The following is a 56,052-nucleotide window of genomic DNA, read 5'->3' as shown; positions in this document are numbered from 1 at the left end:
CTGCGGCGGGTGGCGCAGCCCCATGAGATCGGCGATGCGGTGGCGTGGCTGATGTCGGACAAGTCGAGCTATGTGACCGGCGTGGCCTTGCCGGTCGATGGTGGCTGGGTGGCGCAATAGGCGGCGCGCAAGCCCGCACGCGCGGCGCGACCGGCGCGCAAGCGCGTCGGGTATCATTGGGCGCTGATCAAGGAGCGCCCATGGACATCCTCTTGACCCTCGTCGATTTCATTCTCCATCTCGACCATCACATCGCCGAACTGATCGAAGACTACGGCGTATGGACCTACGCCATCCTGTTCGCGATCGTGTTCATCGAGACCGGCGTGGTGGTGCTGCCGTTCCTGCCGGGAGATTCACTGTTGTTCGTGGCCGGCGCCTTCGCGGCGCGCGGCCAGTTCTCGCTGGCGACCTTGATCGGGCTGCTGGCAGCGGCGGCCATCCTCGGCAATACCAGCAACTACTGGATAGGGCGCGCACTGGGACCCAAGGTCTTCCAGTGGCCGGACTCGCGGTTTTTCAATCGCGCCGCGTTCGACAAGACCCATGCGTTCTACGAGAAGCACGGCGCCATCACCATCATCCTCACGCGCTTCCTGCCTTTCATGCGCACCTTCTCGCCGTTTGTGGCCGGCGTCGCGGCCATGACCCATGCGCGTTTCCAGTTCTACAACATCACCGGCGGTCTGCTGTGGGTGGTATCGCTGTGCGTGGCGGGCTACTGGTTCGGCAACATTGCCTGGATCAAGAACAACCTGACGGCCGTGATCCTGGCCTTGATCATCATCCCGGCGTTGCCGACGCTGGTGGTGGCGTGGCGTGAGTGGTGGTCGGCGCGCGCGCGCCGCTCGGCCTGAAGGACGCGCCATCCACCAGCATCGACTCGCCCGCTCCGATGCCGGTACGGGTGTCGATAGTTAACCGGCCGCCGCCGGTCCTGGCCAGCCCGCGCCGTCGTTCGCTCCTCAGCTGATGGAACGCAGGTGCGCCGCCGCCGCACCGCGGCGGTGTGCACTGTAGAAACTGACGACGTTGTCGCCCGCCGCGTGGGGCGGGGCCAGCATGCGGTCGGCCACCGCCACCGCGATCACGATCTCGTGCGGATGCGGCGCGTCGAGCACCTGCACCGCCATTTGTTCGAAACAGTGGCCGAAGGCATTGACCTGCTTGCGCCCGAGCGGCACTTCGATGACGGTGCCGAGTCCGCCGCACTTGCGCGCCGAGGGCACGAGGGCCGAACTGGCGGCGTTGTGGGAGCGCAACGGCCCCAGCAATTGCGGGTGGAGCATGGCCGTGGCGTGCTCCAGATCGCCTTCCTCTCCGATGATGGCGGCCTTGCCGTAGCTTGCGATCTGGCCCGCTTTGAGGCCCAGCGCCGCCGCCGCCCGCAGTCCCAGCATGCCGGCCAGCTGCTGGCCGAGCGGCGCCAACAGCGAAAGATCGTGGGCGTAGATGCCGCGGCAGGGATTGTCGATCACCGCCAGTGCGGCGGCACGACGGCTCTCGGTGCGCGGCTCGTCGGCGTGCGGCGCCAGGATGGTCAACAGTTTGCGTATGCGTGCGGCGCTCATGGTCATCGTCCTCGGTCGCGCTGCCATCGGGATAACGTTCAATGGTGGACACCACATCGGCCGCGCGGGGCGTTTTTTGAGCGGGCGCGGCCGCGCCGGGCAGGGAGAGGACGGCGAGATTGGTGCCCTGGGCAGGAATTGAACCTGCGACCTACCGCTTAGGAGGCGGTTGCTCTATCCGCTGAGCTACCAGGGCGTGGACCGATGCCGGCGTGCGCCAGGCACGCTGACAATGGACGCGACGTCGATTGTAAGCAATCGTTTCCCTCACGTTAACAATTGGCAACGCCTGCGCCCGATCACCGGGGCGCGCGTCGCGCTCATCCACACTCCCGCCATCACGCGCCGCGCGGCGGGCGCGTCTCGCGATTCACGATACGTCGGCGCAGCGGGCCTCGTCAGCCGCGACATGCCGAGCGGGCGAACGACATGATCAAGCGCAACCTGGACGCCGCGCCAGTGGTGTCCGAAATCTTCGAGCGGCGACTCAAGGACAGCATCCTCGAGCGCGCGGTCGACGTGTTCGCGCCTTCCGAGCGCGATGAACTCATGCTGCTGGTGGACGACCTCGCGCGGCGCCTGGACGCGTTGGTCGAAGCCACCCAGAAAGTGCGCGAGTCACTGTCCTTCGACGTGCTGCTGACGCGCCTCATGACGCTCATCACCGAAGCCTTCGACGCCGATCGCAGTTCCTTGTTTCTGTACGACGCCGAGAGCCGCGAGTTGTTCTCGCGCGTCGCGCAGGGCGACATGGTCGACGAGATCCGCTTCGCCGCCGACGCCGGCATCGCCGGCAGCGTGTTCAGCCATGGCCAGCCCGCCATCATTCACAACGCCTACGCCGATCCCCGCTTCAACAGCGCGGTCGACGCCGCCACCGGCTATCACACCCACAACATCCTGTGCGTGCCATTGCGCACACGCGCCGGCGACATCATCGGCGTGACGGAAGTGCTGAACAAACGCCAGGGCGATTTCACGCTGGCCGATTGCGCGCTGCTGCAGGCCTTCACCACCCATGCCTCGATGGTGTTGGAGACCGCGCAGTTGTCCGAGCGCGCACGCGCCTCGCAACGCGAGGAGGCGCACATCCTGGCCGTGACCCAGGCGGTGTCGTCGGAACTGAACATCGACAAGCTGTTGCGCAAGATCATCAGCATCGCCACCGACCTGCTCGATGCCGAACGCAGCACGCTGTTCCTGTACGACGCGGCCAGCGATGAGCTGTGGTCGCGCGTGGCCGAGGGCCTGGCCGAGCGCGAGATCCGCATTGCGGCCGGGCTCGGTATTGCCGGCGAGGTGTTCACCACGCGCAGCGCGGTCAATATCCCTGACGCCTACGCCGACCCGCGCTTCAATGCCGATGTCGATCGCAGGACCGGCTACCGCACGCGTTCGATATTGTGCGTGCCGGTGCTGGACAAGCACGGCGTGCCGATAGGCGTGGTGCAGGTGCTCAACCGGCGCGGCGGGCCGTTTCGCCTGCGCGATCAGCGGCGCCTGGAAATGCTTGCCGCGCAAAGCGCCATCGCGCTCGACAACGCGCGCCTGTTCCGCGAAGTGCTGGACGAGCGCAATTACAGCGAAAACGTGCTGCGCAGCCTGTCGGATGCGGTGCTGACCATCGACAATCTCGGCAACGTGGTCAAACTCAACCAGGCGGCACGCAAGCTGTTGCGCGTGCGCGCCGACGAAATTCTCGGCGCCTCGACCGACAGGCTGTTTCGCCGCGCCAACCCGTGGTTGTTGGCCAGCATCCACAAGGTGCTCGCCGAGCGCGTGGCGGAGTTCGGTGTCGATGCAAGCCTGCGCCACTTCGACGGCGGCACGGTGGCCGTCAACTACCAGACCACGCCGCTCGCCGCCCCCGACGGCGCGCCGCTCGGCTGCACCATCATCATGGAAGACATCACGCGCGAAAAACGCTTGCGCGCGACCATGGCGCGCTACATGACCGCGCCGGTCGCCGAGCAGGTGCTGGCGGCCGGCGAGTCGGTGCTGGGCGGGCGCTCGCAGATGGCGACGGTGCTGTTTTCCGACATCAAGGGCTTCACCGGCATCGCCGAGCGCCTGGGGCCGCAACAGACGGTGTCGCTGCTCAATGAATATTTCAGCGAGATGGTGGAAATCGTCTTCGAGCACCATGGCATACTCGACAAGTTCATCGGTGACGCGGTGATGGCGGTGTTCGGTACGCCGTTCGCGTCGGAGCACGACGCCGACAACGCGGTGAAAGCCGCGCTGGGCATGCAGCAGGCGCTGGTCGAATTCAACGTGCGTCAGGCCGCGGCCGGCAAACCCGGCCTGGAAGTGCGCATCGGCATCAACTCGGGCGACGTGGTGGCCGGCAACATCGGCTCGACGCGGCGCATGGACTACACCGTGGTGGGCGACGGCGTGAATGTCGCGGCACGCCTGGAAAGCGCCAACAAGTACCTCGGCACCGGCATCCTGATCAGCGCCGCGACGCGCGCGCAGCTGCGCGACGAGTACCGTGTGCGCGAAATCGATTGGTTGAGGGTGAGCGGCAAGCACGAGCCGCTGGCGGTGTTCGAGGTGCGCGGCCATGGCCCGCAATCGGCGCCCGCCGGCGAATCCGAATTGCTGGACCGCTACGCGCGCGGCCTGGCGGCCTACCGCGCCCGCGACTGGCGTGCGGCAACGGCCCATTTCGAAGCCGTGCTGGCGATCGCGCCCGACGATCAGCCGGCGCGCCTGTTGCTCGCGAGGACGATGCGCTTCGCCGAGCAGGCGCCGCCGCCGGACTGGGACGGGGTGTGGGGCATGAGCGGCAAGTAAGCCGCCGCGCCCTGGCGCGCTGCCTCAGGCGCCGTCGCCTTCGTTGATCCTTGCCCAGGTGTCGCGCAGGGTCACGGTGCGAATGAATACCGGCGCATCAGCGCGCGAATCGACCTGGTCGCGACAGAAGTAGCCGACGCGCTCGAACTGGAAGCTGTCGGCGGCGCTGTCCAGCAAAGCCGGCTCGGCGCGCGCGGCGTGCACGACGACCAGTGAGTCCGGGTTGAGGTGGGCGAGGAAGTCGTCCTGCGCGGCCGGGTCGGGCACGTTGAACAGGCGGTCGACGAGGCGCACTTCCACGCTCGCGCCATGCGTGGCCGAGGCCCAGTGAATGATGCCCTTGACCTTGCGCCCCTCCGGATTCTGGCCACCGGCGGTACCGGCATCGTACTGGCAGCGCAGTTCCACCACGCGGCCGTCGGCATCCTTGATGACCTCGGTGCAACGGATGACGTAGGAAAAGCGCAGGCGCACTTCGGCGCCCGGCGCCAGGCGGTGGTATTTCTTGGGCGGGTCTTCCATGAAATCGTCGCGGTCGATGTAGATCTCGCGCGTCAGCGGCATGCGCCGCGTGCCGAAGGCCGGATCCTTGGGGTGGTTCTGCACTTCCAGCCATTCCACCTGGTCGGCCGCGAAGTTCTCGATGACGACCTTGAGCGGGTCCAGCACCACCAGCGCGCGAGGCGCGCCGCGGTCGAGTTCCTCGCGCACGCAGTTCTCCAGCACCGCCATGTCGATCACGGTCTGCTTCTTGGTGACGCCGACGCGCTCGCAGAAGGTGCGGATGGCGGCCGGCGGATAGCCGCGACGCCGCATGCCCTTGAGCGTCGGCAGGCGCGGGTCGTCCCAGCCGCTGACGTGGCCGTCGCGCACCAGGGTCAGAAGCTTGCGCTTGCTGGTGATGGTGTAGTTGAGCTCGAGACGCGCGAATTCGATCTGCTGCGGGTGGCAGGGCACCTCGAGCTGGTCCAGCACCCAGTCGTAGAGGGCGCGGTTATTTTCAAATTCAAGTGTGCACAGCGAGTGGGTGATGCCTTCCAGCGCGTCGGAAATGCAGTGCGCGTAGTCGTACATCGGGTAGATCTTCCAGGCCTCGCCGGTGCGGTGGTGGGGCGCATGGCGGATGCGGAACAGGGCCGGGTCGCGCATGTTGATGTTGGGCGAGGCCATGTCGATGCGCGCGCGCAGGATGTGCGCGCCCTCGGCGAATTCGCCGGCGCGCATGCGCGCGAAGAGGTCGAGGTTCTCGGCCGCACCGCGGTCACGGTAGGGGCTGGGCACGCCGGGTTCGGTGAGGCTGCCGCGCGTGGCGCGGATGTCCTCGGCGCTCTGGCTGTCGACGTAGGCGAGCCCTTTGCGGATGAGGTCGCAGGCGTAGCCGTACAGGGCTTCGAAGTAGTCCGAGGCGTGGAACAGGCGCTCCGCCCAGTCGAAGCCCAGCCAGCGCACATCGGCCTGGATGGCGTTGGTGTACTCCTCGTCCTCGGTGTCGGGGTTGGTGTCGTCGAAACGCAGGTTGCAGGCGCCGCCATATTCCTCGGCGATGCCGAAATTGAGGCAGATGGACTTGGCGTGGCCGATGTGCAGGTAGCCGTTGGGCTCGGGCGGAAAGCGCGTGGCGACGCGCCCGCCGTGTTTGCCCGAAGCCTGGTCGGCATCGATGATGTGGCGGATGAAGTGGCTGGTGGCGTGATCGGGTTTGGAATCCATGGGCGGGTCGAACGGTGGTCGTGATGGCTGGCGATTATAGGGGGGTTTGCGCTCTTCCAGGCGCCATGCGACGGGCGCCGTCGCGCCGCCGTCGCGCCCGTGGATTGATTGACGTCAGCGCCGCGTGTCGCGCCATGCTTCAGGGTGAGGCTTGGCTGCGTGCGCGGTCCGCGAAATCCGTTAATCCGATGTCCCGGGTGTTACAATGCGGTGCGTTCGAAGTTCGCCACATCATGATGGCAACGTGTCGCCGGGCGCCCGCGCCGCGGGTGTTGCTTGCGGCGCGAGCGACGAATTCCATGACGCGATTGGGCGTGCCGACGCCGATGGGCGGCGACGGCCATGGCAGCATGGGCGGGCGGATCCTGCGGGTAAGACAAGCGTTCAAATGACAAGAGGGTGGGGACATGGTCAGCGGCGCTGAGCAGCGTCGTTTTGCGCGCCTGCCGATCAATCTCGACGGGTTGATCGGCATCGCCGGGCGTACGCCCGTGCCCTGCACGGTGCGTGACTTCTGCGTCGGCGGCATGTTCATCGCCGCCGATCCCGCGGCCTATGCCAACCTGCCGGCCAACGCGTCGGCGATGCTGTTCTTCGCGCTGTTCGTCGACGGCGTCAAGCAGGACTTCCAGATCCAGCTCGATATTGCGCGCGCGGTGGCCAAGGGCATCGGCGTGTCCTTCGTCAACCCCGATGCGAAGGCGGTGGAACTGCTCGGTCACCTGGCGGCGGCCAGCGCGCCGCCGCCGGCGCCTGCTGGCGAGGCCGCCCTGGGCCGCACGCAACAGCGCTTCGCACCGGAGTTCGCGGCCCTCTCGGGGCCGATGGCCAAGCTGTGTGCCGAGCATGTGCGTCACCTGTGTGAGCGCTTCGTCGAGCGCGTCGACGAGGTGCTGTTCCTGGCCGCGCGCGACGCCGGCAACAACGTCGATCAGAACCGCCTGCTCGATGCGCAGCGCGAGATCCGCGGGCGCAAGCAGCGCATCATCGAAGCGGTGCCGAGGCGGGTCGAGACCGGTGTCGCGATCCTCTCGGATCCGCTCGCCGAACTGGACAAGGATCCGAAGTCGGTCGGTCTCGCCGACCTGTCGCTGGTCGACAAGGACGAGTTCGAGGAATTCCTGGTGATTTCCGAGATGGTCTCGGAACTGGAACCCGAATTCTCCGAGCCCTTGTTCGCGTTGGGGCGGCGCTTCAGCTACCTCGCCAATCGTGACGTCGATCTGGGCTCCATGCCGATCAGCCCCGGCGCGCTGTGCAATGCGATTTCCGAGTGCCTGAAAGGTCTGCAGTCGGACCGTCGCGCCACGGCGCGCATCTACAAGGTGCTGCACGAGGTGATGTCGGGCAATCTCGGGCGCTTCTACGACGAGGTCAATGCGCTGCTCATCGCGCACGACATCCTCAAGGTCATAGAAAAGGACAAGCCGGTCGCCAAACGGCGCGGCGAAGCCTCGGCGAGCTTCGATGCACCGCTGCCGGAAGCCGATACGCCGGTGTCGGTGGAGCCGGGCGACGACGCCATGCTCGACCTCATGCCCGGCCCTGATAACTACCAGGGCCGTGCGCCGGCCCCCATGCCGGACCGGCGGGCGCACCCTACGCGGTGAGCGCTGCCATGCCGAGCATGCCGAGCGCATCAGGCGTGCCCATGGCCCCGCCCGCCACCGCGCCGCCGCCGGGCGGATCGCCGCACTTCGCCGCGGGCCAAGCCGCCGCCATGCCTGGCCACGTGGTGCGGGGCGCTCAGCCGAGCGTGCCGGCGGGTGGTTACGCAGTGCAGGGCGCGCCGCCCAGCGTGCCGGCGGGTGGTTACGCAGTGCAGGGCGCGCCACCCAGCATGCAGGCGGGTGGTTACGCGGTGCAGGGCGCGCCACCCAGCATGCCGGCGGGCGGTTACGCGGTGCAGGGCGCACCGCCGAGCGTGCCGGCGGGCGGTTACGCGGTGCAGGGCGCATCGCCCAGCGTGCCGGCGGGTGGTTACGCGGTGCAGGGCGCACCGCCGGCTTGGCCTGCGGACGCCGATCCCGCATCGTTGGCACCGGGCGCTGCAGTAGCCGGCGCCCAGACCATGGTGAGCGCGGCGGCGCCCGGACACGTCGTGAGCGACGGTGGCGGCGGCATGCATGGCACTACCGGTGAATTCTTCGGGCTGCCGGCGGGCTGGGTGACCAGCGGCATGCGTTATTCCGCGCCCAGCATGCAGCAAGGCTACTCCACTGCCCAGGCGCAGCTCGCGCTGCGCCGCCAGCTCAGCCCCGACGCCGGCAGCGACCTCAGTGAGTCCTTGCGCATGCGCGGCGACTACAGCCGCACCCAGGTCCTGGATGGCCTGTCCGATCTCCAGCAGGACTATGCCAATGCCCAGGCGCCGGCATTGCTGGATGTCGCGGATCTGAAACGGCGCATCACCGACGCCCTGATCGGCGACGGCGCGCCACGCAAGCTCATCGGTGGCGAGGCCGCCGATGCCATCGAAGTGGTGGCCAATCTCTTCAGCGCGTTGTTGCACGACGCCTTCATCGCCAAGAGCGCCAAGAGCCACCTCACGCGTCTGCAGCCGTCGGTGCACCGCGCGGCAATGCTCGACCAGGAATTTTTCGCCTCGACCCAGCACCCGGTACGTCAGCTGGTCGACCGCATTTCCCAGGTGCGTGACGGCAAGGGCGAATCCTTCCAGCGCCGCAACGAGCGCGTCGAGGAACTGGTGGTGCGCGCCAATCGCAGCTTCATCGACGACGTGGACGTGATCGCGCCGCTGGTCGCCGAACTCGACGGTATCCTCGGAGAGCAGCGCGCCGAATACGATCAGAACGTGCAGAGCGTGGTGGCATCCTGCGAGCAGCAGCAGCGCGTGCTCGACGAACGGCGTGGCCAGTCGCTGGAGGCCACCGACACCACGCTGGACCGCGCCAATCTGCCCGAGGAATGGAATCGCTGGCTCGACCGTTCGCGTGAACTCGAGATCGGCCAGCAGGCCATGATGAACGCCAATTCGGCCAATCCGAGCCTGGTCAGCCTGGTGTGGAAAGAGCCGCGCAACCATCTTTTCGTGTTCGTCGACGAAATCGGCAACAAGGCCAGCACCCTGACCCTGCAGCAGGTCGCGATGTACCTGCGCCGCGGCATCCTGCGCATCCTCGAGCACGAGGTCGAAAGCGCGCCGCTGGAGCGCGCCATGCTGGGCGTGGTCGATCAACTGCACAGCCAGGTCGAGGAGCAAGCCACGCGCGATGCGCTGACCGGTTTCCTGCTGCGACGTTTTTACACGGAAGCCATCGATGCCGCCCTGGCCGGCGGCGACGTCGGCGGCACCAAGCACGCGGCCTGTTGCCACATCTCGATCGAGAACCTGAAACAGGTCAACGACGAATTCGGTGTCGAGACCGGCGACGGCCTGCTGAAAGCGGTGGCCGACGCCTTGCAACAGTCGCTGCGCGTGAAAGGCCTCGTCTACGGGCGCCTGAGCGGCTCGGAGCTGGGCGTGTATTGGCCGACCGGCGGCGTGCAGGCGGCGCACAAGAAGCTGCTGGCGGCCTGTGAAGCGTTGAAGGCCGTATCGCTGGTGTTGGACGACAGCGTGCCGGACGACGGCGACAAGACCGTCGAACTCAGCGAGCAAGCGCTGTCCAGCGCCGAGACCGTGGTCAGCGCCATACGCGCGGAAGTGGTCATCGGCCTGTCCGGCAGCGACGATGCCGTGGTGCAGGCCGAGGGTCTGCTCGGCGCGGCGCGCGACGCCTGCGAGACAGCGCGCGCCAGTGGCAGCGGTTCGTTGTTCGTGGCCGGCAGCGAATCCGAGCAACGACGCGCCCTCGAACAGATGGTGGCCTATGCCGGCAAGGCCCTGGAGCGCGAGCGCCTGGTATTGCTGGCGCAGAGCGTCGTCTGCCTCACCGACAGCAGCGTGCCGCCGGCCTTGCACGTGGCGGTCAGCGCGCGTGACCGTGCCGACAAGTCGATTCCGGCGCAGCTGTTCGCCCCGGCGCTGGCGCGCGCCAAGGGCGCGGCGGACATCGACATGTGGAGCTTCCGCCAAACCCTGGCCTGGATGCAGGGCCACGAAGACGAACTCGAACGCTATGCGGTGGTGATCGTGCCGCTGTCGTCGGCGTCCATGAAGAACGAAAACCTGCCCCAGCAGATCATGACCGAGTTCATGGAAACACCGGTGCCGCCCGGCAAGATCTGTTTCGAGATCCCCGACCGCGACGTGGTGGCGAACCTCGCCGAGGCCGGCGATCTGATCACGACCCTGCGTGAATTCGGCTGTCGCTTCGTGCTCGATGAATTCGGCAGCGGTCACGACAACTACGATTATCTCAAGCGCCTGGAAGTCGACTACGTCACCATCAAGTCGTCCTTCGTCAACGATGCGCAGAAGAACCCCAAGGACTTCGCGATGGCCAAGTCGATCAACGAGTTGGTGCACTTCATGGGCAAGAAGACCATGGCCAAGCAGGAGCGCGGCCTCGATCTCGCGCCGACCATGCGCGAAATCGGCGTCGACTTCCTGTACGACCTTTGTGAGCAGGCGCAGCTCGCGCCGTAAGACCAGGGATTGCCATGAACCAGGACAACATCCCGGACAAGATCGGCAAGTACGACGTCGTCGATGTGCTCGGCAAGGGCTCGATGGGCCTGGTTTACAAGGGCCATGACGCCTATGTCGACCGCGCGGTGGCGATCAAGGTCGCCACCAACACCGATGCCGAGGACGATGGCGAGAGCATGGCCAAGCGCATGTTCGTCAACGAGGCGCGCTCGGCCGGGCGGCTCGATCATCCCAACATCCTGAAGGTCTACGAGGCCGGCGAGGTGCAGGGCACGCCGTACATGGTGATGGAGTTCATCAACGGCGGCGACACCCTGCGCACCTACTGCAAGCCGGACACACGGCTGCCCCTGAAGACCGTGATCAAGCTCATCCGCCAGTCGGCGGACGCGCTCGATTACGCCCACTCCCAGGGCGTACTGCATCGGGACATCAAGCCCGCCAACATCATGTTGACCGAGTCGGGCGTGGCCAAGCTCGGCGATTTCGGCATCGCGCGGCGCATGGGCGTCGACCAGACCCAGATCATCGGCTGGTTCGGTTCGCCCTTGTACATGTCGCCCGAACAGGCCCAGGACAAGGAGCTGACGCCGCAGTCGGACCTGTTCTCGCTGGGTTCGGTGTTCTACGAAATGCTGGCCGGCACGCCGCCGTTCGCGGCCAAGGGCCTGTCCAGCCTGATCCAGAAAGTGGTGTGCGAGGAGCCGCCGCCGCTGACCGAGGTGTGCCCCGAGATACCGGAAATCGTCTGGCGAGTGGTCAGGAAGATGCTGACCAAGGATCTCGCCGGCCGCTACAAGACCGGCCACGAAATCGTGCAGGACCTCGACAAGCTGCTCGAGGCGCTGGAACGCTCGCCGATCATGCTCAGCGAGGACGAGAAGCTGGCCAAGATGAAGGATCTGGCGTTCTTCGCGCAGTTTTCCAAGAACGAATTGAAGGAAGTGTGCAAGGTCGCGAGCTGGCGTAATTACATCGGCGGCGAGGCGGTGTTTTCCGAAGGCGACAAGGAGCGCGCTTTCTACGTGCTGGCGGAAGGTTCGGTGTCGGTCTCGATCAACGGCACGCGGATACGCGATCTCGACGCCGGCGAATGCTTTGGCGAGATGGAATACCTGTCCAATACCGGCCGCACCGCGAGCGTGGTCGCCAATCGTGACGCGACCATCATCAAGGTCGACCGTGACTTCAAGGAATGGGCGTCACTGCCAGGCCAGGTGCGTCTGAATCGTGCGTTTCAGGAAGTGCTGATCGAACGCCTGCAGGCCACCAGCAAGGCCCTCGCGCGCGCGCTGCGCTGAGTTCGTCCGTCGCCGGCCGCGCCGTGCCTCAGTCGACGGCGAAGCGCAGCCAGGCTATCGCGCCCCACACCGCCACCATCACCAGCGCGGCGAGCAGCACCGCCGCCGCGGCGTAATCCTTGGCGCGTCCCGACAGCTCGTGGTAATCGGTGCTCACGCGATCGCTCAGGGCTTCGATGGCGGAGTTGAACAACTCCGTGACCATCAGCATCAGCACGCTGCCGATCAGCAGGGCGTAGTCCAGCACATCGCGTCCCACCCAGAAGCTGAGCGGCAGCAACGCCGCGCCGAGCATCACTTCTTCGCGGAAGGCGGTTTCGAAGCGCCATCCCAGTAGCAGGCCGCGTAGTGAGTTGCCGCAGGCGCGGAGCATGCGCCGAAGACTGTGGCGTGAGCGGGTCATGGGCAGGCGCGGCGCGGCGCAAGACGGTACGAACGGAGACCGAGCCTGGCCCGGCAAGCGGCGTGGGCGATGGACATGGGCGCTTGGAAAATACTCGGCGTGGGGCAGGCGGCAGTATAGCCACAGCGCAGCATGATGCCGACCACGGGCAAGCCCGCCGCAGGGCTTGCGGACCCGCGTCGCCTGTATATACTGACAGCTGTTTTTATATACAGGTTTCGTCATGGTCACAGGACTCACGGCCCGCCAGGCGGAAATCCTCGCCCTCATCCGTCGCAGCGTGCAGCAGACCGGCATGCCGCCCACGCGCCAGGAAATCGCCGCCGAACTCGGTTTCCGTTCCGCCAATGCCGCCGAGGAGCATCTGCGCGCCCTGGCGCGCAAGGGCGTGATCGAACTCCTGCCCGGTTCCTCGCGCGGCATACGTATCGCGGGCGATGCCGCCAGCGCCGCGCAGGGTCTGCCGATCATCGGGCGGGTCGCGGCCGGACAGCCGCTGCTGGCGCTCGAACATATTGAAGACCACTGCGCGATCGCGCCCGAGCTCTTCAAGCCGCGCGCCGACTACCTCTTGCGCGTCACCGGCATGAGCATGCGCGACGCCGGCATTCTCGATGGCGATCTGCTGGCCGTGCATGCCGCGCGCACGGCGCGTAACGGGCAGCTGGTCGTCGCGCGTATCGATGATGAAGTGACCGTCAAACGCTTTCGCCAGCGCGGCAGTCGCATCACGCTGCTGCCGGAAAACCCCGATTTCGCCCCCATCGAGATCGAGCCGGGCGCCCGCGATTTCGTTATCGAGGGCCTGGGCGTCGGGGTATTGAGAACCCACTGGCAATGAGCCTCGACGAGCTCTTGAAGCGTGCCTGCGTATGGCGCGCCCGCGGCGGCGTTGCGACGGCCGCCGGCATGGCCAGCGGCCATGCGGCCCTCGATGCGCTGTTGCCGGGAGGCGGCTGGCCGCGCCATGGACTGACCGAGATCCTGTCGTCCGACATGGGCATCGGTGCCTTGCGACTGGTGCTGCCGGCGCTTGCCCGGTTGAGCCACGAGGGGCGCTGGATCATCTGGGTCGCGCCGCCCCATGTGCCTTACTCGCCCGCGCTCGCGGGGCACGGCCTGGATCTGACCCGCGTCCTGGTGGTGGACCTGCCGGGCGACGACGCGCGCACCCGCGTGCAGGCGACATGGGCTTTTGAACAGGCGCTGCGCTTCGATGATTGCGGCGCGGCCTTGTTATGGCTGGATGCGCTGCCCAATCTGCGCCTGCGTCGTTTGCAGCTGGCCGCCGAGACCGGCTCGACCTGGGGGGTGGTATTCCGTCCGGCGCAGCACGCGAGCCAGCCGTCCCCCGCGCCCTTGAGACTCGAAATCGAAGCCTTGGCCGAGCCGCTGCCCGGCGCGCCCGGCCGTCCCGCGAGCGTGCGCGTGAAATTGCGCAAGGCGCGGGGAGCCCGCACCGGTTTGCATTGCCAACTGCAACTATAAAAAAGGAAATGAGCCATGCCCCGTTTATTGCCCTCCATGTCCCCCCATGCCGCCGCCATGCCGGCCGCGATGCGCGCGGTCGGCGACGTTCGTTCGGCCGTCAGGACACTGCCCGCGAGCGCGCTGTGGCTGCATGTCCATCTGCCGCAACTGCCACTCGAAGTGCTGACGCGCGGCATGGCCCAGCATCGGGCCTGCGTGCTGGTGCAGGGGGAGGGCAGTCGTCGCAAGGTGCTGATGGCCAATACGCGGGCCGCCACCCTGGGTATCCGTGCCGGCATGCCCTTGGGCGCCGCCCATGCCTTGGGCGATATCGTCGAACTCGAGCGCAATGCACGGGCCGAGCAGCAGGCTCTCGAGAATCTCGGGGTGTGGGCGATGCACATGACGCCGCTGGTGAGCCTGGCGCCGCCCGATGGCGTGCTGCTCGAAGTGCGCGGCAGCCTGGGCCTGTTTCATGGCCTCGACGGTTTGCTGGCGCGTTTGCGTCAAGGCCTCAAGCAGTTGGGTTATCGCGCGCAGTACGCGGTGGCGCCGACGCCGCTGGCGGCCACCTTGCTGGCGCGCGGTTCCAATCGCACCGTGGTGCAGGATGAACATGAGTTGGGGCGCCATCTCGGCGGCTTGCCGCTGGAGGTGTTGCGCCTGTCACCCGCCGAACAGGAAGCCCTGCAGAGTATCGGCGTACGTACCCTCGGCGAATGCCGACGCCTGTCGCGCGCCGATCTGGCGCGACGTTTGTCGCCCGCCCTGCTCGATACTTTTGACCGCCTGTATGGGCAGGCCCGCGACCCGCGCGTGGCCATGCCTGCCCCGGAAGTGTTCGACGCCGCGGTCGAACTGCCCTGGGAAGTACGCAATGCCCAGGCGCTGGTGACCGCCGGTGAGCGACTGCTGCTGCAGTTGCAGGGCTATCTGCGCGCCCGTACCGCCATGACCCGCCGCCTGCGCTGGCGACTCGCCAATGGCGCGCGCGACGAGGAACGCTTCGATATCCATCTCACCCAGCCGACGCGTGATCACGATCACATGCTGCTGCTGCTGCGCGAGACGCTCATGCGCATGACGCTCAAGGCACCGGTAACCGCAATGGAATTGAAAGTGGACGAACTGGTGTCGGGCAACCCGACCATCGGTGCGGACCTGTTTGGCGTCCGGCATCACGCGCAGGGCGAGGCTTACGCCAATTTCATCGATCGGCTGCGCTCCCGCTGCGGTTCGGAGGCGTTGCGGGCCATGGAACTGCAGCCGGACCATCGTCCCGAGGCCGCCTGGCGTTGGCGCGAAAGCGATGAGCCGGTACGCAGGGGCGGCACCAAAACTCTTTTTTCCGACGGATTGAACACACGCCCCGTGTGGTTGGTCAGAGAGCCCGTCACCTTGTCCACCCAGCATGGCATACCTCAATTCGACGGTCCTTTGCGTTTGGTTCCCGCCCGTGAGCGCATCGATACCGGATGGTGGGATGAACGTGGGCTGGCGCGTGACTACTTCATTGCCAGGACCACCCGGGGCAGCCGTCTGTGGGTCTATAAGGAGCTCGATGGGGAACAGCGTTGGCGCTTGCACGGCGTATTTGAGTGAGCCGTCGAGCGGTCTTCGCACTGCATCACACCCTTTCGATCATGCCCCTCCACGGCCGCGCCGAACGCCGTGGAGGGCGCCGAAAAAGCCCTCTTCCGTGGGATTCCGGTATTGCGCCGATACCCCCACCCAGCCCCCGACCATGACAAACGCGTTGCACGAAGTGCTAACTAGGGGGCAAAATCGGCCCCGGAATGGGGGAAGCAGCACCGAACACCTTGCCTCGTGCATCGTTCTGGGGAGGACGATGCCGGTCAGCGGCATTTTGTCTAGATATTGCGGGTTTAATTTAACTATCTCACTAATGTTACGAACCGGTTATAATCTCGGCCGCTGCGTCAGGGGGGGCAACCCAGTCTCGCTCGGGTTTGTCGATTCAGTCCGTACAATTCAACTCGAATCATGATGAAAGCCACGATAATCAACAACATATTGCCGCTGCGCAACGCCGATTTCGCGACCCTGATCGACGCGCTCGAATATGCCGCCCAAGGCGAGGCTGGATACAACTTCTACGATGGACGTGGTGAGCTGTTTGCCGTTCTGAGCTACGCCGAGCTGCGCATCCAGGCCCAAGCCCTGGCGCGCCGTCTGCGCGGCCTGGGCTGCAAGCGCGGCGCGCGCGTCGCCATCGTGGCGGAGACCGAACCGATGTTTCATCGGTTTTTCTTTGCCTGTCAGTACGCCGGCTACATTCCCGTCGCGCTGCCCGCCGGCTTCCAGCTCGGCGCGCGCAAAGCCTATGTCGAACAACTCGAGCGCATGCTCGACAGCTGCGGCGCCGACATCGCCGTCGCCCCCGAATCCCATGTCGGTTTCCTGCGTCAGGCCGTCGAGCGCCTGAACCTGGTCAAGGCCGGCACTCCCGACGAATTCGATCTGCTGCCGGAACTCGACTGCGAACTCGAGCCGCTGCGCGCCGACGAAACTGCCTATTTGCAGTACACCTCGGGCAGCACGCGTTTTCCGCGTGGCGTGGAGATCTCCCAACACTGCGTGATGACCAACCTGCGCGACATCGCCGTGCATGGTCTGAAAATCACCCGTCAGGACCGCATGGTCGCGTGGCTGCCGCTCTACCACGACATGGGCCTGGTGGGCTTCGTGCTGCTGCCGCTCGGCAGCCAGCTGTCGGCCGATTACCTCAGCCCGCGCACCTTCGCCATGCGCCCGCGCCTGTGGCTGAAGGTCATTTCCCAGAACCGCGGCACCATTTCCTCCAGCCCGCCGTTCGGCTACGCCTTGTGCGCCAAGCGTCTGCGCCTGACCGATCAGGACCGCTATGACCTGAGCTCCTGGCGCGTGGCCTGCGTGGGCGCGGAACGTATTCATCCTGAGCCGCTGCGCCAGTTCGCGCACGTGCTCAAACCCGCCAAGTTCGACCCGCGTGCCTTCGTGGCCTGCTACGGCATGGCCGAATGCGCACTTGCCATCAGCTTCGCGGAACTCGATGCCGGCATCAGCTCGATCAAGGTCGACAAGGAAATCATGGCGACCGAAGGTCGCGTCGAGATCCCGTCCGCGGCCAAGGCCGACAAGCCGGAAGAGACCCTGACCTTCGTCGACTGCGGCGAAATCCTGCCCAGTTTCGAAATGGCCATCCGCGACGACGCCGGCAACGACCTGCCAGACTACCAGTGCGGGCGTATCTGCCTGCGCGGCCCGAGCGTCATGCAGGGCTACTTCCAGAACCCGACCGCGACCGCCGAAGTGCTGTCCGAGGACGGTTGGCTGGATACCGGCGACATCGGTTACCGGGTCGGTTCCCACGTGGTGGTGACGGCGCGCCGCAAGGACGTCATCATCGTCAACGGCCGCAACATCTGGCCGCACGACCTCGAGTACGTGGCGGAAAGCCTGCCGGGCGTACGCTTCGGCAATGTCTCGGCGTTCTCCTTCGCCGATGACGCCGGCACCGACCAGGTGGTGATCGTGGTCGAGTCACGCGAAACCAACCCGGCCAAGATGCGCAGCCTGATCGATGAACTGCGCTCGCTGATCAACACCCATTTCGGCATCACCTGCCACATCGACCTCGTGCCGCCGCGCACCCTGCCGCGCACCTCGTCCGGCAAGCTGTCCCGTTCCAAGGCCAAGCAGGATTTCCTGGCGCGCTCGCAGAACGTGATCGGCAGCGCGGTCGCGGGTGCGCATGGATGAAGACCGTCGGCTGAAATCGCCCATCGCCCTGAGCGGGGCAACGGGATTCATCGGTCGCGAGCTGCAACGCCAACTACGCGCCGCCGGCATGCCGGTACGCGCGCTGGTCAGACCGAATACACGCCACGCCGCTCACCTGCTGCCGGACGTCGAGCGCTGCCTGCTGAAGCTCGACGACGAGCGCGCCTTGACGATGGCGCTCGAGGACGTCAGCGTCATCGTCTACTGCGCCGGTTCGGTGCGCGGTGCGGGGCCGGCCGACTTTGCCGCCGCCAACATCGAAGGCCTGCGACACGTATGCCGCGCCGCCGCGCGGTTGCCGAGTCCGCCGCACGTCGTCCTGATCTCCTCACTTGCAGCCACCCGTCCGCACCTGTCTGATTACGCACACAGCAAGTTCGAAGGCGAGCAGGTGCTGAGGGCGAGTCCATTGCCCTGGACAATTCTGCGCCCGCCGGCGGTGTATGGCCCGGGCGATCAGGAAATGCTGCCGCTGTTTCGCGCCATTCGGGCCGGTCTCGCGCTGATCGTCGCACCGCGTGCGCAGCGCCTGTCACTATTGCACGTGGAAGACCTGGGGCGCGCGGTGTTGGCGTGCGTTACTCACCGCGATCGCTGCACCGGCGCGACGTTCGAACCGGACGACGAACAGGCCGGCGGTCATGGCTGGGCGGACATCATCGCCTGTGCGCGGGGTGCGATGCCGGTGCTGCAGTTGCCCGTGCCGCGCGCGGTCTTGGACGTCATCGCGCGCGCGAATCTCGTGCTGTCGCGCGTGTTTCGCTATGCGCCGATGTTGACGCCGGGCAAGGTGCGCGAGCTTTCGGAGCCTAGCTGGCTCTGCGATAATTCGCGCCTGCGCGCGGTTACGGGCTGGGTGCCAGAGGTGTCGTTGCGCACCGGCATCGCGCGTTTGTTTGGCCAATAGCCTGGGTGTGCGCCCTTGGAAATACGACGTGATGACTGAACAGACGGTCGAAGAGCAATTGATGGGCTTGCTTGCAAAGAGCCTGGACGCCGATACGGCGCTGTCTCCCGACACCAACCTGGTGGGCGACCTGGGCCTGGAATCGATTCAAGTCATCGAGTACCTGTGCGAAGTGGAAGACCACTTCGATCTTGCCATCGACGAAGCCACGCTGGCCGACGTGCAGACCATTGCCGATCTCGCCGGCGTCATCAAGAAACTCCAGAAGGGCTGAATCCGATGGGGTTGCTGGACAAGTTCGAGACCGCGCGCCAAACCCGTGACACGCTGAGTGCGCTGCCGCTCAATCCGACCGACGTCGTGATCGAGGAGGTCGTGAGCGCCACCGAGGCCATCATCCACGGCCGCCGCACCATCATGGCGGGCACCAATAATTATCTTGGCCTGACTTTCGACGCCGACGCGATCGCCGCCGGCCAGGCCGCCCTCGCCGCGTGCGGCACCGGTACCACCGGCTCGCGCATGGCCAACGGCACCTATCGCGATCACCTGCTGCTGGAAGCAGAGCTGGCGGCGTTTTTCGACACGCCTTACGCGATGGTGTTCTCCACCGGTTACTCGGCCAACTTGGGCTCGCTCGCCGCGCTGCTGGCGCCCGGCGATCCGGTGCTGCTCGATTCCGAAGCGCACGCCAGCCTGTTCGACGGCTGCCGTCTGAGCGGTGCGGACATCTTCCGCTTCAAGCACAACGATGCCGACAGCCTCGCCAGCCGCCTGCGTCGCCTGGGCGAGCGCGCGAGCTCGGCCCTGATCGTCGCCGAAGGCCTGTACAGCATCCGCGGCGACTGCGCGCCGCTGGCCGAATTCGCGGCGGTCAAACGCGAGTTCGGCGCTTGCTTGTTCGTCGACGAGGCTCATTCGCTCGGCCTCTACGGCGCCCACGGGCGCGGACTGGTCGAGCAGGAAGGCGTCGAGGCCGACACCGATTTCATCGTCGGCACCTTCAGCAAGAGCCTGGGATCGATCGGCGGTTTCTGCGTCAGCAAACACCCGGAACTGGCGTTGTTTCGCTACGCGAGTCGCCCTTACATTTTCACCGCCTCGCCCTGTCCTTCGGTAATCGCGACCACGCGCGTCGCCTTGCACAAGCTCGGCACGCGGCCCGAACTGCGCGACCAGGTGTGGGCCAATGCCCATCACCTCTATGGCGCCCTGGCCGAACTCGGGCTCGATCTCGGGCCGCATGTCAGCCCGGTGGTGGGCATTTCATTCCGCGAACGGGAAACCGCCTTCGGCTGCTGGCAGGGCTTGTTCAATGCAGGCGTGTACACCAATCTCATCCTGCCGCCGGCGGCGCCCGATGGCGGCAGCCTGATCCGCTGCAGCATCACCGCCGCCCATACGCCGGCCCACATCGACGCCATCATCAGCGCCTTCGACGGCGTGTGCCGCGAACTGCGCGTCGGACGCTACGCGGCGAGCTGATTCACGCGGCGGGCGTGAGCGCGCGCCGCACCGCGAAGGCCATGCCGAGCAGCGTGACCAGCGACATGGCGACCGTCGCCACGCCCGGGCCGGTCACACCCAGCGCCGGAGTCAGGCCCTGAAAGGCGGCGATGAACACCACCGAGGCCACTACCTGCACCGCCAGCATCGCCTTCGCGCAACCGAGCGCGTAGCCGGCCGGGCGCAGGGGCGAGGCCGCCATTTCAAGCGTGGCCGCCGCTATCAGCCAGGTGAGCAGGCCGGCCGCCGGCACGTAGTTCTCACCCACCGCCAGTTTCAGCAGCGGCGCGCCCAGCCACAGCGAGGCCACCGCCAGCAGCAGCGCCGGGATGCCCATCATCGCTGCCATGCTCACCACCACCTTGTTGAAGGCGTCGTCACGCCGATGGCGCAGCCGCGCCAGGTCGGGATAGATGGCCTGGCGTACCAGCAGCGCGGGCTTGGCCACGACGTTGGCGAACTCGCGCGCGATGCGGAACATGGCCGCGCCATGTGGACCGAGCAACGCACCGGCGTACAAAGTGCCGAGGGATTTCGGCACGAGATCCAGCGTCGCCTGCCAATAGATGACGTTGAGGAAACTCCAGATGCCCGGATGGCTGCGGCCCATTTCACCGAGGTCCAGCGGGCCGCGCAGGCGCCGCCACGACATGCGCGCGAACACCACCCTGGCGCCATACCAGGAGGTGCCGAGGTACTGTGTGAACTGCGCGGTGGCCCATACCGCGGCGATGGTGCTGACACTGGCGGCGCCGAGTTGCGTGACCAGCACCACGCCGGCCAGGCGCCACACGCTGGAAAACACCTGTACGTGGCTGATGGCATCGAATCGATCGAAGATGCGCAACGAGCCGCTGGCCGTCGCCGTGCCGGAGCCCAGCAGGATCAGGCTGTACCCCATGGCGACGGTGGTGGTCGACGATGACCAGCCCATCAGCGGCCCACCAAGCCAGGCCACCAGCACCGCGATCATCGTGCCGGACAGCGCGCTGACGGCATCGAGCGCCAGCGACACGCGCAGCAGGCGCGCGAGTCCCTCCAGATCGTGATCGTCCGCCAGCGCCACGCCATAGCGCACGATGGCCTCGAAGGGCTTGATGTTGCAGAAGCCGCGCACCACCAGCACGTAGGCGCTGATCATCGCCACCACGCCGAAGTCTTCGGGCCCCAGCGCGCGAGCGCTGAGCAGGGTCGCGATGAAGCCCAGTACGCCGCCGGCGGCGCGTCCGCTGGCCAGTACCATGAAATTCTGCAGGACGCGTTTCAGCGCCGGTATTTGCAACCAGTCGCGCAACATCAGCGGAAACCACCGCGCCGGTACAGCCGCCACAGCACGCCCCAGCCGAACAGCAGCGGATGGCGACGCTGCAAAGGGGTCGGCTCTTCGACCACGCCGGAGTGACGCGCGACTTTCCACACCACGTAGTCGAGCGGATCGTTGAAGGTGAAGGCGGCCTTCAGCAGGCGCGCCACCGAGAGAAACTTTCCGAGCCGGCGTCGACGTTGCCACTCGTGCCGCAGGCGCGTGGCGGCGAGCGCTGAGGGCGTATGGCGCCAACGCTTAGCGTCGTCCTGTACCAGACCGAATTCACCGGCCAGCGCAGCGAGATGCGCATCGAGCGTGTCGCCGTAGCAGGCGTACAGGCGCGCCGCGGCTGCCGGATCCTCGGCGCGCAGTTCGGCGCCATAGCTCAGTGTGAACGCATGGCGCCACGCCGTCTCGCTGTCGAAGGTCTCCGGCAGGCTGGCGATGCTGCTGGTGAGCACGCGGCGCGCGGCCGCGAGGCCGAGCTTGCCGATCCGCTCGCGCACCACCTCGTCACGCGCGAACAGCACCACGAAGGGTTGCGCGAAGCGCGCCCAGAAATAGCAGTGGAAGTCGTGCTCGATCGACCGCGCGAAATGCTCGAGCGTGACGGTCGCGAACTTCGCCGCCTGGCGTGCCTCGCCGCTGCCGAGCGTGACGTGATAGACGTTGGGCGGCAGCGCGCGGTTGGCCAGCCCTTGCAGGCGCGGCAGCGCCGCGTAGCTGTCCAGCAGAACGTAGAAATCAAGCACCGTGTCGCGCTTGCCACGCAGGTAGGAGCCATAGGCGAGCACCGCGACGAGGTGCGCGCCGAAGCGCGCGGCGAAGTGCTCGACGAAAGCGGCAAGCGTCGGATCGTTTTCGCTGACGCTGCCCGCGCTCGACTCAGCCATAGGCACCGCGGGTGCCGGCGAAAGTGCGATAGGCCTGTGCGTGCACGGTGGCGGCCGCCGGGTCGGTCAGCCACGAGCGCAAGGGACCATGACGCAGGCGTTCGAGCGTGGCGTAGGCGAGGCGCAAGGCCATCACCGCGCTGCTGCCGGCGGTCCACAGCGCGACACCGTAGAAAGCCCAGTCGGGGCGACCCGCCAACACGCATGCCGTCATGATGATGAGGCAGGGATTGCGCCGCGCGGTGACCAGGCGGAAATAGGCGTCGAAGGGACGCCAGGCAAACATGCTGCAACTGCCGAGCGCATGGAACAGCGCTTCCAACGCGCGCCCGGCGATATAGCCGCCGATGATCAATTGCACCATCAGCTGCCCGGTGTCCGGCGCGATGCTGGCGCCGAGTCCCGTGCCCCACAGCACGTACCAGAACGGTGGATGGACGATGTCCATGCCATGGTCCAGCCAGTGGCCGAGCTTGCTCGATTGCACCGTGACGCGCGCGAGCTTGCCGTCGACGGTGTCGAGCAGGGTCATCAGCCAGCCGCATGCGAGGCCGCTGACGAATGCGCCATGGGCGAACAGCCAAGTGGCGGCCAGCACCAGCAGCAGGCCGGTGACGGTGACCATGTTGGGCGTGATGCCGGCGTTCGCGCACCAGCCGACCACGCGACGCGCGGGGCGCGGCCACAGCCACTTGGTGACGAGATCGGTGATGCCCTTGTAGGCGTTGCCGTAGAGCACGCTCTCCAGCGCGTCGCGCTGTTCTTCGCGCATCGGTTCCAGCAGCGGCGGTTCGACACGGCGCAGATGGTCGTCGTAATGTTCGAGCTCGGCCGGTCGCAGAAGACGCGCATCCGTCGGGCGCGTCGCGCTGGCGGTGGTCAGGGCCGCGGCGAATTCGGCGGCGCGCGCGCCGTTCGCGATGGCGCCCGCCAGGCCACCATCGCGTGGGCATTCCAGCAACGCATCTTGCTGCCTGGCGAGGGCGCTGATGGTGCGTTGCTCGAACAGGTAGCCGGCGTGTACCAGCAGCACGGTGTCGGTGGCGCTCACGGCGCCGAGTTCGGTGACGATGGTGGTGAAGCCAGCGGCGCGTAGTTGGCGCGTCAGGCGTTCACGCGAACTCAATCCCCACAAGCGCAGCGGATGGTCTCCGAGTATGCAGGCGATGCTGGCCATGGGATATACTGCGCCCTCGATTTTCGTTGAGTAAATCCTTGAATTATAGAAACTTCAGAGATCCTCGGTAAAGGCTTGTGAGCGTTCGTCTGCTGCATCTTACCGACCCGCACCTGAGTTCTCTCGGTGACGTTTCGCCGTGGGGCCTGCGCGGCAAGCGCCGTCTCGGATTTTTGTCCTGGTGGAGCAAACGGCGACACCACCTGCGCGCCGAAACGCTCGCGCGCGTGACACGCGCCGCCTGTGGCGAGGGCGCCGACCTGGCGCTGGTGACCGGTGATCTCGTGCACATCGGCCTCGCCTCGGAGCTGGTCGAAGCGCGCGCCTGGCTCGACACCCTGGCGGTCAGCCAGCCGGTGGTGCTGGCGCCCGGCAATCATGATTGCTACCGCGCCGACACCGTGCTCGGCATCGAACAGCAGTGGTCCGCCTACCTGCACGGCGACGAGGGCGCACACTTCCCGCGCCTGGTCGAGCGTGACGAGATCTCGGTCATCGCCCTGTCCTCCGCCGAGCCCATGCCGTGGTGGTCGGCCGGCGGACGCGTGGGCGCGGCGCAGCTCGAGTCACTGGCGCAAATGCTCGCGCAATCGTCGGGCCGTTTCCGCTGCGTGATGCTGCACCACGCGCCCCTGCCCGGGCAGGCGCCGGCGCGCAAGGATCTCGCCGATGCCGTCGAACTCACCGCGCTGCTGCGCCGGCATCAAGTCGAACTGGTGCTGCACGGTCATCTGCATCACAACGCCACACGGGTGGTCGATGAGCGCATGCGGGTGATGGTGTCGGCGCCGGCCTCGAGCGCGGTCGCGCGCAATCCCGCCTCCTACCGCGTGTTCGAGATCCGGCGTGACGGTGCGACCTGGCAGGTCGACTGCGCGCTCAAGTGCGAAAGCGCCGAGGGCGTCATGATGCTCCACCAGCGCGAGCGCTGGTCGGTGCCGGTGTTGTGATGTCAGGCGGTGCGGCTGATGCCGATCACCGCCAGCAACAGCAGCAGCGCCGACGGCGCCAGCGCGGTCGGCGCCGGTGGCAGGTCGAGCAGCGTCGAGAGATGGCTCGTGATCTGATCGAAAAGATAAAAGCCGATGCCCGCCGCGCCGCCCAGCACCACGCGCAGGCCCGGCGTGCGGCTTTGCAGGCTGGCCAGCACGAAGGGCAAGCCCAGCAGGGTCATCGCGAACAGCGCGGTCGGCAGCGCCAGCTGTTGCCATAGCATGGCCTGGTAGCGGCGCGTGTCGACGCCCGAGCCTTCCATTTCGTGGATGTAGGCGTAAAGGTCGAACACCGACAGCGCATGGGCCGGCGCGATCAGCGTCGCCATCTGTTCGGGCGTCAGGAAACTCTGCCAGCTCAGCGTGGCCATGCGCTTGTGCTGCACCGAGTCTTCGCCCAGCACGCGTTCCTCGACGTCGTGCAGCAGCCATTTACGGTCGTCGACGATGTCGGCCTTGTGCGCCTGCAGGAGGCGTTGCAGGCGCCCGCGTACACCGAGCTCATAGATTTCGATGTCACGCGGTATGCGGCCGAAGTCGACGCCGCCAACGCGGATGAAGCGGTTCTCGTGGCGACTCCAGAACTCGGCGCCGCCGAGCGCGGTCTGCGGCAAGGTCTTGGAGCGGTATTCCTGGGCCTGGCGTTCCACCTGCGGAATGAGCGTCGCGCGCGCGACCATGGCCACCACCACCACCATCGCCATCAGCATCAAGAGCCCGCGCGCGATGCGCCACGGCGACATGCCGGCGGCGCGCAGGGCCAACAGTTCGCCGTGATTGGCCAGCGCGCCGAGACCCAGTACCGACGCCAGCAGCGCGGTCACCGGCAGCAGGTCGATGATGCGCGTCGGCAAGGTCAGGATCACGACCGCGATGGCATCGACTGTGGTGAAGCTGCCCTGGCCGACCTCGTCCAGTTCATCGGTCAGGGCCAGGAAGCTGAACAGCACCAGCAGCAGGACCAGCACCACCGCCGCCGCTTTCAGGAAATTGATGACGATGTAGCGGTCGATGAGCGTCATGGCGTCGGGTCGTTTGGATGGCTGTCGTTCAATGGCTGCGCGCGAACGGTGTCGAGTGCCAGATCACCAGCAGCGCCGCCGCCAGTAGCGCCGGCACCCACCAGATGCTCGGCGCCCATTGATGTTCGACCCAGGTGCGACCGAGGCCGAGCAGGTTGTAGTAGATGGCGTACACGCCGAGCGCTATCGGCAGGCGCGCGAAGCGCGACTGCCGCGGACGGGTCTCGGCCAGGCCCAGCGCCACCAGCGCCAGCAGCAGCGTGGACAACGCGGTCGACAAGCGCCATTGCAGCTCCGCGCGGTCTTGCGGGTCGTGCGAAAGCAGCAGCGCGGCGGTCGGCTCGGACTTGGTGCGGTATTCGCGCTCGAGCGTACGTGCGGCCTTGATCGAGAGCGTCAGCGTGGCGAAATTGCCGTAGAAATCCGAGCCGCCGGCCACGTTCTTGTAGATGCTCGCGTCCGCCAGGGTGAGGCGATGCCGGTCGGGTGTGGCGAAGGGGTGCAGGGTGCCGCTCGGCGCCGACATCACCACCACGCCTTCGCCGCGCCGTTCTCGAATGAACACGCCGGACAGCGCGCGCCCGTCACGGCTGATGTGCTCGACGTAGACCGCGCGGTTGTTGGCGTCGTAGAGGTAGAAGCGCTGGGCCTTGATGCGATCGAGTTCGGACGACGCGTCGGCTTGCGCCTTCAGTTCGAACATCGCAGAGTAGGCCCACGGCCTGACCGTGAACGAAAATGCGCCGACCGCGGTGGCGAGCAGCAGGCTGCACAGGAACAGCGGCCGTTGCAGGCGCCGCCGCCCGTAGCCGCAGGCCTGCATGGCGGTCAGCTCGGCATGGCTGTTCAAGCGGCTGAAGCCGACGATGAGGCCGAAGTAGAGCGCCAGCGGCAGTAGCACTTCGAGCGCGATGATCGACTTGTACAGCGTCAGCAGCGCGACCTCGTCGGCGCGCAACAAACCGCCGGCGGCATCGGTCAGAAAGCGGGTCAGGCTATAGGCCAGGAACACCACCGTCAGCGCAGCCGCAACCGCCGCGAAGCTCGCGCCGATTTCACGTAACAGGTAGCGATCGAGCACCACGATGGTCAGGTCAACGAGTTTGAACGGCGTCCGGGTCGGCGGCAGCCGGTATCATGGGCAGCGTAGGCGGGCCGTGCAAGGCGTGAGTGCGTGCCTGTGCCTCGCGCTGCTTGCCGTGGGCGCCCGCGCCGACGATGCGCACGACCTCGCGGACACCGTCATCGCGCGCGCCCAGGAAGCGTGGGAATCGGACAACGGCGACGTGATGTTCATCCGCGGCGACCTGCAACTGCGCGGCTCGCATTGGCGCATCCATGCCGACACGGCGCGCGTCGAAGGCAAGCTCGGAGATCCCAGTCGCGTGGTGGTGGAGGGCGCGCCGGCGCGCATCATCGTCACCGGTGACGATCCGAGCCAGCCGCTGGAAGGGCAAAGCACGCATCTCGATTTCGATCCGCGCGCCAAGCTCATGCGCCTCGAAGGCGCGGCCACCATCATCAAAGGCAAGGAATCGATCAGCAGCGAGTCCATTCGTTATTCATTGGACCGCAAGACCTTCGAAGCCGGCACCCATGGGCGGGTCAAGGTCGTGACCACGCCTCACCGCAAGAAGAAGTAGCGCGCTCAGGCGCCGCGCGACGGCCAGTGCGAGCGCAGGCTCGCGCGAATGGTGTCGTTGGTGGCGTCGTCGGTGGCGTTGATTTCGTTGAGGCGCGGTGGTCCCGGCCACGCCACGTCGGTGAAGTCCTGGCCGGCGCACGCACGCGTTGCCGCGTAGCGCGGCAGCACATGGAAGTGCACGTCCGGGTCGACCATCATCAGCATGAGATAGTTGATCTTGTCGTGGCTGAAGGCGGCGCCGAGCGCCTGCTCGATATCCTTGCTGACCGCCACCAGCTCCGCGCCCGCCGTCGCCGACAGCGCACCGAAGCTCGTCACCGCCTCCTTGCACACCAACACCAGCGCGCCGAGCGTGACCTGCTGCGGTCGCAGCAACACCACCCAGTGCGCGTATTCCGCCACCAGCGACGCGGGGTAACCGAACTTGCCCATGGTGGCGTTCATGCGCTCATCCTGCCTTGCCGGCCGACGCGGCGGGGGACGGATACCAGGTGGCGATCACCGACGCGGCGCGCTCGAGATCGGCGCGGTCGTCGATTTCGCACCACGACAGGCCGTCGATGGGACAGGTCGCGACGAGATCCTGATCGGCCAGTTGGTCGACCGCCGCGAGGTACCACTGCTTGAAGCCGGTGCCGTGGCGCATCATGTAATCGAGCTGGGCGGCGAAACGCGCCGGCCCTTCGCGCCGGAAGGCCATCATGCCTATCGATTCGCCGTTGACCTGGGCGCGATCGAGCTGCTTGCCGACGCGACGCAGACGGCCATCGCTGACGATGACCTTCATGTCGTCGTCGTCATAGCTGGCCTTGCTGTCGGTCACCAGGGTCACGGCCGCGCCGACGTCGTTGGCCAACAGGCGGCGCAGGATGGCGGCCTCGAACAGGGTGTCGCCATTGATGATGATGAAATCGCCCTGCATTTCCGGCTTCGCCACCCAACAGGTGCCGAGGTTGTCGCATTGCGCGAAGAACGGGTTGTAGAGCGTGCGGGTGGGCACCAGGGTCTGGCGCGCGACGATGTCTTCAATGACGTCGGCGGCGAAACCGGTCACCACCACCACTTCGTCGACGTCGCACTGCGCGATCTCGTGCAACTGCCACTCGAGCACCGAGCGATCGGCCACCGGCAGCGCCGATTTGGGTTTGTCGGCGGTCAGCGGCAACAGCCGCCGGCCCTGGCCCGCGCTCAGGATGAGAGCTTTCATTTGACTGGATTTCCGGAAATTTCGTGGCGCCTCGCCGAGGCGCGGCGACTCTAGCACGAAAGCACCGGGGCGACGACCCGGGACCCGCTCAGGGCGCGCCGCGCTTGGCCGCCACGCGGCGGTTCCAGTCGGCGAGGTTGCGCAGCGGGTCTTTCACGTAATGGGTGGCCTGCATGAGGCGCAGCACGAAGGCATTGAACCAGGTGCCGACGGTGTCCATCGGCCGGTCGATGTCGATGAACAGCACCGCGCGGAATTCGCCGGTGTCGTTGCGCACCTCGTGCTCGTAGGTGTCGTCGAACAGCATCAGTTCGCCTTCGCGCCAGTTCAGGATCTCCTGGTCGACGCGGATCCAGCAGTTCTTGTAGTCCTCCGGCACGCGCAGGCCGAGATGGCACCGCACCAGCGCGCGGGTCGGGCCCTTGTGTGGCGGAATGTGGTAGCCGGGCGCGAGGATCGAAAACCAGGCATTGAGCAGGCCCGGAATGCTGGCCAGCAGCGCCGCCGTCTGCGGGCAGGCCTGGCAGTTGTCGCTGACCGGCTGGCCGAAGATGTATAGCGCGTAGGTCTTCCAGTTGGTGCCCTTGGAGATGCGCGCCTGGTCGGGCGCGATCTGGTGAAACGACGGAATATCCTCGGGGTGTTGCCACACGGCGTCGAACTCGGCGCGGATGGCGGCGGTGCCCGCCGCCAGGCGCGGCATCCAGTCGAAGGTTTCGTTGGGCAGCACTGGCGTGGCCGGGATCAGCGAATGGCGGCCCTGGAAATCGGTCACCGATCGCAGGAAGGCTTTGCCCAGTTTGTGCACCAGGGCCCGGACCCAGGTTTTGCGATGCGCGCCCGGCGCGACGGTGTCATTCACTGCTCAAGATCTCCTCGGCGAGCGCGAGATCGGCGCTCGTATCGACATCCACCGCGGCGCGCGCGTTGTCCACCGCCACGTGGGCGATGCGACAGCCGGCGCGTGCCGACAAGGTTGCGAGTGCCGTGGCCAGGCTCAACGAGCCGCTGAGGTATTTCAACAGCAGGCCGGCGCCCAGGCGACTCGCCATGCGCCATGGTCGCTTACGATCCGCTTCCAGCGCTTGCCATAGCTCAAGTGCGTGGCGTCCGGCGTGGGTGCGCAGCGCGAAAAGGTTGGACCCGCACCAGGCGCTGTCGCTGAAGCGCAGCACGGTGCGCTTGGATTGCGGAAAGCGGCCGCGCACCACGGCGTGCGGCACGAGGCCGACCACGAAGTCGGCGCCGCTGGCGGCGGCCGCGGCGCAGAAGCGGTCCACCACGCCCGCTTCCAGGAGCGCGTGATCGCCGGTGGTCAGCAGCAGGGGATACTTGCCGAGCGCGCTCGCCGCGCGCAGCGCGCTCGCCGACGGCCCCTTGAGCGGCTCCAGCCAGCGGAAATCACCGATGGCCAGCAGTTCGCGCAGCACGTCGTTGTCCTTGACGACTTCCTGCGCGGGGCCCACCAGCAGGCCGCCGTCGACGTTGTGGCTGGCGCGCAGGGTGGTGATGACACGCGCCAGGCAGGCTTTGCCCGCCACCGGCACCAGCACACCGGCCGGCAGGTGATGTGCGCGGGCGAGGGCGTTGCCACCCGGGCGTTCGCCGGCCAGCACCACGGCCGGCCACGGCAGCGATGGATCGCGGGCGCCGGCGCGCGGCAACCACGGCTGCGTGTCGTTGCGCTCGGCGCGGGTCACTTGAGCGCTTTCTCGTACAGTCGATAGCGCTTCGATTGGCGGCCGCCGAGGATGTCGATGATGTTCTTCATGGCCTCGTTGTTCTCGAGGATCCACGACATCTCGACTTCCTTCACGCCCTTCGATTTGCCCGGCTCGCGCAGCGCCTCGACCACCGACAGGGCCAGGCCCGGGCCGAAACGCGTGTGATGGAATTTGCGCCTGACGCCCATCAGCGGAATGCGGGCGGTGGTCGGGTAGCCGAACTTGAGCCGCTTGATGAGCTTGGCCCAACCGAAAGGCAACAGCTCGCCGTTCAGATCGGCAATCGCTTCATTGAGGTTCGGCAGCAACACGATGAACGCCACCGCCTCGCCGTCCATCTCGGCGATCTGGATGAAATTCGGCGGGATCAGCATCAGCATCTCGTGGCCGATGGTGCGAAATTCGTCATGGGTGAACGGCACGAAGCCCCAGTTGTCGGCCCACGCGTCGTTGAAGATGTCGCACACGGTGTCGAGATCGGCGTCCTTGCGCCGCGTGTCGAGCGGACGAATGTTGACGCGACGTTTCAGGCGTTCGAACAGCGATGCCATCACCGGCGGCGGCTGGAAGTGCGAACTGATGAGATAGGCGAACACGTCGACGGCCTTGGCATAACCCTGGCGTTCGACGTGGGCGCCGTAATAGGGCCGCGCATGGCCCATCATGAAATAGGGCCGGGTGTCGAAACCCTCGACCAAAAGGCCGACTTCCTGGTTGATATTGAGGCTGAACGGCCCGCGCGCGCGTCATGCCGCGACCGCGCAGCCAGTCTTCGGCACGCGCGAACAGGGCGTCGAACACCGCCGCATCGTCCTGCGCGTCGAGAAAACCGAAAAAACCGCTGGCATCGGCGTAACGCTCGAGATGCAGGCGGTCGACCTGGGCCGAGATGCGGCCCACCGCGCGGCCGTCGCGATAGGCGACAAAGCCCTGCCACTCGAGATGCTTGAACACCGGGTGCTTGGGCGCGAGCGCATCCTTGCGTTCCATTTTCAAGGGCGGCACCCAATTCGGGTCACCGGCGAACACCGTCCATGGCACGTTGACGAAATCGTCGAGAGTCTGCTTGTCGGTGACGGGGGAGAGGGTCAGGCTGCCGGAGCCGGATGAAGCCATGTTGTTACCTGACGCGCGCTGAGACCCGGCGCATGGTAGCCAATGCATGGCGGTGAGGAAACCTTGGGCGGCTGTCGTGTCGTGGCGCCGAGCGCGCGGTCTATACTCCGCCATTCATTCCAAGGGGGAGCCCGATGAAACCGCTAGTTCCGCAAGAATACGTTCAGATCCAGAACCTCGAATGGCAGCCCTTTCCGGAGGCCTTCTCCGAAGGCGGCATCCGCTGGAAGCTTTTGCATGTGTCGCCGGAATTGGGCGCCTGGACCGCGATTTTCGATTGCCCCACCGGCTCGTCCTTCGCCAGCCATATCCACGTCGGGCCGGGCGAATACCTGTTGACCAAGGGCAAGATGGAAGTGCGCGGTGGCGTGGACGAGGGCGGCGCGACGGCCCTGGCGCTGGGCTACGGCTACGAGTCCTGCGGCGCGCGTCACGACAAGACCTACTTCCCTGAGCCGAGCGAGTTCTACATGACCTTCCTCGGGCCGCTGCAGTTCATCAATGCCGACGGCAGCCCGCGCGCGGTGGTGGGATGGGAGCAGGCTCAAGGCCTGTGGGCGTCCCAGACCGGCCAGGCCTGAGCCACGCTCAAATGCGCAATCACCCGCGGGTTGCGGGTGATTGCCAAGCCATCATCAGTGCACGCGGCGCGCATGCATCACGCCGCGTACGCGGCGATGGCAGTGGCAACTCGGGAGTTCTAGGGCGAATCCGACGGGTGTGAGAAGATACCCGTCGTTGGTGCCGAGGAGAGGACTTGAACCTCCACGGGGTTTCCCCCACTGGTACCTGAAACCAGCGCGTCTACCAAATTCCGCCACCTCGGCAAGAGGTGCGCAATCTAATCGAACCCACCTGAGCGAGTCAATGCGTCGTAGAGCAAGTTCTCCAAACAAAAATAAATCTTCACGTTCCGAGCGCGAACGCGAGCCCGTCCATCAACACGTCGAAGACCTGCCGTCACGGGTCGCGATCATGCAAGCGCTCGAGGATCTCGCCTCGCCCCGCCGCCTCGACGAAATCGCCACCCATCTCGGCGTCCACGGACGCGCCGCGCTCGGCGCGCTCGAACGGCGCGTGCTGGCCATGACCCGCGATGGCCAGTTGATCCAGAACCGTGCCGAGCGTTTCGGCCTGGCCAGCCGCATGGACCTGGTCGCCGGCCGCGTGCTGTCCCACCGCGATGGCTTTGCCTTCGTGCGTCCCGACAAGGGTGGCGACGACCTCTACCTCGCCGAGCGCGAGGCGCGTCGCACCTTGCATGGTGACAAGGTACTGGTGCGCCTGGCCGGTTACGACCAGCGCGGGCGGCCCTACGGCAACCTCGTCGAAGTGCTGGAGCGCGCCAACACCCTCATCGTCGGCCGCTATTTCCACGATCGCGGCATCGGCGTGGTGGTGCCGGACAACAAGCACATCAACCAGGACGTGCTGATCCCGGAAGGCGCCTCGCTGGGCGCGCGTGACGGCCAGATCGTGGTCGCCACCATCGAACAGCAGCCCGATCAGCGCAGCCAGCCCATCGGGCGTGTCAGCGAAGTGCTGGGCGAGCACATGGCGCCCGGCATGGAAATCGAGATCGCGATCCGCAGCCACGGTTTGCCCGCCGAATGGCCGCAGGCGGTGCTCGATGAAGCCGCCGCGATCCCCACCGAAGTGCGCGCCGCCGATCACGCCGCGCGTCGCGACCTGCGCGAACTGCCGCTGGTCACCATCGATGGCGCCGATGCGCGCGATTTCGACGACGCGGTGTTTGCGCGTCGCACCGCCAAGGGCTTCGTGCTGTACGTGGCCATCGCCGACGTCTCGCAGTACGTGCAAGCGGGCTCGGCGCTGGACCGTGAGGCCTTGCATCGTGGCACCTCGGTGTACTTTCCCGACCGCGTCATCCCCATGCTGCCGGAGAAGCTCTCCAACGGCATCTGTTCACTCAATCCCGGCGTCGAGCGCCTCGCCCTGGTGTGCGAACTCCACATCGACGCAAGCGGCGACGTGCGTCGCGCGCAGTTCTACCCGGCGGTGTTCCGCTCCCACGCGCGGCTGATCTACGAAAAAGTCGAAGACTGGTATCGCGGCGCGCGTGATGTGCCGCTCGCCGACTCGTCGGCGGTGGCGGCCAACGTCGTGTGCCTGTACGAACTCTACGAGGTGCTGCGCCAGCGTCGCGAAGTGCGCGGCGCGCTCGACATCGACACCGTCGAGCCGCGTTTCATCTACGGCGTGAACGGCAAGATCGAACGCGTCGAGGCGCGCAGCCGCTGCGATGCGCACAAGCTCATCGAAGAATGCATGATTGCCGCCAACGTCGCCGCCGCCAGGTTCCTCTTGAAGCGCAAGCAGCCCGGCATGTACCGGGTGCACGAGGCGCCGGCCGCCGAAAAGATCGAGGCGCTCGGCCAGTTCCTGCGTGAACTCGGGCTGTCGTTCAGCCTCGGCAGCGATCCGGAGCCGGCTGATTTCGCCGCGATACTGCTCGCCGCGCGCGAACGCCTGGACAAGCGCCTGATCGACACCGTGCTGCTGCGCAGCCTCAAGCTCGCGGTCTACAGCGAGGAAAATCACGGCCACTTCGGCCTCGCGCTCGAGGCCTGCACCCATTTCACCTCGCCGATTCGACGCTATCCCGACCTGGCCGTGCATCGCGCCATCAAGGCGGCGCTGTTGGAAGAACCGGTCGGCGACGACGCGCAGCAGCGCATGGCCGAGCTCGCCAGCCAGTGCTCGATGACCGAGCGACGCGCCGACGAAGCGACCCGCGACGCGGTGTCGTGGCTGAAATGCGAATTCATGCAGGACAAGGTCGGCGACCAGTTCGCCGGCATCGTGTCGGGCGTCGCCGAGTTCGGCGTGTTCGTCGAACTCGACCAGATCTTCGTCGAAGGCCTGGTGCACGTCACCGAATTGCCCGGTGACTACTACCAGTACGACGCCGCGCGCCATGCGCTGCGCGGTCGCGCCAGTGGCCGCGAGTTCAGCATCGGCCAGGCCGTGCTGGTGCGCGTCACGCGCGTCAACCTCGATGAACGCAAGATCGATTTCCGGCTGGTCGACGAAGGGCGCGGCGAAGCGCGTCGCGCGCGCAGGAAGCGGCGCTGATGGCGGCGCGCGATCTCGTCATCGGCGGGCTGCATGCCGCGCGCATGGCCCTCGAACGGGCCGGCGGCGACGTATTGGAACTGTGGCTGCGCCGCGATCACGACAGCGAGGCGACGCGCGACATCGAAGCGCGGGCGCGCTCGCTCGGCGTGTCGGTGCAGCGCCTCGACCAGGCGAGCCTGAACCGCCTGTATGGCGACGACCATCACCAGGGGGTGGTGCTGCGTCGCCGCCCGCCGGCCACCGTCGAATTGAAGACCGTGCTGGCGCGCGCCGCCGCGCAAGGCCACGCGGCGTTGCTGCTGGTGCTGGACAACGTGCAGGACCCGCGCAATTTCGGCGCCTGCCTGCGCGCCGCCGACGGCGCCGGGGTCGATGCGGTGATCTTCACCCGCGACCGCGCCGCCGGCCTGACCAGCGTGGTGGCCAAGACCGCCAGCGGCGCCCTCGACAGCGTCCCGTTGGTGGCGGTGGCCAATCTCGCCAGCGCCCTGCGTATGTTGGCCGAGGCCGGGGTGTGGACCCTGGGTGCGGCGCAGGACGGCGCCATTCCCATCTACCAGGCCGACCTCACCCTGCCCAGCGCGCTGGTGCTGGGCAACGAAGGGGAGGGCCTGCGGCGCCTGACCCGCGAGCGCTGCGATCAGCTGGTCACCATTCCCATGCACGGCCAGGTCAGCAGCCTCAATGTCGCGACCGCGGCGGCGGTATGCCTGTTCGAAGCGCGGCGCCAGCGCGCGCTCGCGGACGGCCGCTAAATTAAGCTTTGCACCGGGCCCGGGGCTCCGCCTACAATACGCGCCCCTCGCTCCGGCGGGGCCAACTCCTTGCTTCACCGCCAGGTCGGGAAGCTTCATCCATGAGGAGCGCACAATGCGTCATTATGAAATCGTGTTCCTGGTCCACCCTGACCAGAGTGAGCAGGTCGGCGCCATGGTCGACCGCTATCGTTCCATGATCGAGTCCAGCGGTGGCAAGATTCACCGCCTCGAAGACTGGGGCCGCCGCCAGCTGGCCTATCCCATCAACAAGGTCCACAAGGCCCACTACGTTCTGATGAACGTCGAGTGCGACGCGCCGACCTTGGACGAACTGAACAGCGCCTTCCGCTTCAACGACGCGGTGTTGCGCAATCTCGTCATCGTGCGTGACGGTGCGGTCACCACGCCCTCGCCGATCGCCCAGGCCAAGGACGAACAGTCGGAGCGCGACGATGAGCGCGGTCGCCGTTCGCGCGAAGGTCGTCCGCCGCGTGGCGATGCGGCGCAGGCCGACAACGATGATGCAGACAACGAAGCGACCGCGACCACCGAGTCGCAGGACGCCTGACGCCGGGAGCACACACCATGGCCAAATTTTTCCGCCGCAAGCGTTATTGCAAGTTCACCGCCGATGGCGTGACCGAGATCGACTACAAGGATCTCGCCACCCTCAAGGCCTACATCACTGAAAACGGCAAGATCGTGCCGAGCCGCATCTCGGGTACCAAGGTCCGCTACCAGCGTCAGCTGGCGATCGCGGTCAAGCGTGCGCGCTTTCTCGCGCTGCTGCCCTACTGCGACGCGCATTAATCGCTCGTTTCACGGGTTGATTGGTTGAGCGCGCCCCGTGCGGGGACTCGCTCGGTTGGCGATGCGCGGGCCGACTTTCGCGGCGGCCTGCGCCGTGGCGATGGCCCTGGCGTCGATGGTGTTCGGCATATTGCTGATCCCCGCCGGCGCCATCATCGCCCTGACCACGTTGCGCTTCGGCGCACGCGAAGGTTTCAAGATTGCCGCGCTGTCCACCGGCCTGCTGGTCGTGGTGCGACTGGGCCTGGGCCAAGGTCTGACCCAGGCCCTGGCGCTGGCGGCGTTGGCCTGGGGGCCGGCGTGGTTGTTGGCCATCGTGCTGCGCGCCAGGCGCGCGCAGGACTGGCCGCTGCAGCTGGCGGCGCTGATGGTGCTGGCCGCCGCCGCGACCATGCGAGTGTCGGTCGGAGATGTCGCGCAGTTCTGGCGCAAGACGCTCAAGCCGTTCTTTGAATTGATGAGCAAGGACGCCGGCGCGCGCTTCACGGCCGAGCAGATGGATTTCATCGCCGGCCAGATGCATGGCTGGACCATGGTCGCGGGCTTCGTGCTGCTTGCCGGCACGATATTGCTGGCGCGCTGGTGGCAGGCGGAGTTGTACAACCCGGGAGGCTTCGGCTCCGAGTTTCGCGAACTGGCGCTGCCGCGCGCTCTGACCGTGCTGGCAGGCGCATCGGCGCTCGCCTACGCGTCCGACGACAAGGGCATGTTGCTGCTCGCCCTTGCCGGTGACGCTTGTGTATTACTGGTGGTATTGTTTGCCCTGCAGGGGCTTGCAGTCATCCACTTCCTGGCTCGCGTGAGAGGTCTGGCCGGCGCCTGGCTCGTCACCCTCTACGTGATGCTCATGCTGGTGCCGCAGGTGGCCGGGCCGATCCTGGCGACCACGGGACTTGCGGACAATATCGTCGACCTGCGCCGTCTGCGGCGAGGACGACAGCCGTAACGCGGAGCGCACCGCGCCGGCTCACGGTGACGAAGATTCGATTGAGGACGATGTGATGGAAGTTATCCTGCTGGAAAAGATTCACCGGCTCGGCAACCTGGGCGACAAGGTCAACGTCGCGCCGGGCTACGGCCGCAATTTTCTGATCCCGAACCGCAAGGCAGTGCCGGCCACCGCCGACAACGTCGCGAAGTTCGAGGAACAGCGCGCCGAACTCGAGCGCGTGCAGGCCGATGCCCTGGGCCGCGCCCAGGCGCGCGCCACGCAGCTCACCGACATGCTGCTGACCATCGCCGCCAAGGCCGGCGCCGAAGGCAAGCTGTTCGGTTCGGTCGGCACGCTCGACATCGCCGAAGCCATCGTTGCGCAAGGCGCCGAGTGCGAGAAGCGCGAAGTGCGCCTGCCCGACGGCCCGCTGCGTGAGATTGGCGAATTCGACGTCGAAATCCACCTGCATCCCGACGTCAACGCCACGGTCAAGGTCAAGGTCGTGCCGGAAGACGGGGTCAGCGCGGCGTAGTGACGCCACCTGGAGAAGCTTCGAGCGGCGCCTGCCGCGCTGAGGTGTAGCGATGGCGGTGGAGTACTCCGCGGCGAGCCGCGCGCCCTTCGATAGCGAGCTCGAAGCGCTCAAGGTTCCGCCCCATTCGATAGAAGCCGAGCAGGCCGTGCTCGGCGGACTCATGCTCGACAACGAGGCCTGGCCCAACGTCGTCGAGCGTCTGACCAGCGACGATTTCTACCGTCGCGATCATGCGAACATCTTTCGCGCCATCGAGATGCTGTCGAACGACAACAAGCCGTTCGACGTCGTCACGCTCGCCGAGTGGCTGCGCACCCATGAGCAGCTGTCGGACGTCGGTGGCATGGCCTATCTCGGCCAGCTCGCCGAAAACACGCCCAGCGCCGCCAACATCGCCGCCTATGCCGACATCGTGCGGCAGCGCTCGATCCTGCGCGGCCTGATCAGCGCCGGCACCCAGATTGCCGAAAGCGCATTCCGTACCGAGGGCCGCAATCCCGACGAACTGCTCGATCTCGCCGAGAGCCTGGTGTTCGAAATCGCCGAGCGCGAATCGAAAGGCCGCCGCGGCTTTCGGCCCCTGAAGGACCTGTTGGTCGATGCGCTCGATCGCATCGACATGCTGTTCCAGCGCGACAACCCCATCACCGGCGTCGCCACCGGCTTTTTCGAGTTGGACAACATGACCTCGGGCCTGCAGAAGTCAGACCTCGTGATCATCGCCGGCCGCCCGTCCATGGGTAAGACCGCGTTCGCCATCAACATCGCCCAGCATGCGGCCATCAAGGAAGAGCTGCCGGTGGCGGTGTTCAGCATGGAAATGCCGAGCGAGCAGCTGGCCATGCGCATGATGTCCTCGCTCGGCCGCATCGATGCGCACAAGATGCGTACCGGTCGTTTGAGCGATGACGACTGGCCGCGTCTCACGCATTCGGTCGGCATCCTGTCGGAAGCGAAGATGTTCATCGACGATACGCCGGCCCTGACGCCCAGCGATCTGCGCGCGCGTTGCCGGCGCCTGGCGCGCGAGCACGGCATCGGTCTCATCGTCATCGACTACCTGCAGCTCATGCAGGTACCAGGTTCGAAAGAGAATCGCGCCACCGAGATCTCGGAAATCTCGCGCTCGCTGAAGGCGCTGGCCAAGGAATTGTCGTGTCCGGTGATTGCCTTGTCGCAGCTGAATCGCAGTCTTGAAAACCGCCAGGACAAGCGCCCGGTGATGTCGGATCTCCGCGAGTCAGGCGCCATCGAGCAGGACGCCGACGTCATCATGTTCATCTACCGCGACGAGGTCTACAACGAGGACACCGTCGACAAGGGCATTGCCGAGATCATCATCGGCAAACAGCGTAACGGCCCGATCGGTTCACGCAAGCTGCGCTTCTTCGGCGAATACACCAGCTTCGAGAACCTGGCCCACGACTACGTTCACGAGTCGCGCGAATGACGCGACCCGCGCGGGTCATCATCAATCCACGGGCGGCCCGGCACAATCTCGAGTGGGTGCGCCGTCATGCGCCTGGCGCGCGCGTGATGGCGGTGATCAAGGCCGACGGCTATGGCCATGGCATCGCGCGCATGGCGCGCATCTTCGACGGCGCCGATGCCTTCGCGGTGGCGGCCATCGAAGAAGCGGTGACCATCCGCGAGGCTGGTATCGGTAAACCCATCGTACTGCTGGAAGGTCCCTTCGAAGCGGCCGAGCTGGAACTCGTCAACGCTCTCGGTCTCGAGGTGGTGGTGCACAACCACGAGCAGCTCGACATGCTGGTCGGCGCGCCGAAGCCGCGCGTGCTGTGGCTGAAGTTCGACACCGGCATGCATCGCCTCGGCTTCTCGCCCGAGCATGCGGCCGACGCCATCGCGCGCGCCCGTGCGCTCGACGTGCCGCTGCGTTTCATGACCCATTTCGCCAACACCCATCATCGCGGCGACGCCAGCGTGCATGCGCAGATCGAACGTTTCGAAGCCTTGCTTGCCGAAGAGGCCGGCGAGCGCAGTCTCGCCAACTCCGGCGCGGTGCTCGGCTACACGCGTGCCCACGGCGACTGGGTGCGGCCGGGACTGATGCTGTACGGCGTGTCGCCCTTCGATCATGAAGTCGGCCGTGACCTCGGCTTGCAGCCGGTCATGACCTTGCGCTCACGCTTGATCTCGGTGCGCCAGGTGCGTGCCGGCGAGGCGGTCGGTTACGGCGGCGCCTACGTGTGTCCGGAGGACATGCCGGTCGGCGTGCTCGCCTATGGTTACGGCGATGGTTATCCGCGCCACGCGCAGACCGGCACGCCAATCCTGGTGCGCGGCATCCGCACCCAGGTCATCGGCCATTGCTCGATGGACATGATGACGGTCGATTTGCGGCCGGTGCCCGACGCACGCTTCGGCGATGCCGTGACCTTGTGGGGCGAGGGCCTGCCTATCGAGGAAGTTGCGCGCGCCTCGGGCACCATTCCCTACGAACTCCTGTGTCGCGTGCGCATGCGCGCGCAGTACGAGGAAGGCGAACCGTGAAGGAAGCATGGTGAAAGCCAGGAAGCAGTTTCAATGTCAGCGTTGCGGCGCGGTGTTCAGCAAGTGGACCGGCCAGTGCACCGACTGCAACGAATGGAATTCCATCGTCGAGACCGTGGTTACCGCAGGCAACGAGCGACGCGGGCGCATGAGCGGCACGCCGGCGCGCGTGCATGCGCTGTCGGAAGTGGAGCGCGAGGAAACGCCGCGGCTCGCCACTGGTTTGACCGAACTCGACCGCGTGCTCGGCGGTGGCCTGGTGACGGGGTCGGTGGTGCTGCTCGGCGGCGATCCCGGCATCGGCAAGACCACCTTGTTGCTGCAGAGCCTGTCGGCGGTCAAACATCTCGCCCACGTCACCGCGCTGTATGTGAGCGGTGAGGAATCGGCGTCGCAGATAGCGTTGCGCGCCGAGCGCCTGAAACTGCCGAGCGATGATCTTCTGCTGTTGACCGAAACCGACATCGATCGGGTGCTCGATGAAGCGGCGCGCTTGAAGCCGGCGGTGATGGCCATCGATTCCATCCAGACGGTGTTCAGTGAAAGCCTGCAGTCACCGCCCGGCAGCGTTGCGCAGGTGCGCGAATGCGCGGGCCGCCTGGTCAGCTTCGCCAAGTCCAGCGGCACCGCCGTGTACCTGATTGGTCATGTCACCAAGGATGGGTCCATCGCCGGTCCGCGCGTGCTCGAACACATGGTCGATGCCACGCTCTATTTCGAAGGCGACCCCGATGGTCGCTATCGCATGATCCGCGCCATCAAGAACCGCTTCGGCGCGGTCAATGAACTGGGCGTGTTCGCGATGAGCGATGGCGGCCTGCGCGAGGTCAGCAATCCGAGCGCCATCCTGCTGTCACGCCACGGAGAGCCGGTACCGGGCTCGGTGGTGATGATCACGCGCGAAGGCACGCGACCCTTGCTGGTGGAAGTGCAGGCACTGGTCGATGAATCGCAGCTCGGCAACGCCCGGCGCGTGACGGTCGGCATCGATCAGAATCGCCTGTCTATGTTGCTCGCGGTCTTGAATCGCCACGGCGGCGTGTCGACCGCCGGCATGGACGTCTATGCCAACATCGTCGGCGGCGTGCGCGTCACCGAGACCGGCGCCGACCTCGCGATCCTGATGGCGGTGCTGTCCAGCCTGCGCAACAAGCCCTTGCCCATGGATCTCGTGGCCTTCGGCGAGATTGGCCTGGCTGGCGAAATACGCCCGGTGACCGGCGGACCGGAACGTCTGCGTGAAGCGGCCAAGCATGGCTTCAGGCGCGCCATCGTGCCCAAGGGCAATGCGCCCAAACCTTTGCCCGTCGACATGGAAGTGCACGTCGTCACGCGCCTCGAGGAAGCGCTCGAGGTCAGCAGGTCCTTCGACAGCTGATTGTGGTCAGGCAATGCCATGCCGGGGACTTCGTTCCGCGGCGCAGGACGCCTCGCCCACATGACCGCCGCCCCTCCCGCCGCGCCGCGCACTGAGCCGCGCTCAGCCGTCGCCGTCGTGGTGAAACTCCTGCGCGCTGCTGCGCGTGGGGCCGAAGCCGGCCAGGGTCAGGCGCGCGGTCTTCACCGCGCGTTCGGCGGTCTGCACGATCTCGATGGTGATGTGGCCGAGCCGGAACGCGGTGCCGGTGATGGGAATGTCTTCCAGGGTTTCGAGGATGAGGCCGTTGACGGTCTTGGGGCCGGCGGTCGGCAAGCCGAAGCCGTACACGCGGTTGATGGCGCGGATGTTGGCGCTGCCGTCGACCAGGAAGCTGCCGTCTTCCTGCGGGTAGACGTCGCGCGCATAGATCTGCGGATCGGTGGTGAATTCGCCCACCACTTCCTCCAGCAGGTCTTCGAGCGTGACGAGGCCTTCGATGTCGCCGTATTCGTCCACCACGAAGGCGATGCGCTGCTTCTGCTTCTGGAAGTTGAGCAGTTGCACGTACAGATCGGTGGTCATCGGCACGTAGTAGGGTTCGACCAGCAGCGCGCGCAGATCGGCGACCGTGAAGTCGTCGCCCGAGCGCAGGGTCTTGGACAAGCGGCGCAGGTGCAACAGGCCTTCGATGTTGTCGATATTGCCCGAATAACATGGCACGCGCGTGTGGCGGCAGTTCATGAGCTGCTCCAGCACGTCCGGCCATTCGTCGTCGAGGTCGATGCCATAGATGTCGCCGCGCGGCACCATGATGTCTTCGACCGTGGCGGTTTCCAGGTCGAGAATGCCGAACAGCATCTGCTGGTGCTGCTGCGGGATCATGGCGCCCGCTTCCTTGACCACCGTGCGCAGCTCCTCGCGGCTCAAGGACTCGCGCGCGCGTTTCAGCTCGCGCACGCCGAGCACCGCCAACACGCCGTTCGAGATCCAGTTCAACAGCCACACGAACGGCCACAGCACGAACTGCAGCGGCCGCAGCACGAAAGCGGCGGGAAAGGCGATGCGTTCAGGGTGGATGGCGGCAAGGGTCTTGGGCACCACCTCGGCGAACACCAGCACCAGCGCCGTCACCACCGCGGCCGAGGCGATCAGCGCGTGCTCACCCCACAGTTGCAGCGTCACCACGGTGGCAATCTGGCCGATCAGGATATTGATGAAGTTGTTGCCGAACAGCAGCAGGCTGATCAGACGGTCGGGGCGTTCCAGCAGCTTCTGCGCTGACTGCGCGGCGCGATGACCGCGCTCGGCAAGATGTTTCAGGCGATAACGGTTGAGCGTCATCATCGCCGTCTCGGAACTCGAGAAGAACGCCGAGGCCAGGATCAGGACCACCAGCAGGATGGCCAACATGATCATCGGTTGGCCGTCCATGTCGGTGAGATGCACGCCTTCCATCAGGGGCGGTGCAGGACCAGCTCGAGGACGAACTTGGAGCCGAAGAAACCCAGCGCCAACAGCGCGAATCCGGCGATGAGGATCTTCACGGCGCGACGTCCGCGCCAGTGCCAGCGGTAGCGACCGACCAGCAACACGGCGAAGGTGGCCCAGGCCAGCGCCGAGAACACGATCTTGTGACCGAGGTGCTGGGCGCGCACGTCCTGGATGTAGGGCACGCCGACCATCAGGCCGAGGCTCAGCAGCGCGAACGCGATGCCGGTCAGCTGGAACAGGAGCTGTTCCATGGTCGCCAGCGGCGGCAGGAAGCGCAGCACCGGCGTGTGCGTTTTCAAACGGCGCTGGGCGTAGTTCAGGTACAGCGCCTGCAGCGCGGCGATGGCGAACAGGCTGTAGGCGATCAGCGACAGGCCGATGTGCAGGGCGAGGCCGGCCGGCAGGTGTTGCAACAGGCGTTGATCGGTGAACAGCAGGGACACGCCGACGATGACAGCGGTGAACGGCAGGATCACCACCGCCAGGCTCGCCACCGGTGCGCGCAGCGTGGCGATGATGGCGATGCCGGCAATCAGCCATGCCACCAGCGACGCGGCACTGAAGATGCCGAGGTTGATGCCTTCGTTCGTGATCATCATGGGATACAGCGCCAACGCGTGGGAGGCGAGGGCGGCGAACGCCAGGGCCGCGGTGGTCGGGCGCGGCGCGTAGGAACTCGGCGCGGCGCGCGCTATTTCGGACGTCTTGACCGCCACCGTGAGGTACAGGGCGATGGCCGCGAGCCCGAAAATAAATACATTCATGGGCGTGGGATGAGGGCTACCGGGCACCGATGATGGCATAATTGCCACAGCTAATGAAGCGCACCCGGAGCCCGACTCCGGCCCCCAAAACCAGCCAATCCGAAGCGCCCGCATGTTCAATAACCTCACTGGTCGGCTGAGCGCCGTCGTCAAGAATCTCTCGGGGCGTGCGCGCCTGTCCGAGGAAAACATCGAGGAAGCGCTGCGCGACGTTCGCATTGCCCTGCTCGAGGCCGACGTCGGTCTGGAAGTGGTGCGCGACTTCATTGCCGAGGTGCGGGGGCGCGCGGTCGGCGAGGAAGTGATCGGCACGCTGACGCCGGGCCAGGCCCTGATTCGCGTGGTGCGCGACGAACTCACGCGCCTGATGGGCGAGGAGAATCGCGCACTCGACCTCGCCGCCACGCCGCCGGTGGTGGTGCTGATGGCGGGCCTGCAGGGTTCCGGCAAGACCACCACCTCGGCCAAGCTCGCGCGGCGTCTCATCGAGAACGACAAGAAGCGCATCGGCATGGTGAGCTGCGACATCTACCGGCCGGCCGCCATCGAGCAGCTCGCGGTGCTGGCCAAGGAGGTCGGCGCGCACTGCTACCCGACACCGGCCAACACCCGCCCGGAAGCCATCGCGCTGGCCGCCATCGACGCGGCCAAGCGTGACTTCTGCGACGTGCTCATCGTCGACACCGCCGGGCGTCTCGCCATCGACGCCGAGATGATGGACGAGATCAAGCGCATCCACGGCGCCACCCAGCCCCATGAAACGCTGTTCGTCATCGACTCGATGATGGGCCAGGACGCGGTCGCCACCGCGCGCGCATTCAACGATGCGCTGCCCTTGACCGGCGTGGTGTTGACCAAGACCGATGGTGACGCGCGTGGCGGCGCGGCACTGTCGGTACGTCGCGTGACCGGCAAGCCCATCAAGTTCCTCGGCACCGGTGAGAAGACCGACGGTCTCGAACCCTTCCACCCGGATCGCGTGGCGTCGCGCATCCTCGGCATGGGCGACGTGTTGTCGCTGATCGAGGAAGTCGAGCAGAAGGTCGACCAGGAAAAGGCGATGAAAGTCGCCGAGAAGCTCAAGAAGGGCAAGGGCTTCGATCTGCAGGACTTTCGCGACCAGATAGACCAGATGCGCAATATGGGCGGCATGCAGGCGCTGCTCGGCAAGCTGCCCGGCATGGGCGACCTGCCGGACAAGGTCAAGAACCAGGTCAATGACAAGGAACTGACCAAGCTGGCCGCTATCATCGATTCCATGACGCCGCAGGAACGCGAGTTCCCGGCCATCATCAAGGCTTCGCGCAAGGTGCGCATCGCCAATGGCTCCGGCACCCAGGTGCAGGACGTCAACAAGCTGCTCAAGCAGTTCCTGCAGATGCAGAAGATGATGAAGAAGATGACCAAGAAGGGAGCGCTGAAGAACCTCATGCGTGGAATGCGCGGGCAGATGCCGCCTGGCTTTCCCATGCAATGAGGGCAGTGCTCCGCGGCACGCGGTGAAACGATGCTCGTACGGCATCGCGGCGCCGCGCCTTCCACCTGAACGGAGCCCTGCACTGTGACGACACGCAAAGACGACGATCTCTACGCGCGCGCCCTCGAGTACCACGTCAATCCGCGGCCGGGCAAAATCGAAATCGCCCCGACCAAACCGCTCGCCAACCAGAACGATCTCGCGCTGGCCTATTCCCCGGGCGTGGCCGCGCCCTGCGAGGCGATTGTCGCCGATCCCAACACCGCGTCCCTGTATACCGCGCGCGGCAACCTGGTGGCGGTGATCACCAACGGCACGGCGGTGCTCGGTCTCGGCGCCATCGGGCCGCTGGCCGCCAAGCCGGTGATGGAAGGCAAGGGTGTGCTGTTCAAGAAGTTCGCCGGCATCGACGTATTCGATATCGAGATCAATGAAACCGACCCGGACAAGCTGGTCGACATCATCGCCAGCCTCGAGCCGACCTTCGGCGGTATCAATCTCGAGGACATCAAGGCGCCCGAGTGTTTTTTCGTCGAGCAGAAGCTGAAGGACCGCATCAAGATCCCGGTCTTCCATGATGACCAGCACGGCACCGCGATCATCTCGGCCGCGGCCATCATCAATGCCTTGGAAGTGGTCGACAAGAACATCGCCGACGTGAAACTGGTGGCGTCCGGCGCCGGCGCGGCGGCCATTGCCTGCCTGCGCCTCTTGTATTCGCTCGGTCTGCCGCGCGAGAACATTCTCGTCACCGACCGGGCGGGCGTGATCTACGAAGGTCGCGATGAGCAGATGGACGAACACAAGGCGTTCTTTGCGCGCAAGACCGCACACCGCACGCTGGCCGAGGCCATCGTCGGCGCCGACATCTTCCTCGGCCTGTCGGGCCCCGGCGTGCTGTCGGCGGAGATGGTCAAGACCATGGCGCCGAAACCCCTGATCCTGGCGCTCGCCAATCCGACCCCCGAGATCCTGCCGGAAGTGGCGCGCGCCGCGCGGCCTGATGCCCTGATCGCGACTGGACGTTCGGACTATCCGAACCAGGTCAACAACGTGCTGTGTTTCCCCTATCTCTTCCGCGGCGCCTTGGACGTCGGCGCCACCACCATCACCGAGGAGATGAAGCTCGCCTGCGTGCACGCACTGGCGCGCCTCACGCGCCAGGAGGCGTCGGAAGTGGTGGTCGCGGCCTACGGCGGTGACGGCATGAGCTTCGGGCCGGACTACCTCATTCCCAAGCCCTTCGATCCGCGTCTCATCACCGAGCTCGCGCCGGCGGTGGCGCAGGCCGCCATGCAGAGCGGCGTGGCGACGCGTCCGCTGGCGAGCTTGAAGGACTACCGCGAGCAGCTCAGCAAGTTCGTGTTCCAGTCGGTGCTGCTGATGAAGCCGCTGTTCGAGCGCGCGCGCCAGGACAAGAAGCGCATCGCCTATGCCGATGGCGAAGCGGGCACGGTGCTGCGCGCCGTGCAATCGGTGGTCGACGACGGCATCGCGCGGCCGGTGCTGGTCGGACGTCCGCAGGTGATCGCGAAACGCATTGCCGACCTCGGCCTGCGCATGCTGGCCGAGCGCGACTTCGAAGTGGTCAACCCGGAATCGGACGAACGCTATCGCGAATACGTCGAGGAATATCACGCGGTGATGAAGCGCCGCGGCGTGACCCTGCAGGACGCGCGCGACGTGTTACGCGCGAACACCACCGTGATCGCGGCGCTGCTGGTGCGCAAGGGCGCCGCCGACGCCATGCTGTGTGGTCTCGCCGGCGAGTATCACGAACACCTGCGCCATGTGCGCGACCTGCTCGGCACGCGCGCCGGCGTCAGCGACATGGCGGCCATGAACGTGCTGGTGCTGCGCAAGGGCACGCTGTTCCTGTGCGACACCTACGTGCATGCCGAGCCCAGCGCCGCGCAGATCGCCGAAAGCACCATCCTCGCCGCCGAGCAGGTGCGACGCTTCGGCCTGCCGCCCAAGATTGCGCTGCTGTCCCATTCCAACTTCGGCACGCGCGACAGCGACAGCGCGCTGCGCATGCGCGAAGCGCTGGCCTTGATCCATGCGCGGGCGCCGGAGCTGGAGGTCGACGGCGAAATGCAGGCCGACGCGGCGCTGGTGCCGAACATACGCCACAAGGCGCTGGCCGATTCGAGCCTGGAAGGGCAGGCCAATCTGCTCGTCATGCCGAGCATGGACGCCGCCAACATCGCGCTCAACCTGCTGACGGTGATGGGCGAGGGCGTGTCGGTCGGCCCGATCCTGCTCGGCTGCCGCTACCCGGCACACATCTTGACGCCGTCGGCGACCGTCAGGCGCGTGCAGAACATGAGCGCGCTGGCGGTGGTGGACGCGCAGTTGACGGCCGCGCGCGGGTGAGGACATGGCGGCCGGTGTGCGAATGAATTCGCACCTACAGGCAAGGCGCGCCCGTCCGCTGTAGGTGCGAATTCATTCGCACATCGAACGGCCGCTCGCGAACAAGGGGGGAAGGCAATGGAAAGCAACCGCAACGTCGCCAGCATGCGCTGGCTGTGGAATCTGCTCAGTCTCAAGAGCCGCTTCGGCTTCATATCGCATCTGGAGCGCGGTCACCGTTGGGACCCGGCCGAGTTCCACCTGACCGGCGTGCGCTTTGTCGATCGCATGATGGAGCGCTTTGACGAATACGGCCGCGTCGAGGCGAGCACCGCCCACCTGCTGGAGATCGGCTGCGGTGTGGGGCGCTTTCTGCGGCCGCTGGCCTGCCGCTTCAAGCACGTGACCGGCGTCGACATCTCGCGCGTGATGCTGTCGCGCGCGCGGCGTTATTGCGCCGGCCTGCCCAACATCACCACCGTGCTGAACGACGGCGCCTCGATACCGGTGGCCGACAACAGCGTCGACTACTGCGTGTCGGCCGGCGTGTTCCAGCACATCACCGATGCCGAGGTGGTGCTGAACTACATTCGCGAAGCGCTACGCGTGCTGGCGCCCGGCGGCCTGTTCCTGTTCCAGTTCGAAGGCAATCGCACCGCGGCGGTCGGCCACAACCAGACCGGCGCGCGCATCAGCGCGGCGCTGCTCGACGCGGGCCTGGCAGAGGTCGACTATCGCATTCGCGAAATCTCGCTTGATCCCAAGGATGCGATTCGCTGCGTGGTGATCGTGCTGGAGAAGCCCGTCGCCGGTGCCGAGATATCGCCGGCGGAACGCTCCTTCAGCCGCTGGCCGATGAGCGAGCGGCGTTGGCTGAGCGGCGTGTATGACGACGTGAAGACGCGCACGCAGATGCACGCGCGCCAGGCGCAGACGCCGATGAAACTGACGTTCTACGAGGACTGAGGGCGCGCGCTCAATGTGCGGCGGCGACGTTGTCGCTGCCGTGGGCGCTGACGAAGGCGGTCAGCAGCTCATCGACCACGCCGAAGATCTTGCCGAGATCGCTGGGATTGCTGATGCCGCTCTGGCCATTGGCCCACACGTTCTGCGACACGAAGCCGCCGTCGGCGGACAGCGGGATCTTGCGTCGCGCCTGCAGCGCCACGGCGTAGGAATAGAAACCGTAGCTGCTCTCGACGGCGGTCAGTTTCACGCGCAGCTGTCCGACCGCGGCATCGCTTTGCGCGCTCGCGTCGTCGGCGGTCTCGAGACCGGCCGCCGTGAGCCGCGCCTCGACATGCCGGCGCAGTTCGTCGGCGCCGAGGCCGTAGCGAGCAAAATCGGCGTTCACGCCTTCCACCGCGACGTTCACACGGTGCATGCCGCGCAGCGCGTGGTCGGCGAAGGGTTCGGCGTGCGCGCCGCTGAAAGGGCTGGCGCACAACACGGCGACCAGCGCGAACGCGGCGCGCAGCCTGGCGACGGCGGACATCATCATCTCGAAACTCCTTCAGAACAGGCGCGGCCTGGCGGTGGCGCGCGACCACATGAACACGGTATGGGTGAGGAAGATGGCGCTGAAACAAATCAGCGACCATTCGGCGATCGACAGCGTCAGGAAGGTCCAGTCGACCACCGCGCATTCACCGGTGCCGCGCAGGGCCTGCTTGATCACCTGCGCGAGGGGAAACTGTTCGAGCATGTATTCGAGACCCGGGCCGCAGGCTGGTACCTGGTCTTCCGGCAGGTGCTGCAACCAGGTCTGGCGGCCGGCGATGCCGGCGCCGATGGCGGCCGCGATGAGCGTCAACACGCCGTACACGTACACGCCGCCGCGACGCGGGCCATGCACGACGCCGAGCACGGTGATGACGACGATGGCCGCGTAACACAGGCGCTGGAAGATGCACATCGGGCAGGGTTCCAGGTGCTGGACGAACTGCAGGTAGTAGCCATTGCCGAGCAGGGCGGCGCAGAACGCGGCCGTCAGCCCAAACAAAAGACGCGGATTCAGATTCGACACGACAGCCCCCGGTTCAAGACCCATGCGCATTGTAGCCCGCATCGCCGCGCGCCGACTGTGGTCGCAGCAGGTCGAGATGGGCGACGATGCGTGCCTCCAGCCAGTAACGGGCGAAGCCCGGCACGGCGCCGGCCACGAAGCCGACATGCCCGCCACCGGTCGACAGTTCGAGACTGACCTCGGGCGCGAGTTCCGCGGCGCGCGGAATGGCATGGGCCGGCACGAAGGGATCGTCCTCGGCATGCAGGATGAGCGTGGGGATGGCGATGCGCGAGAGCCACGCGCGACAGCTCGCGCGCGCGTAGTAATCGTGCACATCGCGAAAACCGTGCAGGGGCGCGGTGACGGCGTCGTCGAAGCGCCAGAAGCTGTCCAGCGCGCGGATGTCGGTGATGCCGAGCGGATTGGCGCCAGCGCCGAACTTGGCGGTGAAGCGCGCCTGCATGCTGCGCACGAGATGCCATTGGTAGAGACGCGAAGCGCCTTGCGCCAAGCGGTCGGCGCAGGCCGCGAGATCGAAAGGCACCGACACCGCCACCGCGGTCGTGAACGGCGCGTCGGCGCCGCATTCGCCCAGCCATTTCAACAGCACGTTGCCGCCCAGCGAATAGCCGATGGCGGCAAACGGCGGCGCGCCATGGCGCGTCCGGAGATGTGCGACCACGCTCGCCGCATCGCCGGTATCGCCGGAGTGATAGCTGCGCGGCAGGCGATTGGGCTCGCCGCTGCAGCCGCGAAAATGCATCAACACGCCGCGATAACCGGCGGCGTGCAGCGCGGCCAGCATGGCGCGCGCATAGGGTGAGCGATGGCTGCCTTCGAGGCCGTGCAACAGCAGCACCAGCGGACCGCCGTTGTCGGGTGTGAAGGCGAGATCGAGGAAGTCGCCGTCGGCGAGTTCCAGCCTTTCGTGGTTGAGGGCTGGCGCCTGCACCGGGCGGCATAGCGCTGCCCACAGCGTCGGCAGATGCGGGCCGGGCAACCAGCGCGCGGGTTTGAAACCGCGTGCCGGCACGACACGGCCGTGGCGCGTGTCAGGCACCGGGCACGGCGTAGGGCAGGGGCAAGGGCGTGACCGTGATGCTGGGCATCGCGGCGACGCGCAGCGGGCCGCTGTCGACATCGACGACCGCCAGCAACTCGCCGTGCCCGGGCTCACGCGCGGCGCTCACGAGCACCGTGCCGTGATGCGCGTCGTCGTCGCCCAGCAGTCGCGTGCCGACGGCCGGCATTGCGCCGGCGGTCAGTGCCAGGCGTTGCACGCGGCGTTTGACCGCGCCGCGAAACTTCACCCGCGCCACGATCTCCTGGCCGGGGTAGCAGCCCTTGTTGAAGCTCACGCCCTCGCGCACATCAAGATCGAGCTCCTGCGGCAGGAATTCGTCGCTGAGCGTGGCGTCGAGCGTGATGTCGCCGCGCGCGATGTCGGCGAGGCACGCGCCGGCGGCGTTCTGCGCGGGCAGCGCCAGGGCGTCCCACAGCGTGGCGAGGGCGGGACGCGGACCGAGCAGCCACAGGCGTTCGCCGTCGCGCGCCGCCACCACGCCGTCGGCGAGCGATGGCATGGGCGGTGCGTGGCCCGGCGCCGCATCGATGACCAGCACGCCGTGGCTGGCCGTGCATTCCTCGATCACGACCTTGGCGCGCAGCACGAACATCCTGAGGCGCTTGCAGAACGCCGCGCACTGGGCGGCGGGCAGCACGAGCAGGAAGTCGTGGCCGGCGCCGCGCACCACGCGCGGCATGAACAGCACGCGTCCCTTGGGGCTCAGCCATGCCGTCACGCGCGTATCACCGGCGCTGAGCGCGCGCAGGTCGGCGCTGAACTGGCCGTGCAGGAACTCGTGCGCCTCGTCTCCGCTGACATGCACGACCGCGAGCGCGCTGCGCGCCGATTTGCACGGTGCCGTCACCAGCGCGGCGCCGTCATCGGTCGGGTTCGCCGCGAGAAAAGGATTGACGCCGCTCACGGGCGCGGGCCGCTGCGCCCGGGCGGCGCTTCGTACACGATGGTCGCGACCAGCGCGGCGAGCTCGGCGTCGTCCGAGATCTCGCGGCCGGTGAACCACGCGTAGAGATCCATGTCGGTCGCTTCCAGCAGGCGTTCGAAGACTTCGAGAGGGTGGCCGGCGAGCGTGTCGGCGTGGCGGTCGAGATGACCGGCGAGCAGGAGATCCAGTTCGCGCATGCCGCGCCGGCAACGCCAGCGCAGCTTGCTTTGATGGGTCGGGTCCACCGCGCCGCTTACAGCGTGCGCTGTACCATCATCTTCTTGATCTCCGAGATCGCCTTGGCCGGGTTCAAACCCTTGGGGCAGGTCTTCGCGCAGTTCATGATGGTGTGGCAGCGATAGAGACGGAACGGATCCTCGAGTTCGTCGAGACGTTCGCCGGTGGCTTCGTCGCGGCTGTCCGCCAGCCAGCGATAGGCCTGCAGCAGCACGGCCGGGCCGAGGTAGCGTTCGCCGTTCCACCAGTAGCTCGGGCAGCTGGTCGAGCAGCACGCGCACAGGATGCATTCGTAAAGACCATCGAGCTTTTCGCGGTCTTCCACCGACTGCAGGCGCTCCTTGTCCGGCGGCGCCGGCGACTTGCTCTGCAGCCACGGCTTGATGGAGGCGTACTGCGCGTAGAAGTGGCTGAGATCGGGCACCAGGTCCTTCAGCACCGGCATGTGCGGCAAGGGATAGATCTTGACCGTGCCGTTGACCGCCGAGGTGGCCTTGGTGCAGGCCAGGGTGTTGGTGCCGTCGATATTCATCGCGCACGAACCGCAGATACCTTCGCGGCACGAGCGGCGGAAGGTCAGGGTCGGGTCGATTTCATTCTTGATGTAGAGGATCGCGTCCAGCACCATCGGCCCGCACTTGTCGAGGTCGATGACATAGGTGTCGGTGCGCGGGTTCTCGCCCGTATCCGGATCCCAGCGGTAGATCTGGAAGGTCTTGGCGCGCTTGGCGCCGCTGACATTGCCGTAGGTCTTGCCCTCGGTGACGCGGGAATTGGCGGGCAGCTTGAACTCAGCCATGACGGTATCCGTGCTCAGTAAGTACGTTTCTTCGGCGGCACCACGTCGACCTCGTCGGTCAACGTGTACATGTGCACCGGGCGGTAATCGAAGACGACTTCGCCCGTGTCGGTGAGCGTCGTCAGGGTGTGCTTCTGCCAGTTCTCGTCATCGCGGTCCGGGTAGTCCTCGCGCGCATGGGCGCCGCGGCTCTCGGTGCGATTGGCGGCGGCGGCAATGGACACCATCGCGCAGCCGAGCAGGTTCTCGAGTTCCAGGGTTTCGACCAGGTCGGTGTTCCACTTCATGGAACGGTCGGACACCTTCACGTGCTTGAAGCCTTCGAAGGTCTCCTTGAGCTTGACGATGCCTTCGTTCAGCACGTCGCCGGTGCGGAACACCGCCGCGTAGTTCTGCATGGTGCGCTGCATGTCGAGACGCAGCTTGGCGGTCGACTCGCTGCCGTTGGCGTGGCGCAGCGCATCGAAATGCGAGAGCAGGCCGTCGGTGGCGTCCTTGGGCAACGGCGCATGGCTCATGCCGGGCTTGATGGTGGCGGCGCAGCGCTTGGCGGCGGCGCGACCGAACACCACGAGATCGAGCAGCGAGTTGGAACCGAGGCGGTTGGCGCCATGCACCGACACGCAGGCCGCTTCGCCGATGGACATCAGGCCGGGCACCACCGCGTCGGGGTTGCCGTTCTTGATGTTGACCACTTCGCCGTGGATGTTGGTCGGGATGCCGCCCATGTTGTAGTGCACGGTCGGCAGCACCGGGATGGGCTCGCGGGTCACGTCGACGCCGGCGAAGATCTCGGCCGATTCGGCGATGCCCGGCAGGCGCGAGTTGATGACGTCGGCGCCCAGATGCTCGAGATGCAGGTGGATGTGATCGGCCTGGTCACCAACACCGCGACCTTCGCGGATCTCGATGGTCATCGAGCGTGATACCACGTCGCGCGAGGCGAGATCCTTGGCGTTGGGCGCGTAGCGCTCCATGAAGCGCTCACCCTTGGAGTTGGTGAGGTAGCCGCCTTCGCCGCGCACGCCTTCGGTGATGAGGCAACCGGCGCCGTAGATGCCGGTCGGATGGAACTGCGTGAATTCCATGTCCTGCAGCGGCAGGCCGGCGCGCAGCACCATGCCGTTGCCGTCGCCGGTGCAGGTGTGGGCCGAGGTGCACGAGAAATAGCTGCGCCCGTAGCCGCCGGTCGCCAGCACCACCTGGTGGGCGCGGAACAGGTGCAGGCTGCCGTCGGCCAGATCCCAGGCCAGCACGCCGCGGCACACGCCTTCGTTGTCCATCACCAGGTCGATGGCGAAGTACTCGATGAGGAATTCGGCCTTGTGCTTCAGGGACTGCTGGTAGAGCGTGTGCAGGATGGCGTGACCGGTGCGGTCGGCCGCCGCGCAGGTGCGCTGCGCGATGCCTTCGCCGAAGTTGGTGGTCATGCCGCCGAACGGCCGCTGGTAGATCTTGCCCGCTTCGGTGCGCGAGAACGGCACGCCGTAGTGTTCGAGTTCGATGACGGCCGGAATCGCTTCGCGGCACATGTACTCGATGGCATCCTGGTCACCGAGCCAGTCGGAGCCCTTGATGGTGTCGTACATGTGCCAGCGCCAGTCGTCCGGCCCCATGTTGCCGAGCGCCGCGCTCATGCCGCCCTGCGCGGCGACCGTGTGGCTGCGGGTCGGAAAGACCTTGGTCAGGCAGGCAGTGGCGAGACCGGCTTCGGCCATGCCGAAGGTCGCGCGCAGGCCCGCGCCGCCGGCGCCGACCACGACCACGTCGTATTTGTGTTCGATGAGTTGGTATGCAGCAGGCATGGGGTGTTCCGTCAGGTCATTCCGAAAGAGATCTTGAGCACCGAGACGATGCCGAGCAGCGCACCAAAGGCGCAAGCGAGTTTCATCGCGATCAGCAGCACCACCTTGGCGAGATCGGAATGAAAGTAGTCTTCGATCACCACCTGCAGGCCGAGCTTGGCGTGATAGAACATCGCGGCGATGAGTCCCACCAGGAGTACGGTCACGAACGGCGAACGGATCCAGTTGGTCAGGTCGACGACGTCATCGTTCATGTGACCGAGCAGGGCGGTCACGAACCACAGGCTGAGAGGGATGATGGCGATGGCCGACAGGCGTTGATGCAGCCAGTGGTGGGCGCCGGAGCGCGCCGAGCCCAGGCCCAGCACGCGGGACAGATCGGTTCGGAGTTTCATGCCGCGCCTCCTTGGGCGATGACGCAGGCCCAGGTCAGGACCGTCAACACCACCGCCGCGCCAATCGCGATATAACCGGTCTTGTAGGCGGTGGGGATGTCGAAACCCCAACCCACGTCCCACAACAGGTGACGCACGCCGTTACACAGGTGGTAGAAGAAAGCGAAGGTCCAGCCGACCATCACCAGCTGCATGGGCAGCGAACCGATGCAGCGCTGCGCCGCCTCGTAGCTCTCCATGCCCTGCGCGGCGGCCACCAGCCAATACAGCAGCACCAGCGTGCCGGCCGACAGCGCAATGCCGGTGATGCGATGCATGATCGACATGCCCGAGGTCAGCTGCGGGCGGTAGATTTGCAAATGCGGTGATAGTGGGTTGGCGGCCATGGCTCTTTTCACTTTGCTGGTTTGCGGCGTTGCCCGACGCGCCTGGGCGTCGAGCGGATAGTCAAAAATCGACGCATCGTCCCTTGCGTTCCCAATCACCGTAGCGGGTCGGTTCCAGGCCGGCGGGGCCACCGTATTCGCGCGGCCTGTCGGTGGCCGGCGGTGTGGCGGGCTCCTTGTCGCCCGGTTGCGCAGCGGGCGGCGCGGCCGGCGGAGTGGTGGCGTCGTCAGTGGCCATGATGCCTGGTGTCGATTGAGTGGAATGCTCCTGGCGGAGCCGGCCTAGTATGTTTTTATGACCGCCTAATTTCAAGCCGAGGCCGGGCGTCCTATGCTTGGCCGCAGGATGAATGGATTCCATGGACCGGTGGTGCTCGAGCTTCGCCCCTCGCGTTGGCTGCGGCGCGCGTTGCTGGCCGTGCATGGCCTGGTGTGCGTGCTGCTGGTGTGGGCCTATCCCGCCTCATGGCAGCGCAACGTGCTGCTGGCGGCCCTGCTCGCGCACCTGCCGTGGAGTCTCGCGCTGGCGCGCAAGACCGTAATCACGCGTGTCGAAGTCGATGCCCGCCAGCAGTGGCGTGTCGTATTTTGCGACGGTCGCGCACTCGACGCGCGCCTGGCCGGCGCGCCCTGGGTGTCGCCGCTGTTCACAACCCTGGTGTTCGCCTGCGCCGACGGCGTTCCGCGACAAGTCGTGCTGCTGCCCGACATGGTCGAGGCCGATGCCTTTCGTCGGCTGCGGGTGCGGGTGCGCCGCGCGCAGTCGGCGACGCTCGATGGGCAATGAGACGCGCCGCGCTCAGCCCCAATGGGCGATGCGCCATGCCAACCACAGCTTGCGCGGCGGCAGCAGGTCGACGCGTTGTTCCAGCACGCGACAGCCATCGGCCTCGGTGAGCGCGAGCGCTTCGCCGGCGCAGGCCGCCAGCGTCAGCAGCAGCCGCTGCCGACGGCGCAGCGCGCGCGGCAGCGCGGCGCCGTGCGCCAGCAATTGCGTGCGCAGCCACGCCGCCCACGGCGCCAGCATCGCGACCAAAGGCCGAGAATCGAGCGCGCCGCGCACCGCGTCGTCGCCGAGACCCGCCGCGCGCAACGCATCGCGCGGCAACAACAGCGGCGTGGCGCGGCGATGCTGGCGCAATCCGCGCAGCGCATAGGCCAGTTCGAGCAGCGCGGCGATGTCGACGAGACGACGCAGCTCGCCCGCGCCCAGCGTGGCGCACTCGGCG

54 protein-coding genes, 2 tRNA genes and 1 pseudogene (1 of these 57 only partly in view) are annotated in these 56,052 nt (G+C 66.5%); 29 read left to right on the top strand and 28 right to left on the bottom strand.

Translation table 11 applies throughout. The annotated features are described in order from the left end of the window. Positions 1-120: the 3' portion of an SDR family oxidoreductase gene (locus IPM80_14620; protein MBK8959620.1), read on the top strand. Its footprint begins 645 nt before the window's first position; the window shows 120 of its 765 coding nt (coding positions 646-765); its start codon lies beyond the left edge, outside the window; the stop codon is at positions 118-120. Positions 121-200: 80 nt separating this feature from the next. Next, complete coding sequence (locus tag IPM80_14615) at positions 201-857, top strand: DedA family protein (protein ID MBK8959619.1); 657 nt, start codon at positions 201-203, stop codon at positions 855-857. Between the two features lie 108 nt (positions 858-965). On the opposite strand, the gene IPM80_14610 is transcribed toward IPM80_14615, so the two are convergent. Continuing rightward, positions 966-1,571: an amino acid synthesis family protein gene (locus tag IPM80_14610; protein MBK8959618.1), complete on the bottom strand. Its 606-nt coding sequence runs from the start codon at positions 1,569-1,571 to the stop codon at positions 966-968. 120 nt (positions 1,572-1,691) lie between these two features. Then, a tRNA-Arg gene (locus IPM80_14605) sits at positions 1,692-1,767 on the bottom strand. A gap of 233 nt (positions 1,768-2,000) precedes the next feature. On the opposite strand from IPM80_14605, the gene IPM80_14600 reads away from it, so the two are divergent. After that, complete coding sequence (locus IPM80_14600) at positions 2,001-4,370, top strand: GAF domain-containing protein (protein ID MBK8959617.1); 2,370 nt, start codon at positions 2,001-2,003, stop codon at positions 4,368-4,370. A gap of 24 nt (positions 4,371-4,394) precedes the next feature. On the opposite strand, the gene IPM80_14595 is transcribed toward IPM80_14600, so the two are convergent. Then, positions 4,395-6,080 carry a glutamine--tRNA ligase/YqeY domain fusion protein gene (locus tag IPM80_14595; GenBank protein ID MBK8959616.1) on the bottom strand — a complete coding sequence of 562 codons (1,686 nt, stop codon included), beginning with the start codon at positions 6,078-6,080 and terminating at the stop codon, positions 4,395-4,397. Between the two features lie 407 nt (positions 6,081-6,487). On the opposite strand from IPM80_14595, the gene IPM80_14590 reads away from it, so the two are divergent. Genes IPM80_14590 through IPM80_14580 form a run of 3 tightly spaced genes read left to right on the top strand, consistent with a single transcriptional unit; the run spans position 6,488 to position 11,936 of the window. After that, a complete protein-coding gene (locus IPM80_14590) occupies positions 6,488-7,690 on the top strand; it encodes a DUF1631 family protein (protein ID MBK8959615.1) in 1,203 nt (400 codons plus the stop codon). 41 nt (positions 7,691-7,731) lie between these two features. Further along, positions 7,732-10,632 (top strand): DUF1631 family protein, encoded by a 2,901-nt coding sequence (locus tag IPM80_14585; protein ID MBK8959614.1) that lies wholly within the window; start codon positions 7,732-7,734, stop codon positions 10,630-10,632. A 14-nt stretch (positions 10,633-10,646) separates the two neighbouring features. Next, entirely contained in the window at positions 10,647-11,936 is a 1,290-nt protein-coding gene (locus tag IPM80_14580) for a protein kinase (GenBank protein ID MBK8959613.1), read from the top strand. Positions 11,937-11,964: 28 nt separating this feature from the next. On the opposite strand, the gene IPM80_14575 is transcribed toward IPM80_14580, so the two are convergent. Beyond that, positions 11,965-12,339, bottom strand: coding sequence for a diacylglycerol kinase (locus IPM80_14575; GenBank protein ID MBK8959612.1), 375 nt, complete (start codon positions 12,337-12,339; stop codon positions 11,965-11,967). A 223-nt stretch (positions 12,340-12,562) separates the two neighbouring features. On the opposite strand from IPM80_14575, the gene lexA reads away from it, so the two are divergent. The 7 genes from lexA to IPM80_14540 all read left to right on the top strand — a co-directional run bounded on the left by lexA (position 12,563) and on the right by IPM80_14540 (position 19,984). Then, positions 12,563-13,180: a transcriptional repressor LexA gene (gene lexA, locus IPM80_14570; protein MBK8959611.1), complete on the top strand. Its 618-nt coding sequence runs from the start codon at positions 12,563-12,565 to the stop codon at positions 13,178-13,180. Further along, on the top strand, positions 13,177-13,827 hold the full coding sequence (gene imuA, locus IPM80_14565) for a translesion DNA synthesis-associated protein ImuA (GenBank protein ID MBK8959610.1): 651 nt from the start codon (positions 13,177-13,179) through the stop codon (positions 13,825-13,827). Before lexA ends, imuA begins: the two co-directional genes overlap by 4 nt. A gap of 15 nt (positions 13,828-13,842) precedes the next feature. Next, positions 13,843-15,411 (top strand): DNA polymerase Y family protein, encoded by a 1,569-nt coding sequence (locus IPM80_14560; GenBank protein MBK8959609.1) that lies wholly within the window; start codon positions 13,843-13,845, stop codon positions 15,409-15,411. Positions 15,412-15,816: 405 nt separating this feature from the next. Beyond that, the gene (locus IPM80_14555) at positions 15,817-17,571 is read left to right on the top strand and encodes a fatty acyl-AMP ligase (GenBank protein ID MBK8959608.1); all 1,755 of its coding nucleotides are present in this window, start codon (positions 15,817-15,819) and stop codon (positions 17,569-17,571) included. Then, complete coding sequence (locus tag IPM80_14550; GenBank protein ID MBK8959607.1) at positions 17,564-18,499, top strand: NAD(P)-dependent oxidoreductase; 936 nt, start codon at positions 17,564-17,566, stop codon at positions 18,497-18,499. Before IPM80_14555 ends, IPM80_14550 begins: the two co-directional genes overlap by 8 nt. Before the next feature lie 28 nt (positions 18,500-18,527). Beyond that, positions 18,528-18,773 (top strand): acyl carrier protein, encoded by a 246-nt coding sequence (locus IPM80_14545; GenBank protein ID MBK8959606.1) that lies wholly within the window; start codon positions 18,528-18,530, stop codon positions 18,771-18,773. Positions 18,774-18,778: 5 nt separating this feature from the next. Beyond that, positions 18,779-19,984: an aminotransferase class I/II-fold pyridoxal phosphate-dependent enzyme gene (locus tag IPM80_14540; GenBank protein ID MBK8959605.1), complete on the top strand. Its 1,206-nt coding sequence runs from the start codon at positions 18,779-18,781 to the stop codon at positions 19,982-19,984. A 1-nt stretch (position 19,985) separates the two neighbouring features. Here IPM80_14540 and IPM80_14535 read toward each other — a convergent pair whose 3' ends face one another. The 3 genes from IPM80_14535 to IPM80_14525 are packed head-to-tail and all read right to left on the bottom strand — an operon-like array spanning position 19,986 to position 23,381. Next, on the bottom strand, positions 19,986-21,302 hold the full coding sequence (locus IPM80_14535) for a lipopolysaccharide biosynthesis protein (protein ID MBK8959604.1): 1,317 nt from the start codon (positions 21,300-21,302) through the stop codon (positions 19,986-19,988). After that, complete coding sequence (locus tag IPM80_14530) at positions 21,302-22,204, bottom strand: hypothetical protein (GenBank protein ID MBK8959603.1); 903 nt, start codon at positions 22,202-22,204, stop codon at positions 21,302-21,304. Before IPM80_14530 ends, IPM80_14535 begins: the two co-directional genes overlap by 1 nt. Beyond that, the gene (locus tag IPM80_14525) at positions 22,197-23,381 is read right to left on the bottom strand and encodes a CDP-alcohol phosphatidyltransferase family protein (GenBank protein ID MBK8959602.1); all 1,185 of its coding nucleotides are present in this window, start codon (positions 23,379-23,381) and stop codon (positions 22,197-22,199) included. The genes IPM80_14530 and IPM80_14525 overlap by 8 nt, the downstream gene beginning before the upstream one ends. 77 nt (positions 23,382-23,458) lie before the next feature. Between IPM80_14525 and IPM80_14520 the strand changes: the two genes are divergently transcribed. Next, positions 23,459-24,331, top strand: a complete 873-nt coding sequence (locus IPM80_14520; GenBank protein MBK8959601.1) for a metallophosphoesterase — start codon at positions 23,459-23,461, stop codon at positions 24,329-24,331. A 2-nt stretch (positions 24,332-24,333) separates the two neighbouring features. Here the strand turns inward: IPM80_14520 and lptG are convergent, their stop codons facing one another. Continuing rightward, the gene (gene lptG, locus IPM80_14515) at positions 24,334-25,395 is read right to left on the bottom strand and encodes an LPS export ABC transporter permease LptG (GenBank protein ID MBK8959600.1); all 1,062 of its coding nucleotides are present in this window, start codon (positions 25,393-25,395) and stop codon (positions 24,334-24,336) included. Between the two features lie 28 nt (positions 25,396-25,423). Further along, a complete protein-coding gene (gene lptF / locus IPM80_14510) occupies positions 25,424-26,479 on the bottom strand; it encodes an LPS export ABC transporter permease LptF (protein MBK8959599.1) in 1,056 nt (351 codons plus the stop codon). Between the two features lie 73 nt (positions 26,480-26,552). Here lptF and IPM80_14505 point away from each other — a divergent pair, with 73 nt between their 5' ends. Further along, positions 26,553-27,038: a hypothetical protein gene (locus IPM80_14505; protein ID MBK8959598.1), complete on the top strand. Its 486-nt coding sequence runs from the start codon at positions 26,553-26,555 to the stop codon at positions 27,036-27,038. A 5-nt stretch (positions 27,039-27,043) separates the two neighbouring features. On the opposite strand, the gene IPM80_14500 is transcribed toward IPM80_14505, so the two are convergent. The 5 genes and pseudogenes from IPM80_14500 to IPM80_14480 all read right to left on the bottom strand — a co-directional run bounded on the left by IPM80_14500 (position 27,044) and on the right by IPM80_14480 (position 31,087). Further along, positions 27,044-27,484 (bottom strand): HIT family protein, encoded by a 441-nt coding sequence (locus IPM80_14500; GenBank protein MBK8959597.1) that lies wholly within the window; start codon positions 27,482-27,484, stop codon positions 27,044-27,046. Between the two features lie 4 nt (positions 27,485-27,488). Beyond that, complete coding sequence (locus IPM80_14495; protein MBK8959596.1) at positions 27,489-28,247, bottom strand: phosphocholine cytidylyltransferase family protein; 759 nt, start codon at positions 28,245-28,247, stop codon at positions 27,489-27,491. Between the two features lie 88 nt (positions 28,248-28,335). Further along, positions 28,336-29,109, bottom strand: a complete 774-nt coding sequence (locus IPM80_14490; protein ID MBK8959595.1) for an aspartyl/asparaginyl beta-hydroxylase domain-containing protein — start codon at positions 29,107-29,109, stop codon at positions 28,336-28,338. Continuing rightward, entirely contained in the window at positions 29,102-29,947 is an 846-nt protein-coding gene (locus tag IPM80_14485) for an NTP transferase domain-containing protein (protein ID MBK8959594.1), read from the bottom strand. Before IPM80_14485 ends, IPM80_14490 begins: the two co-directional genes overlap by 8 nt. Continuing rightward, positions 29,944-31,087: pseudogene (locus IPM80_14480) on the bottom strand (N-acetyltransferase). Before IPM80_14480 ends, IPM80_14485 begins: the two are co-directional and overlap by 4 nt. 134 nt (positions 31,088-31,221) lie before the next feature. Between IPM80_14480 and IPM80_14475 the strand changes: the two are divergent. Next, entirely contained in the window at positions 31,222-31,668 is a 447-nt protein-coding gene (locus tag IPM80_14475; protein MBK8959593.1) for an acetylacetone-cleaving protein, read from the top strand. 158 nt (positions 31,669-31,826) lie between these two features. Here IPM80_14475 and IPM80_14470 read toward each other — a convergent pair. After that, a tRNA-Leu gene (locus IPM80_14470) sits at positions 31,827-31,914 on the bottom strand. A gap of 148 nt (positions 31,915-32,062) precedes the next feature. On the opposite strand from IPM80_14470, the gene rnr reads away from it, so the two are divergent. The 9 genes from rnr (at position 32,063) to radA (ending at position 41,115) form a co-directional block, all read left to right on the top strand. Beyond that, entirely contained in the window at positions 32,063-34,183 is a 2,121-nt protein-coding gene (rnr, locus tag IPM80_14465; GenBank protein ID MBK8959592.1) for a ribonuclease R, read from the top strand. Then, positions 34,183-34,941, top strand: a complete 759-nt coding sequence (rlmB, locus tag IPM80_14460) for a 23S rRNA (guanosine(2251)-2'-O)-methyltransferase RlmB (GenBank protein ID MBK8959591.1) — start codon at positions 34,183-34,185, stop codon at positions 34,939-34,941. Before rnr ends, rlmB begins: the two co-directional genes overlap by 1 nt. Before the next feature lie 115 nt (positions 34,942-35,056). Next, positions 35,057-35,512, top strand: coding sequence for a 30S ribosomal protein S6 (gene rpsF, locus IPM80_14455; GenBank protein MBK8959590.1), 456 nt, complete (start codon positions 35,057-35,059; stop codon positions 35,510-35,512). A 17-nt stretch (positions 35,513-35,529) separates the two neighbouring features. Beyond that, positions 35,530-35,754 carry a 30S ribosomal protein S18 gene (locus IPM80_14450; GenBank protein MBK8959589.1) on the top strand — a complete coding sequence of 75 codons (225 nt, stop codon included), beginning with the start codon at positions 35,530-35,532 and terminating at the stop codon, positions 35,752-35,754. Between the two features lie 94 nt (positions 35,755-35,848). Next, positions 35,849-36,700: a hypothetical protein gene (locus IPM80_14445; GenBank protein MBK8959588.1), complete on the top strand. Its 852-nt coding sequence runs from the start codon at positions 35,849-35,851 to the stop codon at positions 36,698-36,700. A gap of 55 nt (positions 36,701-36,755) precedes the next feature. After that, positions 36,756-37,220 carry a 50S ribosomal protein L9 gene (rplI, locus tag IPM80_14440; protein ID MBK8959587.1) on the top strand — a complete coding sequence of 155 codons (465 nt, stop codon included), beginning with the start codon at positions 36,756-36,758 and terminating at the stop codon, positions 37,218-37,220. A gap of 52 nt (positions 37,221-37,272) precedes the next feature. After that, on the top strand, positions 37,273-38,673 hold the full coding sequence (gene dnaB, locus IPM80_14435; protein ID MBK8959586.1) for a replicative DNA helicase: 1,401 nt from the start codon (positions 37,273-37,275) through the stop codon (positions 38,671-38,673). Further along, on the top strand, positions 38,670-39,737 hold the full coding sequence (gene alr, locus IPM80_14430) for an alanine racemase (GenBank protein MBK8959585.1): 1,068 nt from the start codon (positions 38,670-38,672) through the stop codon (positions 39,735-39,737). Before dnaB ends, alr begins: the two co-directional genes overlap by 4 nt. A 7-nt stretch (positions 39,738-39,744) precedes the next feature. Next, a complete protein-coding gene (radA, locus tag IPM80_14425; protein MBK8959584.1) occupies positions 39,745-41,115 on the top strand; it encodes a DNA repair protein RadA in 1,371 nt (456 codons plus the stop codon). Positions 41,116-41,217: 102 nt separating this feature from the next. Here radA and IPM80_14420 read toward each other — a convergent pair whose 3' ends face one another. Both IPM80_14420 and ccsA read right to left on the bottom strand, forming a co-directional pair. Beyond that, positions 41,218-42,528 (bottom strand): HlyC/CorC family transporter, encoded by a 1,311-nt coding sequence (locus IPM80_14420; GenBank protein ID MBK8959583.1) that lies wholly within the window; start codon positions 42,526-42,528, stop codon positions 41,218-41,220. A gap of 23 nt (positions 42,529-42,551) precedes the next feature. After that, complete coding sequence (gene ccsA, locus IPM80_14415) at positions 42,552-43,352, bottom strand: cytochrome c biogenesis protein CcsA (protein ID MBK8959582.1); 801 nt, start codon at positions 43,350-43,352, stop codon at positions 42,552-42,554. A 112-nt stretch (positions 43,353-43,464) separates the two neighbouring features. Between ccsA and ffh the strand changes: the two genes are divergently transcribed. The 3 genes from ffh to IPM80_14400 all read left to right on the top strand — a co-directional run bounded on the left by ffh (position 43,465) and on the right by IPM80_14400 (position 48,150). Then, entirely contained in the window at positions 43,465-44,829 is a 1,365-nt protein-coding gene (ffh, locus tag IPM80_14410) for a signal recognition particle protein (GenBank protein MBK8959581.1), read from the top strand. An 84-nt stretch (positions 44,830-44,913) separates the two neighbouring features. Then, positions 44,914-47,205 carry an NADP-dependent malic enzyme gene (locus IPM80_14405; GenBank protein MBK8959580.1) on the top strand — a complete coding sequence of 764 codons (2,292 nt, stop codon included), beginning with the start codon at positions 44,914-44,916 and terminating at the stop codon, positions 47,203-47,205. Positions 47,206-47,322: 117 nt separating this feature from the next. Beyond that, a complete protein-coding gene (locus tag IPM80_14400) occupies positions 47,323-48,150 on the top strand; it encodes a class I SAM-dependent methyltransferase (GenBank protein MBK8959579.1) in 828 nt (275 codons plus the stop codon). A 10-nt stretch (positions 48,151-48,160) separates the two neighbouring features. Here the strand turns inward: IPM80_14400 and IPM80_14395 are convergent, their stop codons facing one another. The 10 genes from IPM80_14395 to IPM80_14350 all read right to left on the bottom strand — a co-directional run bounded on the left by IPM80_14395 (position 48,161) and on the right by IPM80_14350 (position 55,061). Next, positions 48,161-48,685 carry a hypothetical protein gene (locus tag IPM80_14395; protein ID MBK8959578.1) on the bottom strand — a complete coding sequence of 175 codons (525 nt, stop codon included), beginning with the start codon at positions 48,683-48,685 and terminating at the stop codon, positions 48,161-48,163. A gap of 12 nt (positions 48,686-48,697) precedes the next feature. Continuing rightward, positions 48,698-49,234, bottom strand: a complete 537-nt coding sequence (locus IPM80_14390; GenBank protein MBK8959577.1) for a disulfide bond formation protein B — start codon at positions 49,232-49,234, stop codon at positions 48,698-48,700. After that, positions 49,224-50,333: a hydrolase gene (locus tag IPM80_14385; protein MBK8959576.1), complete on the bottom strand. Its 1,110-nt coding sequence runs from the start codon at positions 50,331-50,333 to the stop codon at positions 49,224-49,226. Before IPM80_14385 ends, IPM80_14390 begins: the two co-directional genes overlap by 11 nt. Beyond that, entirely contained in the window at positions 50,245-51,180 is a 936-nt protein-coding gene (locus tag IPM80_14380; protein ID MBK8959575.1) for a folate-binding protein YgfZ, read from the bottom strand. Before IPM80_14380 ends, IPM80_14385 begins: the two co-directional genes overlap by 89 nt. Then, the gene (locus tag IPM80_14375) at positions 51,177-51,398 is read right to left on the bottom strand and encodes a succinate dehydrogenase assembly factor 2 (GenBank protein MBK8959574.1); all 222 of its coding nucleotides are present in this window, start codon (positions 51,396-51,398) and stop codon (positions 51,177-51,179) included. The genes IPM80_14380 and IPM80_14375 overlap by 4 nt, the downstream gene beginning before the upstream one ends. Positions 51,399-51,454: 56 nt before the next feature. Beyond that, positions 51,455-52,237, bottom strand: coding sequence for a succinate dehydrogenase iron-sulfur subunit (locus tag IPM80_14370; protein MBK8959573.1), 783 nt, complete (start codon positions 52,235-52,237; stop codon positions 51,455-51,457). Between the two features lie 14 nt (positions 52,238-52,251). Beyond that, a complete protein-coding gene (locus tag IPM80_14365) occupies positions 52,252-54,042 on the bottom strand; it encodes a succinate dehydrogenase flavoprotein subunit (GenBank protein MBK8959572.1) in 1,791 nt (596 codons plus the stop codon). Between the two features lie 11 nt (positions 54,043-54,053). Next, positions 54,054-54,437: a succinate dehydrogenase, hydrophobic membrane anchor protein gene (sdhD, locus tag IPM80_14360; protein MBK8959571.1), complete on the bottom strand. Its 384-nt coding sequence runs from the start codon at positions 54,435-54,437 to the stop codon at positions 54,054-54,056. Then, positions 54,434-54,823, bottom strand: coding sequence for a succinate dehydrogenase, cytochrome b556 subunit (gene sdhC, locus IPM80_14355; protein ID MBK8959570.1), 390 nt, complete (start codon positions 54,821-54,823; stop codon positions 54,434-54,436). The genes sdhD and sdhC overlap by 4 nt, the downstream gene beginning before the upstream one ends. A gap of 61 nt (positions 54,824-54,884) precedes the next feature. Beyond that, positions 54,885-55,061 carry a DUF1674 domain-containing protein gene (locus IPM80_14350; protein MBK8959569.1) on the bottom strand — a complete coding sequence of 59 codons (177 nt, stop codon included), beginning with the start codon at positions 55,059-55,061 and terminating at the stop codon, positions 54,885-54,887. Between the two features lie 132 nt (positions 55,062-55,193). On the opposite strand from IPM80_14350, the gene IPM80_14345 reads away from it, so the two are divergent. After that, the gene (locus tag IPM80_14345) at positions 55,194-55,610 is read left to right on the top strand and encodes a hypothetical protein (GenBank protein ID MBK8959568.1); all 417 of its coding nucleotides are present in this window, start codon (positions 55,194-55,196) and stop codon (positions 55,608-55,610) included. Between the two features lie 12 nt (positions 55,611-55,622). On the opposite strand, the gene IPM80_14340 is transcribed toward IPM80_14345, so the two are convergent. Further along, on the bottom strand, positions 55,623-56,052 hold a 430-nt coding region (locus tag IPM80_14340; protein ID MBK8959567.1), incomplete at its 5' end, for a hypothetical protein.

This window comes from Pseudomonadota bacterium (assembly GCA_016719885.1).
GTDB lineage: Bacteria > Pseudomonadota > Gammaproteobacteria.
Note: the sequence above shows the minus strand (reverse complement) of the source record. Positions and strands in the feature narration are given on the sequence as shown.

Excerpts from the sequence above, each read along its gene's own strand:
- IPM80_14590 (MBK8959615.1), top strand. The coding sequence starts at position 6,488 with ATGGTCAGCGGCGCTGAGCAGCGTCGTTTTGCGCGCCTGCCGATCAAT.
- IPM80_14540 (MBK8959605.1), top strand. The coding sequence starts at position 18,779 with ATGGGGTTGCTGGACAAGTTCGAGACCGCGCGCCAAACCCGTGACACG.
- radA (MBK8959584.1), top strand. The coding sequence starts at position 39,745 with ATGGTGAAAGCCAGGAAGCAGTTTCAATGTCAGCGTTGCGGCGCGGTG.
- IPM80_14575 (MBK8959612.1), bottom strand. The coding sequence starts at position 12,339 with ATGACCCGCTCACGCCACAGTCTTCGGCGCATGCTCCGCGCCTGCGGC.
- IPM80_14555 (MBK8959608.1), top strand. The coding sequence starts at position 15,817 with ATGAAAGCCACGATAATCAACAACATATTGCCGCTGCGCAACGCCGAT.
- IPM80_14350 (MBK8959569.1), bottom strand. The coding sequence starts at position 55,061 with ATGGCCACTGACGACGCCACCACTCCGCCGGCCGCGCCGCCCGCTGCG.
- IPM80_14420 (MBK8959583.1), bottom strand. The coding sequence starts at position 42,528 with ATGGACGGCCAACCGATGATCATGTTGGCCATCCTGCTGGTGGTCCTG.
- ffh (MBK8959581.1), top strand. The coding sequence starts at position 43,465 with ATGTTCAATAACCTCACTGGTCGGCTGAGCGCCGTCGTCAAGAATCTC.
- lptG (MBK8959600.1), bottom strand. The coding sequence starts at position 25,395 with ATGACGCTCATCGACCGCTACATCGTCATCAATTTCCTGAAAGCGGCG.
- IPM80_14375 (MBK8959574.1), bottom strand. The coding sequence starts at position 51,398 with ATGCGCGAACTGGATCTCCTGCTCGCCGGTCATCTCGACCGCCACGCC.
- IPM80_14580 (MBK8959613.1), top strand. The coding sequence starts at position 10,647 with ATGAACCAGGACAACATCCCGGACAAGATCGGCAAGTACGACGTCGTC.
- IPM80_14615 (MBK8959619.1), top strand. The coding sequence starts at position 201 with ATGGACATCCTCTTGACCCTCGTCGATTTCATTCTCCATCTCGACCAT.
- rlmB (MBK8959591.1), top strand. The coding sequence starts at position 34,183 with ATGGCGGCGCGCGATCTCGTCATCGGCGGGCTGCATGCCGCGCGCATG.
- lexA (MBK8959611.1), top strand. The coding sequence starts at position 12,563 with ATGGTCACAGGACTCACGGCCCGCCAGGCGGAAATCCTCGCCCTCATC.
- IPM80_14500 (MBK8959597.1), bottom strand. The coding sequence starts at position 27,484 with ATGAACGCCACCATGGGCAAGTTCGGTTACCCCGCGTCGCTGGTGGCG.
- IPM80_14495 (MBK8959596.1), bottom strand. The coding sequence starts at position 28,247 with ATGAAAGCTCTCATCCTGAGCGCGGGCCAGGGCCGGCGGCTGTTGCCG.
- rplI (MBK8959587.1), top strand. The coding sequence starts at position 36,756 with ATGGAAGTTATCCTGCTGGAAAAGATTCACCGGCTCGGCAACCTGGGC.
- IPM80_14560 (MBK8959609.1), top strand. The coding sequence starts at position 13,843 with ATGCCCCGTTTATTGCCCTCCATGTCCCCCCATGCCGCCGCCATGCCG.
- IPM80_14450 (MBK8959589.1), top strand. The coding sequence starts at position 35,530 with ATGGCCAAATTTTTCCGCCGCAAGCGTTATTGCAAGTTCACCGCCGAT.
- dnaB (MBK8959586.1), top strand. The coding sequence starts at position 37,273 with ATGGCGGTGGAGTACTCCGCGGCGAGCCGCGCGCCCTTCGATAGCGAG.
- IPM80_14600 (MBK8959617.1), top strand. The coding sequence starts at position 2,001 with ATGATCAAGCGCAACCTGGACGCCGCGCCAGTGGTGTCCGAAATCTTC.
- rnr (MBK8959592.1), top strand. The coding sequence starts at position 32,063 with ATGCAAGCGCTCGAGGATCTCGCCTCGCCCCGCCGCCTCGACGAAATC.
- ccsA (MBK8959582.1), bottom strand. The coding sequence starts at position 43,352 with ATGAATGTATTTATTTTCGGGCTCGCGGCCATCGCCCTGTACCTCACG.
- IPM80_14370 (MBK8959573.1), bottom strand. The coding sequence starts at position 52,237 with ATGGCTGAGTTCAAGCTGCCCGCCAATTCCCGCGTCACCGAGGGCAAG.
- IPM80_14595 (MBK8959616.1), bottom strand. The coding sequence starts at position 6,080 with ATGGATTCCAAACCCGATCACGCCACCAGCCACTTCATCCGCCACATC.
- IPM80_14475 (MBK8959593.1), top strand. The coding sequence starts at position 31,222 with ATGAAACCGCTAGTTCCGCAAGAATACGTTCAGATCCAGAACCTCGAA.
- IPM80_14395 (MBK8959578.1), bottom strand. The coding sequence starts at position 48,685 with ATGATGATGTCCGCCGTCGCCAGGCTGCGCGCCGCGTTCGCGCTGGTC.
- sdhD (MBK8959571.1), bottom strand. The coding sequence starts at position 54,437 with ATGAAACTCCGAACCGATCTGTCCCGCGTGCTGGGCCTGGGCTCGGCG.
- IPM80_14535 (MBK8959604.1), bottom strand. The coding sequence starts at position 21,302 with ATGTTGCGCGACTGGTTGCAAATACCGGCGCTGAAACGCGTCCTGCAG.
- rpsF (MBK8959590.1), top strand. The coding sequence starts at position 35,057 with ATGCGTCATTATGAAATCGTGTTCCTGGTCCACCCTGACCAGAGTGAG.
- sdhC (MBK8959570.1), bottom strand. The coding sequence starts at position 54,823 with ATGGCCGCCAACCCACTATCACCGCATTTGCAAATCTACCGCCCGCAG.
- IPM80_14400 (MBK8959579.1), top strand. The coding sequence starts at position 47,323 with ATGGAAAGCAACCGCAACGTCGCCAGCATGCGCTGGCTGTGGAATCTG.
- imuA (MBK8959610.1), top strand. The coding sequence starts at position 13,177 with ATGAGCCTCGACGAGCTCTTGAAGCGTGCCTGCGTATGGCGCGCCCGC.
- alr (MBK8959585.1), top strand. The coding sequence starts at position 38,670 with ATGACGCGACCCGCGCGGGTCATCATCAATCCACGGGCGGCCCGGCAC.
- IPM80_14530 (MBK8959603.1), bottom strand. The coding sequence starts at position 22,204 with ATGGCTGAGTCGAGCGCGGGCAGCGTCAGCGAAAACGATCCGACGCTT.
- IPM80_14390 (MBK8959577.1), bottom strand. The coding sequence starts at position 49,234 with ATGGGTCTTGAACCGGGGGCTGTCGTGTCGAATCTGAATCCGCGTCTT.
- IPM80_14385 (MBK8959576.1), bottom strand. The coding sequence starts at position 50,333 with ATGTCGACAGCGGCCCGCTGCGCGTCGCCGCGATGCCCAGCATCACGG.
- IPM80_14550 (MBK8959607.1), top strand. The coding sequence starts at position 17,564 with ATGGATGAAGACCGTCGGCTGAAATCGCCCATCGCCCTGAGCGGGGCA.
- IPM80_14610 (MBK8959618.1), bottom strand. The coding sequence starts at position 1,571 with ATGAGCGCCGCACGCATACGCAAACTGTTGACCATCCTGGCGCCGCAC.
- IPM80_14365 (MBK8959572.1), bottom strand. The coding sequence starts at position 54,042 with ATGCCTGCTGCATACCAACTCATCGAACACAAATACGACGTGGTCGTG.
- IPM80_14525 (MBK8959602.1), bottom strand. The coding sequence starts at position 23,381 with ATGGCCAGCATCGCCTGCATACTCGGAGACCATCCGCTGCGCTTGTGG.
- IPM80_14585 (MBK8959614.1), top strand. The coding sequence starts at position 7,732 with ATGGCCCCGCCCGCCACCGCGCCGCCGCCGGGCGGATCGCCGCACTTC.